This window comes from Falsibacillus albus (assembly GCF_003668575.1).
In the GTDB taxonomy this organism is placed as follows: Bacteria; Bacillota; Bacilli; order Bacillales; family DSM-25281; genus Falsibacillus; species Falsibacillus albus.
On the sequence record NZ_RCVZ01000004.1, the window covers coordinates 230687 to 288357 of the forward strand.

The 57671-nt window shown below is 39.5% G+C and carries 63 protein-coding genes and 1 other RNA gene (2 of these 64 running past the window's edge); 14 read left to right on the forward strand and 50 right to left on the reverse strand.

Going from position 1 to position 57671, the window contains the following annotated elements:
• The 26 genes from D9X91_RS08280 to D9X91_RS08400 all read right to left on the reverse strand — a co-directional run.
• On the reverse strand, positions 1–758 hold the 5' portion of the coding sequence (locus D9X91_RS08280; protein ID WP_121680198.1) for a hypothetical protein. Its footprint begins 28 nt before the window's first position; the window shows 758 of its 786 coding nt (coding positions 1–758); it begins with the start codon at positions 756–758; the stop codon falls past the left edge of the window.
• Positions 759–837: 79 nt separating this feature from the next.
• Positions 838–1044: a hypothetical protein gene (locus D9X91_RS22330; RefSeq protein WP_148709055.1), complete on the reverse strand. Its 207-nt coding sequence runs from the start codon at positions 1042–1044 to the stop codon at positions 838–840.
• A 385-nt stretch (positions 1045–1429) separates the two neighbouring features.
• Positions 1430–1627: a hypothetical protein gene (locus tag D9X91_RS22335; RefSeq protein ID WP_148709056.1), complete on the reverse strand. Its 198-nt coding sequence runs from the start codon at positions 1625–1627 to the stop codon at positions 1430–1432.
• Positions 1628–1718: 91 nt separating this feature from the next.
• Positions 1719–3260: a lipopolysaccharide biosynthesis protein gene (locus D9X91_RS08290; protein WP_121680127.1), complete on the reverse strand. Its 1542-nt coding sequence runs from the start codon at positions 3258–3260 to the stop codon at positions 1719–1721.
• Between the two features lie 198 nt (positions 3261–3458).
• On the reverse strand, positions 3459–4637 hold the full coding sequence (locus D9X91_RS08295) for a glycosyltransferase (protein ID WP_121680128.1): 1179 nt from the start codon (positions 4635–4637) through the stop codon (positions 3459–3461).
• A 12-nt stretch (positions 4638–4649) separates the two neighbouring features.
• Positions 4650–5363 (reverse strand): glycosyltransferase family 32 protein, encoded by a 714-nt coding sequence (locus D9X91_RS08300; RefSeq protein ID WP_233569753.1) that lies wholly within the window; start codon positions 5361–5363, stop codon positions 4650–4652.
• 46 nt (positions 5364–5409) lie between these two features.
• Positions 5410–5751: an XRE family transcriptional regulator gene (locus D9X91_RS08305; protein ID WP_121680130.1), complete on the reverse strand. Its 342-nt coding sequence runs from the start codon at positions 5749–5751 to the stop codon at positions 5410–5412.
• Between the two features lie 32 nt (positions 5752–5783).
• Positions 5784–6956 (reverse strand): aminotransferase class I/II-fold pyridoxal phosphate-dependent enzyme, encoded by a 1173-nt coding sequence (locus D9X91_RS08310; protein ID WP_121680131.1) that lies wholly within the window; start codon positions 6954–6956, stop codon positions 5784–5786.
• Complete coding sequence (locus D9X91_RS08315; protein ID WP_121680199.1) at positions 6950–7594, reverse strand: acetyltransferase; 645 nt, start codon at positions 7592–7594, stop codon at positions 6950–6952. Before D9X91_RS08315 ends, D9X91_RS08310 begins: the two co-directional genes overlap by 7 nt.
• Positions 7594–8208: a sugar transferase gene (locus D9X91_RS08320; RefSeq protein ID WP_325050509.1), complete on the reverse strand. Its 615-nt coding sequence runs from the start codon at positions 8206–8208 to the stop codon at positions 7594–7596. The genes D9X91_RS08315 and D9X91_RS08320 overlap by 1 nt, the downstream gene beginning before the upstream one ends.
• 44 nt (positions 8209–8252) lie before the next feature.
• Complete coding sequence (galE, locus tag D9X91_RS08325) at positions 8253–9326, reverse strand: UDP-glucose 4-epimerase GalE (protein ID WP_121680132.1); 1074 nt, start codon at positions 9324–9326, stop codon at positions 8253–8255.
• A gap of 17 nt (positions 9327–9343) precedes the next feature.
• Positions 9344–10405, reverse strand: coding sequence for an EpsG family protein (locus D9X91_RS08330; protein WP_121680133.1), 1062 nt, complete (start codon positions 10403–10405; stop codon positions 9344–9346).
• Positions 10406–10429: 24 nt separating this feature from the next.
• Positions 10430–11332: a glycosyltransferase family 2 protein gene (locus D9X91_RS08335; RefSeq protein WP_121680134.1), complete on the reverse strand. Its 903-nt coding sequence runs from the start codon at positions 11330–11332 to the stop codon at positions 10430–10432.
• Between the two features lie 2 nt (positions 11333–11334).
• Positions 11335–12444, reverse strand: a complete 1110-nt coding sequence (locus tag D9X91_RS08340) for a glycosyltransferase family 1 protein (RefSeq protein ID WP_121680135.1) — start codon at positions 12442–12444, stop codon at positions 11335–11337.
• Positions 12429–13577 (reverse strand): glycosyltransferase family 4 protein, encoded by a 1149-nt coding sequence (locus D9X91_RS08345; RefSeq protein ID WP_121680136.1) that lies wholly within the window; start codon positions 13575–13577, stop codon positions 12429–12431. Before D9X91_RS08345 ends, D9X91_RS08340 begins: the two co-directional genes overlap by 16 nt.
• 164 nt (positions 13578–13741) lie before the next feature.
• Positions 13742–15571 carry a polysaccharide biosynthesis protein gene (locus D9X91_RS08350; RefSeq protein WP_121680137.1) on the reverse strand — a complete coding sequence of 610 codons (1830 nt, stop codon included), beginning with the start codon at positions 15569–15571 and terminating at the stop codon, positions 13742–13744.
• A gap of 252 nt (positions 15572–15823) precedes the next feature.
• Entirely contained in the window at positions 15824–16480 is a 657-nt protein-coding gene (locus tag D9X91_RS08355; protein WP_121680138.1) for a CpsD/CapB family tyrosine-protein kinase, read from the reverse strand.
• Positions 16473–17162 carry a YveK family protein gene (locus D9X91_RS08360; protein WP_121680139.1) on the reverse strand — a complete coding sequence of 230 codons (690 nt, stop codon included), beginning with the start codon at positions 17160–17162 and terminating at the stop codon, positions 16473–16475. Before D9X91_RS08360 ends, D9X91_RS08355 begins: the two co-directional genes overlap by 8 nt.
• Positions 17163–17301: 139 nt before the next feature.
• Positions 17302–19122, reverse strand: coding sequence for an ABC transporter ATP-binding protein (locus D9X91_RS08365; RefSeq protein WP_121680140.1), 1821 nt, complete (start codon positions 19120–19122; stop codon positions 17302–17304).
• Between the two features lie 10 nt (positions 19123–19132).
• The gene (locus D9X91_RS08370; protein WP_233569745.1) at positions 19133–20305 is read right to left on the reverse strand and encodes a nucleotidyltransferase domain-containing protein; all 1173 of its coding nucleotides are present in this window, start codon (positions 20303–20305) and stop codon (positions 19133–19135) included.
• Positions 20268–20780: a lasso peptide biosynthesis B2 protein gene (locus tag D9X91_RS08375; protein WP_407644182.1), complete on the reverse strand. Its 513-nt coding sequence runs from the start codon at positions 20778–20780 to the stop codon at positions 20268–20270. The genes D9X91_RS08370 and D9X91_RS08375 overlap by 38 nt, the downstream gene beginning before the upstream one ends.
• Positions 20758–21069 (reverse strand): lasso peptide biosynthesis PqqD family chaperone, encoded by a 312-nt coding sequence (locus D9X91_RS08380; RefSeq protein ID WP_121680143.1) that lies wholly within the window; start codon positions 21067–21069, stop codon positions 20758–20760. Before D9X91_RS08380 ends, D9X91_RS08375 begins: the two co-directional genes overlap by 23 nt.
• Positions 21041–21994 carry a phosphoenolpyruvate carboxykinase (ATP) gene (locus D9X91_RS08385; protein ID WP_121680144.1) on the reverse strand — a complete coding sequence of 318 codons (954 nt, stop codon included), beginning with the start codon at positions 21992–21994 and terminating at the stop codon, positions 21041–21043. The genes D9X91_RS08380 and D9X91_RS08385 overlap by 29 nt, the downstream gene beginning before the upstream one ends.
• A gap of 91 nt (positions 21995–22085) precedes the next feature.
• Positions 22086–22217: a paeninodin family lasso peptide gene (locus D9X91_RS08390; protein ID WP_121680145.1), complete on the reverse strand. Its 132-nt coding sequence runs from the start codon at positions 22215–22217 to the stop codon at positions 22086–22088.
• 14 nt (positions 22218–22231) lie between these two features.
• A complete protein-coding gene (locus tag D9X91_RS08395; protein WP_121680146.1) occupies positions 22232–24145 on the reverse strand; it encodes an asparagine synthase-related protein in 1914 nt (637 codons plus the stop codon).
• A 367-nt stretch (positions 24146–24512) separates the two neighbouring features.
• Entirely contained in the window at positions 24513–25394 is an 882-nt protein-coding gene (locus D9X91_RS08400; protein ID WP_121680147.1) for a GNAT family N-acetyltransferase, read from the reverse strand.
• 146 nt (positions 25395–25540) lie between these two features.
• Between D9X91_RS08400 and D9X91_RS08405 the strand changes: the two genes are divergently transcribed.
• From D9X91_RS08405 to D9X91_RS08415, 4 genes are all read left to right on the forward strand, one after another.
• Positions 25541–26311, forward strand: coding sequence for an SDR family NAD(P)-dependent oxidoreductase (locus D9X91_RS08405; protein WP_121680148.1), 771 nt, complete (start codon positions 25541–25543; stop codon positions 26309–26311).
• 75 nt (positions 26312–26386) lie between these two features.
• On the forward strand, positions 26387–26947 hold the full coding sequence (locus tag D9X91_RS08410) for a GNAT family N-acetyltransferase (protein WP_233569746.1): 561 nt from the start codon (positions 26387–26389) through the stop codon (positions 26945–26947).
• A gap of 191 nt (positions 26948–27138) precedes the next feature.
• A complete protein-coding gene (locus D9X91_RS23130; RefSeq protein WP_407644179.1) occupies positions 27139–27228 on the forward strand; it encodes a putative holin-like toxin in 90 nt (29 codons plus the stop codon).
• Between the two features lie 899 nt (positions 27229–28127).
• Positions 28128–28358: a hypothetical protein gene (locus D9X91_RS08415; RefSeq protein ID WP_121680150.1), complete on the forward strand. Its 231-nt coding sequence runs from the start codon at positions 28128–28130 to the stop codon at positions 28356–28358.
• 57 nt (positions 28359–28415) lie between these two features.
• On the opposite strand, the gene D9X91_RS08420 is transcribed toward D9X91_RS08415, so the two are convergent.
• From D9X91_RS08420 to D9X91_RS08450, 7 genes are all read right to left on the reverse strand, one after another.
• Complete coding sequence (locus D9X91_RS08420) at positions 28416–28892, reverse strand: DinB family protein (RefSeq protein ID WP_121680151.1); 477 nt, start codon at positions 28890–28892, stop codon at positions 28416–28418.
• A gap of 105 nt (positions 28893–28997) precedes the next feature.
• Complete coding sequence (gene tsaA, locus D9X91_RS08425) at positions 28998–29456, reverse strand: tRNA (N6-threonylcarbamoyladenosine(37)-N6)-methyltransferase TrmO (protein ID WP_121680152.1); 459 nt, start codon at positions 29454–29456, stop codon at positions 28998–29000.
• A 282-nt stretch (positions 29457–29738) separates the two neighbouring features.
• On the reverse strand, positions 29739–29861 hold the full coding sequence (locus D9X91_RS23020) for a hypothetical protein (RefSeq protein ID WP_267900806.1): 123 nt from the start codon (positions 29859–29861) through the stop codon (positions 29739–29741).
• 13 nt (positions 29862–29874) lie between these two features.
• Positions 29875–30888, reverse strand: coding sequence for an alpha/beta fold hydrolase (locus D9X91_RS08430; RefSeq protein ID WP_148709057.1), 1014 nt, complete (start codon positions 30886–30888; stop codon positions 29875–29877).
• A 322-nt stretch (positions 30889–31210) separates the two neighbouring features.
• Positions 31211–31999: an SDR family oxidoreductase gene (locus D9X91_RS08440; protein ID WP_121680155.1), complete on the reverse strand. Its 789-nt coding sequence runs from the start codon at positions 31997–31999 to the stop codon at positions 31211–31213.
• 187 nt (positions 32000–32186) lie between these two features.
• Positions 32187–32468 (reverse strand): hypothetical protein, encoded by a 282-nt coding sequence (locus D9X91_RS08445; RefSeq protein ID WP_121680156.1) that lies wholly within the window; start codon positions 32466–32468, stop codon positions 32187–32189.
• A gap of 15 nt (positions 32469–32483) precedes the next feature.
• Complete coding sequence (locus D9X91_RS08450; RefSeq protein WP_121680157.1) at positions 32484–32780, reverse strand: hypothetical protein; 297 nt, start codon at positions 32778–32780, stop codon at positions 32484–32486.
• A 235-nt stretch (positions 32781–33015) separates the two neighbouring features.
• Between D9X91_RS08450 and D9X91_RS08455 the strand changes: the two genes are divergently transcribed.
• Positions 33016–33516, forward strand: coding sequence for a lactoylglutathione lyase family protein (locus tag D9X91_RS08455; RefSeq protein ID WP_121680158.1), 501 nt, complete (start codon positions 33016–33018; stop codon positions 33514–33516).
• 109 nt (positions 33517–33625) lie between these two features.
• Here the strand turns inward: D9X91_RS08455 and D9X91_RS08460 are convergent, their stop codons facing one another.
• The gene (locus D9X91_RS08460) at positions 33626–34615 is read right to left on the reverse strand and encodes a phosphotransferase (RefSeq protein ID WP_121680159.1); all 990 of its coding nucleotides are present in this window, start codon (positions 34613–34615) and stop codon (positions 33626–33628) included.
• 153 nt (positions 34616–34768) lie between these two features.
• Here D9X91_RS08460 and D9X91_RS08465 point away from each other — a divergent pair, with 153 nt between their 5' ends.
• Positions 34769–35470 (forward strand): AlkZ-related protein, encoded by a 702-nt coding sequence (locus D9X91_RS08465; RefSeq protein WP_121680160.1) that lies wholly within the window; start codon positions 34769–34771, stop codon positions 35468–35470.
• Positions 35471–35532: 62 nt separating this feature from the next.
• Here D9X91_RS08465 and D9X91_RS08470 read toward each other — a convergent pair whose 3' ends face one another.
• From D9X91_RS08470 to selD, 5 genes are all read right to left on the reverse strand, one after another.
• Positions 35533–36924, reverse strand: coding sequence for a protoporphyrinogen oxidase (locus tag D9X91_RS08470; RefSeq protein WP_121680161.1), 1392 nt, complete (start codon positions 36922–36924; stop codon positions 35533–35535).
• Between the two features lie 180 nt (positions 36925–37104).
• The gene (gene cdaS, locus D9X91_RS08475; protein WP_121680162.1) at positions 37105–37719 is read right to left on the reverse strand and encodes a sporulation-specific diadenylate cyclase CdaS; all 615 of its coding nucleotides are present in this window, start codon (positions 37717–37719) and stop codon (positions 37105–37107) included.
• Between the two features lie 75 nt (positions 37720–37794).
• Positions 37795–38424 (reverse strand): SGNH/GDSL hydrolase family protein, encoded by a 630-nt coding sequence (locus D9X91_RS08480; RefSeq protein WP_121680163.1) that lies wholly within the window; start codon positions 38422–38424, stop codon positions 37795–37797.
• On the reverse strand, positions 38421–39527 hold the full coding sequence (gene mnmH, locus D9X91_RS08485) for a tRNA 2-selenouridine(34) synthase MnmH (protein WP_121680164.1): 1107 nt from the start codon (positions 39525–39527) through the stop codon (positions 38421–38423). Before mnmH ends, D9X91_RS08480 begins: the two co-directional genes overlap by 4 nt.
• 18 nt (positions 39528–39545) lie before the next feature.
• Positions 39546–40598 (reverse strand): selenide, water dikinase SelD, encoded by a 1053-nt coding sequence (gene selD, locus D9X91_RS08490; RefSeq protein WP_121680165.1) that lies wholly within the window; start codon positions 40596–40598, stop codon positions 39546–39548.
• Between the two features lie 208 nt (positions 40599–40806).
• On the opposite strand from selD, the gene D9X91_RS08495 reads away from it, so the two are divergent.
• The 3 genes from D9X91_RS08495 to D9X91_RS08510 all read left to right on the forward strand — a co-directional run bounded on the left by D9X91_RS08495 (position 40807) and on the right by D9X91_RS08510 (position 43738).
• Positions 40807–41349, forward strand: a complete 543-nt coding sequence (locus tag D9X91_RS08495; protein WP_121680166.1) for a DUF1572 family protein — start codon at positions 40807–40809, stop codon at positions 41347–41349.
• A gap of 618 nt (positions 41350–41967) precedes the next feature.
• Positions 41968–42348: a hypothetical protein gene (locus D9X91_RS22850; protein ID WP_233569747.1), complete on the forward strand. Its 381-nt coding sequence runs from the start codon at positions 41968–41970 to the stop codon at positions 42346–42348.
• 472 nt (positions 42349–42820) lie between these two features.
• On the forward strand, positions 42821–43738 hold the full coding sequence (locus tag D9X91_RS08510; RefSeq protein ID WP_121680168.1) for a MerR family transcriptional regulator: 918 nt from the start codon (positions 42821–42823) through the stop codon (positions 43736–43738).
• 366 nt (positions 43739–44104) lie between these two features.
• Here D9X91_RS08510 and D9X91_RS08515 read toward each other — a convergent pair whose 3' ends face one another.
• The 4 genes from D9X91_RS08515 to D9X91_RS08530 all read right to left on the reverse strand — a co-directional run bounded on the left by D9X91_RS08515 (position 44105) and on the right by D9X91_RS08530 (position 47404).
• The gene (locus D9X91_RS08515) at positions 44105–44869 is read right to left on the reverse strand and encodes an enoyl-CoA hydratase-related protein (RefSeq protein WP_121680169.1); all 765 of its coding nucleotides are present in this window, start codon (positions 44867–44869) and stop codon (positions 44105–44107) included.
• A 508-nt stretch (positions 44870–45377) separates the two neighbouring features.
• Positions 45378–45578 (reverse strand): cold-shock protein, encoded by a 201-nt coding sequence (locus D9X91_RS08520; protein WP_121680170.1) that lies wholly within the window; start codon positions 45576–45578, stop codon positions 45378–45380.
• Between the two features lie 295 nt (positions 45579–45873).
• Positions 45874–46203: a GRAM domain-containing protein gene (locus tag D9X91_RS08525; protein WP_158598271.1), complete on the reverse strand. Its 330-nt coding sequence runs from the start codon at positions 46201–46203 to the stop codon at positions 45874–45876.
• Between the two features lie 418 nt (positions 46204–46621).
• The gene (locus D9X91_RS08530) at positions 46622–47404 is read right to left on the reverse strand and encodes a sulfite exporter TauE/SafE family protein (RefSeq protein WP_121680172.1); all 783 of its coding nucleotides are present in this window, start codon (positions 47402–47404) and stop codon (positions 46622–46624) included.
• A 465-nt stretch (positions 47405–47869) separates the two neighbouring features.
• On the opposite strand from D9X91_RS08530, the gene D9X91_RS08535 reads away from it, so the two are divergent.
• The 3 genes from D9X91_RS08535 to D9X91_RS08545 all read left to right on the forward strand — a co-directional run bounded on the left by D9X91_RS08535 (position 47870) and on the right by D9X91_RS08545 (position 50211).
• Complete coding sequence (locus tag D9X91_RS08535) at positions 47870–48835, forward strand: S8 family peptidase (RefSeq protein ID WP_121680173.1); 966 nt, start codon at positions 47870–47872, stop codon at positions 48833–48835.
• 226 nt (positions 48836–49061) lie between these two features.
• On the forward strand, positions 49062–49385 hold the full coding sequence (locus tag D9X91_RS08540) for a hypothetical protein (protein WP_121680202.1): 324 nt from the start codon (positions 49062–49064) through the stop codon (positions 49383–49385).
• A 58-nt stretch (positions 49386–49443) separates the two neighbouring features.
• Positions 49444–50211, forward strand: a complete 768-nt coding sequence (locus tag D9X91_RS08545; RefSeq protein ID WP_121680174.1) for a hypothetical protein — start codon at positions 49444–49446, stop codon at positions 50209–50211.
• Between the two features lie 49 nt (positions 50212–50260).
• Here D9X91_RS08545 and D9X91_RS08550 read toward each other — a convergent pair whose 3' ends face one another.
• The 4 genes from D9X91_RS08550 to D9X91_RS08565 form a co-directional block, all read right to left on the reverse strand.
• Positions 50261–50707, reverse strand: coding sequence for a hypothetical protein (locus tag D9X91_RS08550; protein WP_121680175.1), 447 nt, complete (start codon positions 50705–50707; stop codon positions 50261–50263).
• Positions 50708–50870: 163 nt separating this feature from the next.
• On the reverse strand, positions 50871–51617 hold the full coding sequence (locus D9X91_RS08555; protein WP_121680176.1) for a VOC family protein: 747 nt from the start codon (positions 51615–51617) through the stop codon (positions 50871–50873).
• A gap of 73 nt (positions 51618–51690) precedes the next feature.
• Positions 51691–52719 carry an alpha/beta hydrolase gene (locus D9X91_RS08560; protein ID WP_148709058.1) on the reverse strand — a complete coding sequence of 343 codons (1029 nt, stop codon included), beginning with the start codon at positions 52717–52719 and terminating at the stop codon, positions 51691–51693.
• A 94-nt stretch (positions 52720–52813) separates the two neighbouring features.
• Positions 52814–53713 carry an EamA family transporter gene (locus D9X91_RS08565; protein WP_121680178.1) on the reverse strand — a complete coding sequence of 300 codons (900 nt, stop codon included), beginning with the start codon at positions 53711–53713 and terminating at the stop codon, positions 52814–52816.
• 157 nt (positions 53714–53870) lie between these two features.
• On the opposite strand from D9X91_RS08565, the gene D9X91_RS08570 reads away from it, so the two are divergent.
• Entirely contained in the window at positions 53871–54323 is a 453-nt protein-coding gene (locus D9X91_RS08570; RefSeq protein ID WP_121680179.1) for an HIT family protein, read from the forward strand.
• A complete protein-coding gene (locus D9X91_RS08575) occupies positions 54316–55128 on the forward strand; it encodes a protein phosphatase 2C domain-containing protein (RefSeq protein WP_121680180.1) in 813 nt (270 codons plus the stop codon). The genes D9X91_RS08570 and D9X91_RS08575 overlap by 8 nt, the downstream gene beginning before the upstream one ends.
• Before the next feature lie 48 nt (positions 55129–55176).
• Here D9X91_RS08575 and D9X91_RS08580 read toward each other — a convergent pair whose 3' ends face one another.
• The 3 genes from D9X91_RS08580 to D9X91_RS08590 form a co-directional block, all read right to left on the reverse strand.
• A complete protein-coding gene (locus tag D9X91_RS08580) occupies positions 55177–56307 on the reverse strand; it encodes an NADH-dependent flavin oxidoreductase (protein WP_121680181.1) in 1131 nt (376 codons plus the stop codon).
• Positions 56308–56718: 411 nt separating this feature from the next.
• Positions 56719–56913, reverse strand: a non-coding RNA gene (ssrS, locus tag D9X91_RS08585) — 6S RNA.
• Between the two features lie 53 nt (positions 56914–56966).
• Positions 56967–57671, reverse strand: partial view of an ATP-binding protein gene (locus D9X91_RS08590; RefSeq protein WP_121680182.1) — the 3' portion only. 555 nt of this gene lie beyond the right edge of the window; 705 of the gene's 1260 nt are visible here — the last part of the coding sequence; the start codon falls outside the window, past its right edge — the gene reads right to left on this strand; it ends in the stop codon at positions 56967–56969.

Here is a 57671-nt window from a genome sequence, read left to right on the forward strand (position 1 = left end):
TTTTTCTGAAAATACAATTCATTCACTTGTACATTCCTCACGAGCATTATTAATAGATTCATAATCATTTTTGTTTCAACAGGACTATAAGGCCAATAAAATATTTTATCCATAAGTTTTATGACAGCATCTGCCTTAGCTACTGGCAATTTCTCATTTTTAACAGCTTGATGAAGAATCTGGATGCTGTATAACCGGAAAATCCCTTCTTTTTGCTCTGCAGCTATGTCGCTTCGAAATGGTGAGTTATAAATCATTGCCCCGTTGGAGCTTATCTTAACAATCGTTGCTTCATCGGATAGAAGCATTCGTGGTGTTGAAAGCATTGCTGCAGTGGATTTTCCTGATCCGGAATGGCCAGCAAAGATGTGGCCCTTCTCATTTTCTAAGACACAAGAAGAATGAATTAATAAGCCCCATTGATGATGAACCAGAAATGAACTATAAAGATTCATTAATGCATGCTTTAACGCAAGCCAATCATGGACGTGAATGACTGCCTGCTGGAATCCCGAATCAACCTCGATAAGGTAGTCTGCTCTTTTATAGTTGATTTTTCCATCTTTATGATCAATCTCAACTTCATAGTCGATAAATGCATGCCCATATCCATCCTTGATTTGAATATACATATCACAGCATTCGTCCGTCCGCTCGTCAATGACATTGAAATCCTGATCAAACCAATCAGATAGTAGATTAGAATGGAGGGTAATATCGAAAATGTGTTCACCGATTTTCACTTGAAATGCCTTCATTCTTAAACCCCCTTTTACACTTGATATTATGTACCTGGACCAAAGGGCAGGATTTCCCACACCCTTTGATCCAATGACATTATGGTCTTCCTTTTCCTCCCCCATTTCCGTTGTGCGGGCCAGTATAAGGATCATTTGGGTAATTGGTTCCACCATTGCCATTCCCGTGATGATTCTGATTCCCATGTCCCTTATTCCAGCTTTGTGCTGTTTCAAACCGAATGTTCTGATGATCACATATTTGAGGAGGTTCATATGAGTTTCTAAGGATTCGTACATTTTCCATTTTTCATTACCACCTTTTTTCTTTATAAAGAACGATGTTTACATGCAATTCCCCTGAAAATCTTTGATCAGGATTAAATTGTAATTGAATTAAATGGATTACAAAGTGATTTTTAATTATTATAATTTATTTTTTGTTCTTTTTAAAGAACAAAATTCATGGTGAACCCCAAACTCTATAGAACATACTCCTGTTCTAATGGGCCAACAATCTCAACGAAATTCTCTTCAGCCTCATACAGTCTCCCTTTTTTAATCAGATTAACACAAGGTGAAACCCGTTCTTGGAATAACCATTGATAGACCCCTTCAGCATCTTTTTCTCCTTAAAACTTTGCAACAATACTTCGTCTCGGAATTTCCTGAATGTTTTAAGTTCGAAGCAATCATCCGGAAGCCCTCTGGCGTCGACACAGGAATCTGTTATAAAACAGCTTTCCTCCGCCTTTTTCTCGTCCATATCCACTGCCATGGTCTTTTCCATCATCACAATCGCCAGTTCCCCTTTGGCCGCTTACAGTGGTTTCAAACATGATTACTTGGTGATGCAGCACTTTCGGAAATTCATCAATATTCTTATTCATCCGTGGTCTGTCTTTCCCATAAAAATATCTGTCAATACCCTGTCATAATTACTTCCTTCATACATCACCACCTTTCGATGATTTTAAGATTTCACCCCGGAAATGTGGATTTCAAATTTCTGGATACGATCATTGTGCTTATAGTTTGTTTTACATACTGAAATTCAGCGGTTGGATAAAAGATTATGACATATAGAACATTGGGTACCAGCAATGAAACCATCCCTTTCAAAAGGATTGCAGAAAACCCATGGCCGTTAACCATAAACTGATTCATGTAATATGTTATCCAGCAGGCCCCGGAGGTCAGGACAAGGTAAAATATATATTGCTTGAAATACATCCAAACGGATTTTTCAAAATAATACTTATATACGAGCCTCGGAATATTCCAAAATGCTGTACAAAGCGTACTAATGGCCGTACCAAGCAAAATCCCGGCAACACCGAAATACCTTCCCAAAAGGACGGAAGCGATTAAATTCACAAGCGCTTCAAGCAATGGCACATACTTATCTTGAGTAAAGATTCCAGCTTTTGTTTTGAAAATCGTTGCGGCTCCCCTCATCCCCGTGATATAAAAATTCGATAGTAGGACTATAAGAGCGAATGAATTGAGTAAGTATTCCTCTCCCAGCCACCAGGAAATAAAATTTTGCAAAACATTATATAAAAAAATAAAAGAGACCGAATATATCCAGAAATTGAGTAAGTAGATGACTTTGAATAGAGAATGACTCTTTTCCTTACTTTCCAAGGCGATCATATTTCCTACACTCTCACTGACCCCATTCATAAATGGGGCCAATAATATATTCAGTTGTGCAATAATCATCGTATAGTTTGAAAAAACGCCAACTGCAACCAATCCTATTAACGAACCGATCAGAATATTATCTGTACCAAACACAAAATATGTCCCTAGATTTTGCAGAAAAAGGGCTTTGATGTTTCTAATTAATCCAGGTTTTTCATCTTCCCCTAATCTGTATCTCGATTTTGTACGAACGAATGGATATCTGTGTTCAATTATTTTTCCATAATAAATGTTTTGGACGACGAAGATGATTAACTCTAGCAATAGATAGAGTGCATAATTTTTTGTGTAAAGTATTAGAAAGATTTTTAACATTAAGCTCATTATTTGAAAAAAGAGGTTGATCCTCACTAGGACATACCCTTTTTGATCTGCCGTAATCAATGAAACTTTATGTGCGTTCAGATAGAGCACTATATTTTTTGCAACAAACAAAAAATAGACGATCCTTACATAGGAAACCGGATCGCTCTTCTGTATCAATAATCCGAGAAAGGGATATAAAAGAATGCTTAGTGCAATAACAATCAATGCAATAGCTTGGTAGGCCTTTTTATAAACTTGTACGAGGGCAATGATCTTTGGTCTATTGTTTTCTGCTAGCGGTTGGTAGAGGCTGTAGACAATACTTGCCCCGACCCCTCCTTCTACAAGAGCCAAAAAGGATAATACATTTGTAAGCAATCCATTCAATCCCAAATAATTAGCTCCCAGACTGTCCAGAAAGACTTTTCTGGACACGAAGCCCAACAAAGTGATAATGATTTGTGCAGCGATCCCTATTAATATATTTTTCATCGAATTTCTAGTTCTCATTTTGACCTACCGCTTGGATCATTTTCTCGAATCTCATGTATATTTTGTTCTTTTTAAGGATTTTTCCATGAGCCAAAAGCAAATGCTCCACATGGTAATGATCGAGACTATTTTCAGCACCGGCAAAATTAAGGGAATCTATCACAAAAAGCAGTCTATTCTTCATAAAACAACATCACTCACTTTTATTAAACTTCATTACTGAATCAATTGATAAAATTTTTGCATTTCCTCATTATTTAGATAATTAATTTTCTTACAACCAAGAACCAATTTTGCTCGGAGATCCTCACTTTCATATAGGTACTCGATACCATTCGCGATCCCTTCAGCTCCTAGGGGACAAATATACCCATCCACTCGATTTTTCACCTGGCTTCCTGCAGTAGGATAATTCGTGATTAATACCGGTTTTGATAAAATTTGTGCTTCGCTGACCGTTAAGGCTTTCCCCTCGTATCTGGAAGGTTGGACGTATAAATCGGCATGTTTTATATAAGGATAGGGGTTAATTTTCTTACCGAGCAAGATGAACTCTTTTTCTAAGTTGTTCTGCTTGATCAAACATTTGATCTCCTCTTCATCCCCTCCATAGCCAACAACATACCACACGATTGGATATCCTTTTTCTTTCAATATTTTCATTGCCAATACAGCTTGGTCAATACCTTTCGCATAAGAGAGTCTCGCGACAGTTACTAGCTTGAACCGGTTATCCTCAACAAACGAGGACTCGGTTTTTTCATCAGCCAGGGATATTACCAATTCAGGTGTGGCTATGTTCTCCATAACGGAAACTTTATTCTTAAGCAATGGATATTTAGAAAGAAAGGCATCTTTGCAATGTTCCGAGACAGCTATGATGTGATCAAATTTACTCCAAAGGGCATAATCCAAGTTTTCATCTGTCTGTACGACTGAATAATCTGTATGAATCCATGCGATTTTCGTTTTTGCAAAAACCTTTTCCGCCACAAAATAATGTGGCCATAGATAACTCACTGCGACATCATAGTGCTGATTCAATTTTGGGAGGAATGGCAGGGAAGCGTTCCACATATATTGCATCTGCCTATAGCCTGCTTCTTCATTTTTGAACCTGCTTGCTAAAATTTTTGCCCACACCCTCGAAATGCCGATTCTCAGCATACCTGATTGAAAGATTTGTTTAATCGACATACGAAAGGTTTTATATTCCCTCTGCTCGACAAGTAAATTGGGTTCTGCAGGAATCAGCTCCATGAACTCCCCGCTATGGCTGAAAAGCTTTAGGTCCACTATATATTTCTCATAGTCGAAGTTTGCCAGCAGGCTGATCAAGCTTCTTTCGACTCCACCCACTTCCAAATCGAAGGATGAGATCAAAATTTTCTTCATTTTTGTATTCTCCTAATGTTTTTGCAAAAGTTTTCTGATCTTGGCAATATTGTCTCCACCCACCATTTTTGAGAGTGAATACTTGAGGCTTCCTTTGACGTGTTCCTTTTTGGAGAGCCAGCTTTTATGAAAATGATGCATAGCGTAAGTTTCTGATGTCATGAAATTCCTGCAATTGATGTAATCATATGGTGAAAAATATGTTTGTGGATAAAATACTCCGATATCTTCCAGTTCCTGATATTCGCCATTTTTAATCAATCCTAAATTCACAAGGATTTGCGTGATAAGTGCGACATTCGTCAAACTATCTAAACTCCCATCTTCTCTTCGAAAACGTTTATGTTTATAAGAATCCAAGAGCATTTTGATCAATGCATTCTTTGGAGATGCACCGATTGTACTGGTTGCAATAAAGTTTTCTTGCTCAAATCCCCAAAAAGATTGATGATGCAGCAAATCATTGAATGATTTGAATACCTCAACATCTGTATCCAAATAAATACCGCCTTGATGGTATAATGCATGGACCCTTACATAGTCACTGACAAATGCATATTTTTTTGATTCATAGGCTTCTTTTACATATGCATTTTGATTGATATTGATGGATGTTTCATTCCATTCAATTAATTGGTAATCCTGCAAATGATACTTCCAGCTATTAAGGCATTTTTCTACAAGCGGAGGTTTATTTTTATGACCGAACCAGCAATAGTGAATCATTTTGGGTATGTTTGATTGATAATGATTCAATGTACGAACCTCCCTATCATTTTTTTTGATTTTGCCATTTGATAAATTCCAGCAGCGTTTTATATTCTTTTATCTCTCCTTTTTCTATGCCAGATTCTTTCAATTCATTAGCTAATTCAATCCATTCCTTTTCAAGCTCATCTTGTCCATTCCTTTCATTTGAGTCCATATAAATCAATTCACTCAAATCGACATTCAAAACCTTGGCTAACTTTTTGATGACGGTGATTGAAGGATTCTGATTAAGGTTTCGTTCAATATTGCTCAAATAGGATTTGGATATGTGGGCCCTATCTGCTACTTCAGATAATGTGTAGCCTCGGCGTTTTCGAATTTCATATAATTTTTTTCCCAGCATATTGTTTACCTCTTCTTTGCACCGAATTTTTGTTATATCGTTGAAACCCTTACTTTAAAATGATTTTGCACACATTCAATGATTCTCACTTGCTCCTCATCGGTCATATTCGTTCCGGAAGGGAGACAGATTCCGTTTTTGAACAACCATTTCGAAACATCTACGCCTTCTTCATGCGGATAAAATTTCACACCATCAAATAACGGCTGCAGGTGTAGGGGCTTCCAAACCGGCCGGGCTTCGATATTTTCAGATGCGAGTGAATGCAAAATAGTTTGAGCGTTTATACCCGATTGTGTTTCATTCGTCGTAAAAGTGGTTAACCAGCGATTGGAAACAGAATTCTTTAATTCAGGCATAAATTTAATACCGGGTAAATAACCCAGTGTTTGATAATACTTACCAAAGATCCCCCTTCTAGCTGCCACCCTACTCTCTAATACTTGGAGCTGCGCTCTTCCGATTCCCGCAAGGATATTGCTCAATCGGTAATTGTATCCCAATTGGCTATGCTGATAATGAGGGGCGGGATCCTTTGCCTGGGATGCTAGAAAACGCGCCTTTTCAAGCAGCTTTTGGTCATCTGAAACGATCATCCCTCCTCCAGAAGTTGTGATGATTTTATTGCCATTAAAGGAATAAACCCCGAATTTTCCGAACGTCCCACTCGCTTTCCCCTTAAAAAATGATCCAAGTGATTCGGCTGAATCCTCGACGACAGGAATATCGTATTGTTCACATAAGGGAATCAGTTCATCCATCTTAGCGCTTTGTCCATAAAGATTGACAATCACTACCGCTTTCGGGAGCTTCCCTTTTATTGCTGCTTCTCTTAATGCTGCAGCCAATGCCAGTGGAGACATATTCCATGTATCAGGTTCAGAGTCAATGAACACTGGTTCAGCCCCTAGGTACACAACAGGATTTGCACTCGCTACAAAGGTCAGTGAGGAGCAAAAAACGTAATCGCCTTTTTGAACGCCTAATAATGAAAGGGCCAAATGAATCGCCGCTGTCCCGGAAGTAACGGCAACAGCATCTTTTACTCCGATATAGTCAGCAACTTCCCTTTCGAAGGATTCTACATTTGATCCAGATGGAGCGATCCAATTCGATTGAAAAGCATCTTGAATATATTTCATTTCATTTCCACTCATATGTGGAGGAGATAAATAAATGCGTTCATTTCTTGAAGCAATCAACATGGTATATTCCTCCCGATATTTTTGATGACTTTCGCTGGTATCCCGACAGCAGTATGATATGGCGGGATATCTTGGTTGACCACAGCTCCTGCGCCGATGGTGGACCACTCCCCTGCATTGGTGCATGGTATGAATGTAGCACTTGCCCCAACATGCGCCCCTTCCCTTACCTTCACCCCTCCAGTCAGCACAGCATTTGGAGAAATATGGACGAATGAATCCAGCATCGTATCATGCTCGATGATTGAGCTTGTATTGATGATGACATGTGCGCCAATCCTTGCTTCTGCATTTATTACCGACCTCGGCATAATGACTGTGCCATTCCCAATTTTTGCACTTCGGCTGACGATTGCTGAAGGATGGATGAGCGATATATAATCATCCTCATCCAATTGAAGTCGTTCAAAAATGAGCTTCCTGTTCCTGTTGTCCCCTATTGCAATAATGAACTTTACTTCACTGAACTTAACTTTTATCTTTTTTGTTGACGAAATGGGTCCTGTATAGAGGTTTTGAAAATAGTGATCATCTTCAAACTTGTCATCGAACAGACCAATCAATTGAAATCCATTTATTCCGATCAGCTCTTGTATGACACGGCTATGTCCCCCTGCTCCTATCACAGCGATATTCATCATCCGTGTTCCTCGTGAATGAATGCGCCAGATCCTTGGAACTTCGCCATAGTTACTGAATCTGCTTGATTGATTCCTTTTGATTGAATGACCTTAACGATGGTGATCAATATGATCTTCAAATCCAACCTAAAGCTGCAATGTTGCACGTACCATACATCCAAGGAGAACCTCTCATCCCATGATATTGAGTTCCTTCCATTAATCTGTGCCCACCCTGTAATACCAGGTTTTACATCATGCCGCTTTATTTGTTCCAAATTATACAGGGGCAAATATTCCATTAATAATGGTCTTGGTCCAACAAGACTTAATTCCCCTTTTACAACATTGAATAATTGTGGGAGTTCATCAAGGCTATACTTCCGCAAAAAGCTTCCGATTCGAGTCATTCTCTGGAAGTCGGGGAGAAGTTCACCTTCTGGCCCCCTCCTATCCGTCATCGTCCGGAATTTATATAAAGAAAATGGACGATTATTTAAACCTGGACGCTGCTGCTTGAATATGATCGGGCCGCCGATCATCATCCATATAGAAATGGCAACAACTAAAAATAGTGGCAAGAAACAAATGATTAATACTAAGGACATGGTTAAATCGAACAGCCTTTTCACAATTACCATCCTTTGATTGTATAGAGTTAGTAACATTCAATGAATTATTTGACCTCTACTAATAAATCCTCGCTCTGTTGCAGTCGAGGATTTACCGATCTATTATCTTTTTTGCCCCTATGCGTCTGGCTGTGCTGCCAATTCCATGCATCCAGGCACATTTCTTCAAAACTCTTTACAGCTTTCCATTCTAATTCGATTTCTGCTTTCGAAGCGTCTGCAAAACAGCTTGCTATATCTCCTGTCCTCCTGCTCTCAAGCTGGTATGGAATTGGAATTCCTGTTGCATTCTCGAATGTTTGAATCACTTGTAGAACCGACTTTCCTATTCCTGTTCCTAAATTATAGGTTTTCAGTCCGAACGTCTGTAAATTTTTTTTCAAAGCTTTCACATGTCCTCTCGCCAAATCCATTACATGAATATAATCACGGATCCCTGTCCCATCCACCGTTTCATAATCGCAGCCAAATACTCGAACATGAGGAAGTAAACCTGCTGCTACCTTGGTTATATATGGCATCAGATTATTGGGAATCCCATTTGGATCCTCTCCGATCCTCCCGCTATCATGGCTGCCGATTGGATTGAAGTACCTTAGAATCGTTATGCTCCATGAAGGGTCAGAGTATAATAAATCGTTTAATATGATTTCATTGAAAAGCTTCGTCCTGCCATAAGTATTCGTTGGCTGCAGTGGAGCTTCTTCTGTCAATGGTAGATTTTCAGGAAATCCGTACACGGTTGCTGAAGAACTAAAGACGATATTTTTTACATTGAATTCAGCCATTGCCTGTAATAGAAGGATCGTCCCACTGATATTATTGTGATAATAGGCAAGTGGTTGTTTGACAGATTCCCCTACTGCTTTATATCCTGCCAAATGAATGACTGCCTCGATGGGATGATTTGAAAAAATAGCTTGCAGTGATTCCTTATCCAGCAAGCTTGCTTCATAACATGGAAACCTTCTTCCTGCGATTTGTGCTGCCCTTTCAAGTGCATCTGGCTTGCTATTGGAAAAGTCATCAACGACGACAACCTCAATTCCTTCGTTCAGCAATTCGACAACTGTATGGGTGCCGATATAGCCGGCTCCCCCGGTGACCAAGACTGCCATGAACATACCACCTATCCTTATAAATAGTTGCTTTTATACTCGATTCCGAGAGTAATGACTTGTTCAAAATAAAAAAATATGAAGTAGCACACGATTATGGAATAGTAAATAAATTTTTGATCGGGTTTTCTGAAAAGCTTGACAATCCAAGAGATGAGAATGATATGGTACAAACCGAAATAAATTTCAAATCTTGCAAAGATCCAATTTTGTGTGGAGATCATCATGAATATTAAACTGATTACGGACATATTCACCACACAGTCACTATCGGGGAAAATCATTTTGAGCTTTTCTCTGCCAAAATAGGCTATGAGGAGGGGGACAGCCGTTACCAACACTCTTAAGATGTTCGCTCCACCCTCATGGAAATCTGCATAACGCCCATACTGTGTATTTTCAATGGCAGAGAATAAGATGGATGAAAACTGATTGAATCCAATAACGATAATGACAGCACCGAAAATAAGGAGGATGGTGATTTTGGACCATGCCTTTGTCCGGACGATCCAGTAAATCGGTACAAGGATCAATGCACTTTTATGAAAGCTTGCTGCCAACAGGACAAACATCATGTATTTTTTCCAATTTCCGTTCATCAAATATTTTGTGGCTGTAAATATGATGGATGCAGCGATAAATTGACGAATCCCATTCATAGAGACAAGAAATGAACCGGCTGTGATATAAACATATAAACTTAGTTCGATCATACGGGAGTACTTAAATAGTACTCCGACGATGAAAATATTGGTGATCATGGCTGATACAAATATCAGTATCTGCGGATCGGATGTAATTTTTTGCAGCATCATTTGAAAAATATCAAAACCAAAATCACTGTTCAAACTTAAATCAGACCACTGATATTTTTTAATATCATAGTCATGCATATAGAAGAATGTATCCCCGATATTTTTCCTCAATCCAGAAACCACGACTAAGACCGTCATCACTAATATGATCCATAATTTGTTCGGGATCACATATGGTGCCCGTTTAATCTTGGATGTATGAAAGTACCTAGCGAAAACGGAAGAGACATAGACTGCAGCAAGATTGAACCATAAAATTTCCATGGAATGGATCCTTTCCAGGTATGATTAAGGTGTTTTCATTACTGTCGCCCTCTTTGTATATGAGATATAGAGATAAAGGGCGACTCCAAAAGGAATTGACACCAAAGTTGTAATCCTATTCGGGGAATCCTTGATGAAGCCTATATTTCTGATCATAAGATTACTGGATACATAGTGAATGCTTGCACGGAATCTTTCTTTGAAGGAACATGCGTATTTCATGGAGATTATTCGATAAAAAGAGAATCCTTTTGGGTTGTTTTTATATTGTTTAATCATGTTGAGGCTTGAGCCATCCTGCTGATATTCGACATGACATAACACTTCATTGAACACCAGCAATGGTTGAATTTGATCTATCAATATATATTTATAAGCCAGTGGACAATATTTTTCTCCGGCAAACATTGGGTATTCCGGAGTGTTCTTCGTCAAGGCGGAACGATATACCAATTTTTTGTCTCCAGACACCTTATGCTTCCTATATAAATCCAATAAGGTGGTGGTCTTTAATCCTTTAGGAATCCTTGTTCCAATGATGCCTCCTTGAAAATCCGCATCCAATCCGACGATACCGGCATAATTTTCATTTCCATTCTCCCTCCAAAATCGAATGATTTTATCAATGGCATCTTCGGCCACATAATCGTCAGAATCAATGCAAACATTCAATTCCGTTTCAATAAGTCTATAGGCGGTATTGTGCGCCCCGTGCATTCCTTGATTTTCTTGATAATGATAGGATATAGGAATTTTTCCTTCTTTCATCCATGCTTCTACCAGCATTTTGGTACCATCCGTCGAACCATCATCAATAATTAGCCAAATAAACTCTTTACAGCTTTGTTTCAATAAACTTTCATAGCATAAGTGCAGCGTATGCGCACGATCATATGTCGGTGTAAAAACCGTTAAAACTGGCGACATTTTCATTGCTCCTTCCATGGATGAATTTGTAAATAGAACGATTCCAGCCAGCCAGCTGATAAATTGATGTCATAACCTTTTAGTTTAATAAGGTCATTAATATCAGATAATCGTTTTTTCATAGCCAATGCATGGACAGCCCATTCTTTAGGGGGGGTAGTTAATCTTTCATATTGAATCAGACCTGCACCCAAATCCACTTCGTTAGAGATCACATCAGATATAAGGCATGGAAGCCCGGATGCCTGAGCCTCCACAAGTGCCAATGGAAGCCCTTCATGATGTGAGGGGAACAATAGTAAATCAAATGCATGAAGCAAATCATTGACATCGCCCCTAATCCCCAAGAATTTGACTTTCCCACCAAGATTCAACCGGTTTACCTTTTTTTCAATAGCATCCTGTAATGGACCGCCTCCTGCCAACAGAAGTATTGAATTTGCTTTCAACTTGACGATTTCACGAAAAATATTAATGATAAAGACATGATTTTTTTGATGGCAGAACCTTCCTACATGACCAACGACAAATGTATCTTCCCCGATATCAAGCTCTTTCCTGATTCTATTCCTGTTTTGATGGGAGAAACGGTATTTTTGACCATCGATTCCATTCTTCAAAATCATTGACTCAGTCTTTCCGAATAGCCATTTAGAAGCTTTTTCAGAACAAGCAAGCCGATGGGATGAATTATGATGCACATAGCACCCCATCAACCATTTATAACATTTGGTCAATGCCCCGCCTTCGCTCATCGTATTATGGCTATGGGCGATCCTGATCGGAATTTTCGCTTTTTCAGCAGCCCTGAGAACAAGTCCGCTCATCTTGTCCAAATGGGAATGGACAATCCAATACTCCTTGTTTTCTGCGAAAAACTCTCTTAATCGTTTAGAATATTTAAAATGGCCTATTTCCGATATATAGGGGATGCGATGGATTTTTCCTCCAAGTTGATTTATTTCTGAATCAAATACCCCGCTTTTGCAGGTAAGAAAATCGAATTGAATCTTTGATCGATCCATCTTTCGATATAAATTCATGATTAAATTTTCTGCACCGCCACGATTCATATTAACGACGATATGCAGTATTCTTATTGGCATGCCCATTCCCACTGCTCCTCTTCTTCCATCATTGTCAAATAGATTTGTTGCTGTTCATCCAGAACCCGTTCAACCGAGAAGCAACTTTTGATCAGTTGAACTCCCTCCATGCCTGCTTTTGTACGTAAATCTGGATTTGATTGAAGAAGGGGCAACAAGTCTTGCAGCATGTCAATGTCTTTGTCGATGATCCACCCATTTTTACCATGTGAAACCAAATCCCTATGACCTCGAATATCACTGACTATAACAGGTAGACCGCATGCCATTGCTTCCATAATGTTGACTGGGAGCCCTTCTCTTCTGCTTGAAGAGATGGCAAGGTCGCATATTGGGAGAATTTTCTCAATTCCCTTTTTAAATCCAAGAAAATCAACCATGTGGTCGACGCCTAACTTTTCTGCCAAAACCTTGCATTCTTTAAGGAGATGGCCTTCACCTGCTAATAATAACCTTGTATTCGGAAGACTTGGTTTAATGGATTTTAATAAGTAAATGAGCGATTGCTGGTTTTTATTATGGTTGAACTCAGCAGCGTAAAATAATAAAAAATCATCGGAAAGGTAACCCAATGACTTTCTTATCGATACTTTTTCATTTTCGCTGATTGGCTTGAATTTTGCCTGATCCACGCCGACTCCGTGGACATGCTTTATGGTCTGGGCATTTAACCGTTTTCTAGCAAAATCATAGTCCTCTTTATTGATTGTGACCAAGCAATCTGTATACCTAGATAGGTATTTTTCAATCGGATAATATATCAACCAATTTTTTTTGGGTGCGCCTTTACAAAAATGAAATCCATGAGCGGTATAAATGACTTTTGTTCCATTTGCCCTATGTTTACGGGCAGCAAGTCTTGCAAGTACTCCGCCCATCGGTGTGTGGCAGTGCACGATTTGATAATGGAACTTATTTATAAGCCTTTTTAATCCTTTGTAGGCACTTATATTCTTTCTATTAAAAGGTGAACGCTGTAAAGGAAGGTTGAATTTGTGATCCACATATGGGATTTCCAGTTCTCCGCAAGCAGCTAAATGGACCTCCCAGCCTTGTTCTTTAAACCATTTTAAGTACGGCAAATGGAACGCTTTAAAATGGTAATCCACAGTTGCGCAAAATAATACTCTTTTTACCATTGTCCATCTTCCATTCTACAATTATTTATAGTGTGTCCCCGGTTAAGCTGGTTAATTTCAAAATACGGTTAAAACACAATTTTTCAGAAGACAGTTTTTATTTTTTTGCCAAGAAAGGCAATCGGCTTCCTTAAACAATAAGCACTCACTAAAATAATGGTCTATTAATATAGGGAAGCTGCCACAGCAGGCTTTTCAGAAGGTCGATTATTAGCTAAATCAATTAGCCATTTTCTTAATTCATCCTTAGACTTCTCGTTGTATTTCGCAGTGATTTCATCTATTTCTTCAATGTATAAGTGAGTCGACTTTCCAATATAGATTTTTGGGTAAATTTGTTGATTGTCTTCCTCGCCTTCCTTCAACAATTCTTCAAATAGTTTTTCTCCCGGTCTCATTCCCGTAATTTTTATACCGATTTCTTCAACGGAATGGCCAGAAAGCTTGATCAGATTTTTCGCCAAGTCTATTATTTTCACAGGTTCGCCCATATCCAAGACAAACACCTCACCGCCATTCGCTAACACCCCTGCTTGTATGACCAGCTTGGATGCCTCGGGTATAGTCATGAAGTATCTCACCATATCTGGATGTGTCACCGTTAAAGGACCGCCTCTTTGTATCTGTTTTTTAAATAATGGTATGACGCTTCCCCTGCTTCCAAGTACATTCCCAAATCTGACCACGACGAATTTCGTATTGCTATCCTGATTCATATGCTGGATGATCATTTCTGATAACCGTTTTGTAGCACCCATCACGCTTGTCGGATTGACGGCTTTGTCACTTGAAATCATCACGAAGGTCTTGACGGAATGCCAGCTTGCTGCATTGGCGACATTCATCGTGCCGATCATATTATTCTTTACGGCCTCTTCGGGACTCCGCTCCATTAAAGGGACGTGCTTATGGGCTGCTGCATGATAAACAACGTCCGGCTGATATTGATCCATGACCTGCATCATCTTCTTGGCATCCTGTAAATCTGCAATTTCAGGGACAAATTGAATATTTGTTTCTCTATACTTTTCCCTTAATTCCATCTCAATCGAATAAATACTGTTTTCCCCATGACCGAGCAAAACCAGTTTTGCCGGGTGAAATTTTCCTATTTGCCGGCATATTTCAGACCCTATCGAACCTCCTGCACCAGTCACGAGCACAACCTTATCAGTAATCGACTCAGCGATGCTTGCCATATCCAAGTGAACTTGGGCGCGTCCCAATAAATCTTCGACTTGAACATCCCGAAATTGATTAACCGACACCCTGCCTGATACTATGTCTTCAAGCATAGGCAAGATTTGCGTTTTCGCCTTCGTTTTCATGCACTCCTGAAAAATATTATTCAGCTGCCTTTTACTCAAAGATGGAATTGCAATGACGATCAAGTCGATTCGATGACGGCTAACTGCGTCCTCAATTTTGGAAATACCTCCTATCACCGGTATTCCAAGATAATGCAAGTGCTGTTTTTTGACATTATCATCTATAAAACCGACCGGAAGTAAATCTGTTTCTTTGTTGAATAACAGCTGACGAACAACCATCATACCAGCTGAACCTGCCCCGATGATCAATGTCCTTTTTAGATTTTCTTTCTTTGTCGATTTTGAATCCCTGTGCATTCTGAACAAAAATCTCGAACCGCTAATCAATACAAATTGAAGGAGGGCGGTTATAATTATTTTTCTGATTGAACTGGTACTTGCTGTCAATATCAGAAAGACAGCCGATGTTGCGGTTGAATAAAATATGACTTTGCAAATGACAATCAGCTCACCTATACCTGCAAACTCCCAAGCTTTTTTGTATAAACTGAAGCAAAAGGAGTAGATTGAGTAGCAAAAAAGCATGACAATTAGTATGGTTGAAAAATCTTTGTTCCAATTTTGCGGTTCTCCTTGAATCAGTAAGCAGGCTGAAACCAAAGAGGATAATATAATGGCGGAATCCAGAAAGAGAAAAAAAGAAAGACGCTGCCGATATTTCATATGTGACCTCCTTTTCAATCTTAAATAGTAAAGTGCTTAATGATAGATTCATATGAGAATATATCATTAAAAACTTTAATAAAATCGGGGCATCCAACCCCCCCTCACACCACACTTTTGACGACTTGCGTCTAAGGTCCTGCAACCCACAGCGTGACCGAGTGCCTCCATTGATAACGGATAGGAAGGCATCACCGAACAATATGTTCTTTATCGTTCTTATTAACGAACGGTAGGTCTAAAAAAAGACAATCACTCATTAATTATTACACCTATATACCTTGCTTTGGCCAGGTCCAATTCTTTTTTCATTTCAATCGCTTTTTTTAATTTTGTCCTCCCCTTATTCACTACGATGACGACTCCATCACATTGATTGGAAAGCAGCTTTGTATCGGTTACCTCCAAAACAGATGGAGAATCAAGCAAAACAAAATCATATATTTCCAAAGCATTCGTCAATAAATTTTGAAAGATTTGAGATCCTAAAAGCGCAACTGGATTGTAAGGTATCGCTCCACTTATTAAAATATCGAGTTTCCCTACTTTTGTTCTGAGCCTTGCTTGTTCAAATGTGCATTCACCAGCTAAGATATCCGTTAATCCTTTTTTATTTGGAATCTTCAAGATTGAATGCAGACTGGGATTTCTTAAATTTGCATCGATTAAAAGCACTTTCTTCTTTTGCTGAGCCATAGATACTGCAAGATTTGCGGCACAGGTCGATTTTCCCTCCCCAAGTGATGTGGAAGTAATTACAATGGATCGGCTTTTTTCTTCAGGCATGGAGAACTTTATATTCGTTAAGATGGTTCGGTACTGTTCCGATATGATGGAATCTGGATGGGTATGGGCAATCAAATTTCTGCGGCTGTTTTTGCGAAAATTCATTCTCTTCATTCTAATCATAGCTTTCACCCTTTATGGCAATATTCAACCGCATACGATTTTTCTTCATGATATTCCTTCTGGTCATCCTCGAAACATTTCCCAATATAGGTATTCCTAGATATTCTTCGATTTCACTTTCTTTATTGATGGTCTCATCCAAAGAATCCATAAGAAACACAAGACCCAAACCGATAACGAACCCAATACCCATTGCCTCTATTAAAGATGAATTGCTGCTTTCATTGATTGGCCAGGGGTTTACATTTGCTTCTGATAGAATTCGTACATCTCGGAAATTAACAATATTCGGCACCTCATTCTTAAATACCGAAGCCGTTTTATTGGCAATCTGTGCAGCACGCTCAGGATTGGTATCGACTACACTTATCCGGACAACTTGAGAATCATCAATGTTGTCCACAATGATCTTCCCCGCAAGTGCATCTGCTGAAAATGGAAGTTTTAATTGATTTGCAACCTTTTGGAGCACGGTGGAGTCCTTGATAATGACCTGCAAAGTTTTCATGTATCCAGGATCGGCACCGATAATAATCTTCGTTGATGTTTGATAGAGTGGCGTGGTAAAGTATTTGCTATGTATCCATCCCGCTGCAATTGATAAAAATATCATTAAAATGATTATCCAGAAACGCTTTTCTATCACACGGAGAAGATCTTTAATATTGATTTCTTTCACCATACTATTCAGCCACCTATCGCAAAGAAATTGTATTTTGTTCTAAATAAAGAACGATTGATTTAAAAAAATTATTTAAGAAACTATTATATTACCATTTTAGTTCTTTATAAAGAACACGTCAAATTATTTATCGACTTCATTAATAAGTAGCCGCAGCTAATTTTCTTTCTGTTTGCCCAGGTTTGTTTAGAAGCTGATGAAAAAGTCCATTTGTTTTCCCGGCCAGCTCATGATACCGTCCCTTCTCAATGACTCTACCGTGTTCCATTACGATAATTTGATCTGCATTTTGAATCGTCGATAGCCGATGTGCAACTACAATTATGGTCATTTTGCCTTTCATTTGTTCCAATGCATACTGGATGGCAGCTTCATTAATTGTATCAAGCGCGCTTGTTGCCTCATCCAATATAAGGATACTCGGCTTTTTCAATAGTGCCCGTGCCATTACAATCCTTTGACGTTCTCCACCTGATAGCTTCACGCCCCTATCCCCAATCAACGTCTCCAGCCCCTTAGGCAGCTTTTGAATGAATGATTCAGCAGCAGCAAATTTTAATGCTTCCCAAATTTCCGCATCTGTTGCTTTTTGATTCGTAAGCAGAAGATTTTCTCTAATGCTTGCATTGAATAAGAACGCATCCTGTGGAACATAACTGATTGATTGCCTTAGAGATAACATCTTATCCGTTGTCATTTTATTTCCATCAATATATATATTTCCCTCAGTTGGTTGATAAAGCCCCATAATCAGATCTATTAATGTGCTTTTGCCGGCTCCTGAATGCCCTACTACAGCTGTCATCTGATTGGCTGGGATATTAATGGAAATGTTGACTAAAGCAGCCGTTTCATTTTGATTTTCATAGTGAAACGTTATATTGCTGCAAAGGATATTTTTTTGGATATTGATTGGCTGGATTGGTTGAGATCCATCACTAAATGAAAATTCCTTTGACTTATAGCATTCTTCTTGAAGGGTGTATATAGATTCAAATGCAGGAACGGATGATGCGATTTGTTCCAGACTTGACTGTATACCTGAAAATCGCGGCCAAAGCCTCGAAAAAATTAAGATGATCATTAGTAAAGTAGCAGGATTGCTCTTAAAGACAAGTACTGAAATAAGAATGAATATTGAGATAAATAATGCCGATGCTATTTTATATACTAATTGAGAATTTGTCCTGATCCCCATGATTACCCTTTGTTCCTTCGTTATAGTTTCACACCAATGTTCAAGCCAGGCCAGGCGCGGCCTTTCAAGGGAATTGCTTTTAATATCCTTGATGCCATTGAAGTGATCGGATATTCCGGACAAATACTTCCTTGAAAGATCAGTAGTTTGAAACCCCACTTTTTTCGATTGAGCAACGTATTTTTTTGACAGGTTAATGATAATCCCGCCTGCACAAATGACAAATAAAGTCAGTGACGGGGAAATCAAAGCTGCCAATCCAATTTGAATAATCGAAAACATGATGGAGGTCAGAAGCTGAAGAAACGTATTCGTCCCGGCGCTCACTCTACTTAATTCGCTTGTTAGTGCATTTATCAGATCGGATTTTCTTTTTTGGACAAAAAAGCTCCAGTTCGATTGAAGAATGCTTTGATAAGTATCCAAACGAAGTCGATTAATAAAGCCAACTTGTAGGGACATATTTTTCCTTACTATAGATCGCTGAAACAGTGCCTGCACGATGACGATCACCAAAAAAACGGTTAGGCTGATTGGCAATGCCCATGTTTTAGGGATTGAATTCAATATGTTCAATATACCCAAAAGGCGATTATTCGGAGAATCAAAAGAAATAAGTCCGCTTGCAGCCAGCATTGGTATAAGCATGATCATTCCTATGCCTTCTAGCAAACTTGCAACAATCATTCCAATCATATTTATGATTAGATTAAATCCTGTAAAAATGTACATTTGTTTAGAAAAATACCACAAATGCTTCATTGGAAGCCTCCTATGTTAGAGCTGATTTCTTTGTCTTCCTCCATAACCATATCATTGGCCTCAACGGAAAATATAACAAATGCAACACTTTGGGCAGGGGCATAGCCAATGCATCCTCAGGATATGGGTAGAAATAGCTGAAAAAAGACAGTCCTTTTTGAAAAAAAGATTTAAGAGAAAAAATATATTTTTTGTGATAGGTTGATATTTCTTCGCTCAATGGCAGGGAATGAAGATTGATCATCCTTTCCAAATAAAAAATCGTTCCTTCCGCTAATTGCATTGATTTATTATGACATAAGATTCGATCATACTCCCTTGGGATTTTACTGGATAGTAATTGAGATGATAGAATCATTGCCTGTCCCCCCAGCTGGGTTGAATGGAATTTACGGAGCAGACGAATCGTGAAATGATGGTCCATGGGAAGCTTAAGCATTTGATGGATATCCAATAGCCACCTGAGCCTTGACCAGCCATGTCTTGAGCCATGGGAAATCAGAAAGACAAATAAATCTTCCACCCCAAGAGTATGTACAGGAAGACCACCTATCACTTCAGTCTCTCTCCTTTCCCATAGCTCCTTGAACGCAGGCTCCAATCCAGGGCCTGGATTCAATCTCCAATGAATCTCTATTTTGACCTGTTTTTGCGGGTGAACGTACGTAAAATGATGATGCCTCCACTTCCAATCATTCAAAACAGTCATAATATATTCATCTTTACGATAGCCCTCTGCCACTAGTAATTTTTCAGCAATCCCTAAATCCTTGATAGGGATAAGGATATCCAAATCACCAGAGGTTCGAAGCGAAAGGTCGCCATATAACTTTTTTGCCAGCATCGGGCCCTTTAAATGAAGCATTGGAATATCATTTTCAGCAAAGATTTTACCTACCGCTTCCATTTCCTTGGTTAAATGGAGCATATGAAATATATTCGCCTCATATAGCTTTGTTATCCCTTCACTGACATATGTTGGAACAACTGTTTGTCCCTGTTTGACTTTGGGATACAGCTGTGGATATAATCGATGATGTTTAACTAAATCAATGAAGGCGCCCCAATCAAAGTCGTCATTTATAGGGATTGGATTTTGGCTAATAGATGATTCGTCCTCCAGCAATTTAAGCAAATAGTTCATTTCATTTGATAATCGGGAAACGTTTAGCTTTATTGGCACATTTTTCACCTTCATTTGATAGATTGGAGAGAAAACCAGCAAACATTCCTACCACAGTAAATTTTTCTTTGCCTTGCGACCCTGTAATAAAATATGGGCCACTTCTCAGCCAAGCATGGGCAGCGAGCTTTCCATTATCATCTTTGCCCATTCCTAAGTATAGTGTGCTTTCAATATTCCTTCTTTTTAGCATCTTCATCGCTGAAATTGCTTTAACAAGGCATTGACTTTCCCAAAAAGTATACTTGCTCATCATTTCTACTGCATTTGAAACTTTGCTTAAAATTTTTCGATCAGTGTCGTTTGGGGAGTGGCTTGTTTCTTCCATATAAGTACCGAGTGAAGGAGAGATCTTTGAAAAGGGAAGCAATTTCAATACCCGTGCAAAAGCTAAATAAAAGTACGCTTCTACCCACAACAGCTTGATGATGGATTCAGTATTCCAAAAGATTTTAAATTTCTTGGTCATTTTCAAACTTAACCTGGATAAGGCCTTCTTGTAATAACGATTCAAGAAATGAAATAACCTGATCTTCACATTGATCTCGATAAACCTCATAAATTTCAGTCAATGAAGAAACCATTTGACAAACTGTTAATGGCGATTCGAGCATATCCCAAATTTGTCCGCCCATCTCACCTAAATTATAATATTTTCCGTTGCCAATGCAGAGCATTACTTTCTCATCCCCCATGGCACTGACAATATTCCCTTCACATTGCACAAATGTTTGATCAAGTGTTACTAATGGCTTTGTAATCATTGAAATTCTCCTTTTCGATGGTCTTTAGGATGGTTAAAAATATGTCATTGGCTGTAAATATGTTTGAAGGTCTTTCGATTCTATATAATGGAACATGATAAGATAGGTTGGATGTCCCTTTAAAATGCCAGCTTCTTAAGCCTAAATGCTGTATTAGACTGTTGCGGTACGTATGGATAAATAACATATGCAGCCCTTCCAGTCCTTGAATCGATTGCAGAGTAAGGGCATTTGTATCTGTTTTCCTCAATTCAAAGATCCCTGCAAGTGGAATTGACTCTGAAGAAAATTGCCCTTTTACTGGCACTGCGAACTTTTTCTCCCTTTCAAATAGTGGGGAATAATGATTTTGATTCATTTCGAATGCTGCCAGGCTTGCATCCCATAGCTTTTGCTGAGGATATGCAGGGATGACATTTGGAGGACCTTCATCAGAAAGGGCGAGAGCAATAACGTCATCTGTTAAAAGCTTATATCCCTTCTGCAGGAAGGCTGTTGCCAATGTTGATTTTCCGGCACCTGGAATTCCAACAAATGCATATGCTTTCCCCTTTATATCTACGGCGCTGCCGTGGAGGGGCAATAATTTTCGCTGCATGAGAATGCTTCCCATACATGTTCCAAGCAAGTATAGCCGTATTTTATTAACATCGGCTCCCTCAAAAGGCAAAAACATAATATGGTTTCCATTTGTAATCCTGAAAACGGCCAATTCTGGTATGCGAAAGATTACATGATTTTCAGTTGCCATAATGCGATTCAAGGTATTCCAATCCTCTTGCCAATAATCCTTCAAGTTTCGTCTTTCAATTTTCACCTCAGTTATATCCTGGCCGGGCAGACTATTCAATTCAGGAAGTTTAATGTCGCTCATTATTTTAAGTCCAAACGCTTCATACGAGTATTTTTTTTCGCCACACTCCATGACTCACACTCCAGACAAACTTGAAATAATTAACAGCCCTCATACAACTGGACAAGTATAAGGGCAATGTCATTAACCTAAAATGAATGTATTAGCTATAATGAAGATTTCCTTTTTCATCACAGTCCTCATAAGTTGAATCTGCATATGCCTTACCAGGGCCAGCCATTGTCATGTTTACATCTAATACTTCCAAAACTGGTTCAGTCCAAATCTTTTTCATTTTCTCACCTCCTTTCAATGAAATTTGCTGATGAAACGATATACGATAAGCGTCCTCATAAGGACTCTTATCGATGAGTCAAAAGCTTTCTCCGGTCTTGGATGAAAGTTTTTCAATTCTGAACGGATGTAGTCCATATTAAAATATCTAATCATTTCCTTATTATTTGTCATTTCTTTAAGCTCGTCCTTGACTGCCTTCCACTCAGGAACGATCCGGTGAAGCCAATCTGCCCCTTGAATTCCCCTTGTCAACTGATTGAGTCTGACATTGTCAGGCAAATAATTTTCGGTTGCCCTTCTGATCAGTGCCCGGTCGACTCCATGTTGAACATATTGATTGACTGGGACAGATAAACAGTAATCTATGACTCTCCTATCATTTGTAGGATCACGGTTCCAGATGCCATAGCGAAGTGAGAGTTTCGTGTTAGAATTGCCAGTTGTATTCCACGTATATTGATTTTGAAAGTGATCCTGACGATTCTCGACGTAATTAAGTTTCTTCATTTCATTTTCAATATTGTGTACCTTAGTGAAAACTCCTGTCTTTTTGGCAAACTCACTGTTGATAATGGAAGGAAATTCATAGGAATCAGTTGAACCGAACTTAGGAAAGGCTTTTTGTGATACAACCTTCAATATTCGCTTTTTATTTGGAAACCCAATGTTCTTACTGTATAAATTGATTTCCTTATACAAACGCAGCCACTTGAATCCTTTTAGGAGTGTAGAATAATAATCAAGCGCAGGTCCCCAGGATATTGATAGATTCCCCCTTGCTCCATTCAAGAGGATACCAATCCCCTTTTGGCTGGCCTCTTCTTGAATACCTTTAACCCAGAAGGAGTTTTCGAAAAACTTGTATGGCATTTCCATAATATCCAGCCAATCGTCTATTTCGGTGTAGGAGCTTTTTCCTTTGAATTCTAATGCTGTGTTATTCATATTTTTGCTATGAAGGACTGTGGATTGAATATATGGACGTTCATTCGCGACTCTATAAGAAGGAGTCCAATCAGAAAAATCCTGTCCTGGAATGTAACTGAAAGTAAGTAGCCTTTTATCAGCTTGCTTTAATGATTTTGCAGCAAAGCTTGCAACGGAACCTGAATCCAATCCACCGCTTAATTGCGCCCCTACATGATGAAAGGTCCTTAACCGGCTGTTCACTGCTTTTGAAAATATTTCTTGAAAGGCTTCTACATAATCCTCATTTTTTTTAAATCGAGTTTCTTGGATAGCTGAAGCTGAATAAGGAATCAGCTTCATTTTCCCTTCTTTGATTAAAAAAGAATGTGAAGGCGGGACCTGCATAATTTTTCCAAAAACAGTTGAGTGGCAATCATAAGTATCAAACATATGAGTCACGGCAATGAACTCCGCAAGCCACTCTTCATTCAAACGCTTTTCCACATACGACAGCTCCAGCAGCGGTTTGATGGTCGTACAAAAGGCGAATCGCTGGTGGTCCTTGTAATAGTACAGTGTCCTGCTTCCCGAAAAGTCCCTCGCCCCAAAGAGCTTTTGTTCTTTTTCATCCCAGATCATGAAGGCAAAATCGCCGATGAGATGTTTTGGCGTTTCCTCCCCCCATTTACGATAAGCAAGAAGGAGCAGTTCACTATCCGGCATCGATTTTTGCTCATCTCTAGGAATCTGAAGCATTTGGAACAGCTCTTCCCTGTTGTCGATGATGGCGTCTGCCGTTATGGCAAGGCGTCTCTCATAGTCGTAGTATGGGACGACCTCCCCTATGGATTCGGGTGTGATCCATTGGGCATGGCAGCCAAGGAACATATTTGGCTGATGGTTCCACACCCGAATGTCATTTGCCGGAAAGTGCTTAAGGGCACCCATCATTGCATTGATATCTTCAACAGAAACCGATTGATTATTAAATTGATAGATTCCAGCGATTGCACTCATGAGTGGCCCCCAATGTCTTATATAGTCACATTCTGTAATCTGTACAAATACGTTCTTATTATAGAACATAAAGATTAAAAAAATATGTATTTAAAAATATAACTCTAGAAAAAAGTTGGTTATATAAGGATTTACTTGATTAAATCTATACTGTTCTTTATAAAGAACATTTCTTATCTCCTAAATTATCATGTCCTTTATCCTATGTCAATCAATTTCATTTAAAATTTTTTGAATATTATTTCATCATTAATTGACAAACTGAAACAAAAAGGGAATGACTAATTTTGGGTGAATTTGTCATTCCTTTTGCTTTTTCATTTGGACCTTTAATTCATATGTTTGATGAGTTTATTACATTCCAATTTTAAGCTTGGGAAGTCAAAGGATGTTTGAAAATTGCTGGGAAGGAAATTTTATTTTTATGTTTAACAAATAGCACTTCACTTCCAACGAATGGTTTGTTTTGATAATGAATGTCCGCAGACTTCATCGGTGTGAAGTGCAACACGATTTTTTTTATTTCGCTCGTTGTTAATTTTTGAAGTGTATTATGAAGATGTTTTTCCTGTTTCAAAACGAGATCAAAGATATGTAGTTCTTCCTCTTCTTGTTTGGCGATAGCAAGAACCTCATCTTCTTCATGATAATAGATATTATCTGAAAATACGTATATACAATAAAACATGAATAGTTCTGTGGTCCGTGCTGCAGTGAATGTTTTGGAATTTGTTACACGCTTGGAAACAAAATCATAGATAAAGGTTAAATCGTTTTTGTTTTCTGGATCTAGTTTTCTTAATGGAAGCTGACATCCCGTTTCGCCTGAACAAGGTATGAAGAATTGTGTTTCCTGAATTGGTTCGAATCCAAATTTAGGATAAAAATCAAGTACGGAGCTGTTGGCAAATAGATATATGATATCAACTTCATGTTCATAATCTTCCATGACTTTGTTCATCAACCACTTCGACAATCCTTTATTTCGATGCTCGTGCGCTGTCATGACGGTGCCGATCTGGATTGCCGGAATTTCCTTTCCATCGATGATTAATGTAAGCAGGTTTGCAGAAACATTGGCGACAATCTCTCCATCCTTTTCCAACGAATATGGGATGTATTTTTCCGTCCAAAAACCGTTTTTATGCCAGTTTTCAAAATTGATGCCAAATGTACGCTGAGCAAGATGATTAAAGCTTGTCCTCAATTCTTCATTTTCTTGGTACCCTTTTACAAAAATGTAGTCCATTGAAATATCCCCTCTCTATTCATTAATGATTAGATAAGAAAATGTTGTTGTCAATCCATTTAATTGACAGAATGGAATTTTAGTATTATCATACGTTCAAACTCTTAAACATATAAACTTTGATAAAATGCAAGGAGGAAATTTTCATGGGAAAGACAGCTTTAATTACAGGTGCATCATCTGGAATTGGCGAGGAGTTTGCCTATCGATTGGCTCAGCAAAATGTAAATTTGGTTTTGGTTGCAAGGTCTGAAGAAAAGCTTAATCTTCTTGCAGACCAAGTAAAACAATATGGAATTGAGGCAACTGTTCTTCCCTATGACTTGAGCATAGAATATGCAGGAACAAAGGTTTTCGAAATGACAGAAGCGCTTGGAATCCAAGTGGATATGTTGATCAATAATGCTGGATTCGCCCTCAGTGGAATATTGACGGATATCGATCCGGAACAAGACCACCGGCAGGTAATGCTGAACGTCAATGCAGTCGTCGATCTTACACACGCCTATTTGCCTGGCATGATAGAAAGAGGAACAGGAGCAATCATCAATCTGGCTTCGACCGTTTCATTCCAGCCGGTCCCCCATATGGCTGTCTACGGTGCAACCAAAGCATTTGTTCTTTCATTTTCTGAAGCGATTTGGCAAGAATATCACGATAAAGGCATCGATGTGCTGGCACTTTGTCCAGGTGCTACAGATACGAACTTTTTTGAAACAGCGGGTGATGTTGCCTTTGGGAAGATTCGGACTCCCCATCAGGTTGTCGATACGGCATTAAAGGCGTTGAAAGGAAGAAAGAGCTTTGTTGTAGACGGAAAACGAAATTATTTGACCGCCCAGCTATCAAGAATCCTGCCGCGAAAAACCGTCGTCTCCATTGCTGGGAAATTGGCAAAGCCCGGCAGGAAAATGTGAAATCTTTGATAATGTATTTTTGCAATATGAGCCTGTGGTCCGATTGAAATGTATTAGGATTTGGGGGGAATGACATTGAAAGGGACAATACGAAATTGCTGCAAAACCAAAGAGGGTAAGCCTTTTAACGTAAGAACAGCATTGCCTTCTGACGCAGAGATGATTTTAGAATTCAACAGGGATATTTTTAAGGAAGCTCCATTTTTGCTGACGACGTCAACAGAATTTAAAACCACACAAAGTCAACAAGAGAAGTGGCTGCAGGATATTCTCTCTTCGGAAGCAAGTATGGCGATACTCGCAGAGAATAAGGATGGCATGATCGGATTTTTAGACTTTCAAAATGGTAAGAAACAAAGGAACAAACATGTTGGATCATTCGGTATGAGTGTGAAAAAGGAATTTCGGAACCATGGGATCGGCACTGCTTTATTAAATACCCTGTTTCAATGGGCAGAGCAGAACCCAATCATTGAGAAAATAAATCTTGAAGTCTTTTCTGATAACACTAGTGCAATTCAATTATATAAACGATTGGGCTTTGAGGAAGAAGGACTAAAACGAAAAGCAATCAAAATATCAGATAGCCACTATTCCGATTTGATCGTAATGGCAACATTCTGTTCTAAAGGGTAAGGTGGCATGAAAATATTTGTTGACTATTCCCTTTACCTTCCAATATGAGTCTTTATTCCTCATTTAGCATAAAAAGAACATATGTTCCAATTTATGGTGATTATGCTTGAATTTTGATGTATAATTGAAACATACAGCATGGACAGGGCATAAGGCGGCTCAACTCCCTTTAGAAAGGGGGTGGTCGCTTAATGATTTCGGCTTCAGACACACTTCAAATTATGATACTTTTCGCATCATTGGTCGTATCAATCATTGCGGTTGCGCAAAAAAAGAAGTAACCGTCACCCTGTAAGCTCTCCGACAAGCGTGGGGGATGGTTACTTCCTTTTCGTTTTGACTCTGATGAGCCGCTGCACTTCTTGCAGTTCTATGCTGTTGAGGGATCCCGAAGGCAATCGGGATTCCTTTTTATTATCATAAGTTATTTATATTATATACCTTGTGTCCCATTTTCGTAAAGGAAAGCAAAAGGGATGGATATCAAAATCGATTAAATTCGCTGTATAAAAGTATTATAAATTGAAAAAATAATCATGAATCTATAAAAAGGAGCTGTGAAAAAGTGACGAACAAAAACGACAATCGTGAAAGACAAAACAAATATCCGAACAATAAAAAGCAGGATACTGAGTTCTCAAAAGAAACAAATATCCGGAGTGAGATCACTCAACAAGACTTAAAGAAAAACAAATAATTATTTAATGCCCTTTTCTCAAACTTTGTTGCTTTAGTTATTAAAATAGGGATGTATATGCAATTTTTCACCTATAAAATAGCGCAATCAGCGAGAAAAGAGCCTGGAACCTATGTTTAACGCGCTAATCATCTATTTTCGTGTTAAAATCGGCATTAAGATTTTAACAACAATCCTTATGAAAACAGCCTTACTTAAAGACTGTAGACAAAATATTGTTTACAGTTTTTTTCTTTTAGCGCTGTAAAATAAAACTCAACTATGATTCCCGCCATTTCGTGGAATTGTTGCAAGCCCCCCTGCATTCGCCGTCAGTAGGGTCTTGCTGGTTCCATTTCTTCCCTGCAATCTCTTTCAATAACATAGCTTTTCCCTCGTATATCGTCATTTTTCGATTTTTAAAATTATTTTTTACAAAAAAAGGAGAAATTAGTGAGAATATTGAAATAATATGTGGAGGCTATTTTTGAAAGGATGGAGATTATGGATCGAGTCAGTTGCATTGCTTATCTACTTTTCCAGTCTGAACAAACGCGAATCAGAAAATTAGCCATTAATCTTGTCACGGGAGAAATTTCTTTAAATGCAGCAAAAAAGATAGCGGATTTTTATCCCCATATCGTTTCCGCAGAAAAGCAGCTCAAAAGGACGTACGTCAGTCAAGAAGAAGTTTGTGAGTTTGTAGAAACATACTTATTCACAGCTCAGGCATAAATGGAAAAGCAGTGGAAGTTTTCTTCCACTGCTTTTTTGATGAAGTCATCTCTTTATTCATAGGTAGTAAACATAGTTAATCGATTCATCTATTTCCTGCTTATGCTTTTCATCATGCTCTATTAACCCTTCAAAATAATTGCTTAATGTCATCTCCCTCTTGCCAATCCATACAACTTTATTGAATTTCTCTTCTGGAATGCTTTCGATTAAGGCTACAAGCTCTTTTCTAACCTTTACAAACTCATCAATAAGATCATCTTTATCGATTCCAGATCTCGCAAAGTGCATGGCCTCTTTATTCATAGCTTGAACGTCAACATGGAAGATCGGCAGCGGTTTATCCTTTATCAAGTAATCCAAACGATGTTTCATAATGAATTCATCCCATGTGATGAAGTGGGAAATGACATCTGCTATTCCCCATGATCCCTCTCTAAAAGACTGATACCAATTCTCTTCTGATATTGTTTTTAAACTACTACTCCATTGTGCAATAGCTGATTTCTTTTCAATTATTTGCTTCTTGTTCATGAGAAACCATCCTTTTCAGTAGAGGTTTAGCCCAAAACACCATATTGAGAAGCTTACTACTTTTATTTCACAAATAGAGATCAATAAACAATAATAGTAAAACTTCTACCAATATTTTTTCATGATGTCATGGGTCCAATCCGGTTGATGGATGTCTCCTTTAGGAAGGAATTCTTTCATTACTGGTTTAATATCGATGATCGGAGTGCCATCAATGGCATCGAGTCCTTTCACCTTCAAAGTTCTTTCTCTGTGTTCCAATAGTTGAACCGTTGTCAGCCCGAGTTTGTTCGGCCGATTCTTCCCCCTTTGAGCAAAGATGCCTACCTGAGGAAAATCTGCATTGTTTCGAGGATGCCTCGCTTTTGTTTCTATTTTATTGTCGGGAACTTGATTAAAATAAAAAATAATTTCCAGATGCGAAAAGTCTTCAATATTCCTTAATGAAGATTCATCATACTCCGGTGACAATTCAATTATGGACTCCACAGAGCCCCAGTCATCATCCTCTACTGCTCTCCGATCATTTTGCACATATGCGATTGGCTTAATGGTAATATCCATGAATCCTCCCAGAATTGAAAATTTTGAATTTTGACCTTCCAACTCAATGGTACTATATTCCATTTATTCGGGCAATGGATTTGCTATTTCTGCGGCTTGTGCTATTATTTTTTAGCTTACGGGCATCTGATTCTAATTTTGATTCCCTTCAACTCGATTTATCACTGTGAGGGCATCTAATTCCCATTGTCCCTTCAATATTCCAGCTTCCCTTCAAAAAAACCACACACAAAAGGGGCTGCCCCCTGGTGCCTGGCACCAAAGGTACACCCCCTTCTAAGTTTAGTGTTGTTTGTTGGGAATTAGGTAGGTCATCAGCTGTTCTTTAAAAACGATAAACGCAAAACCGTGATACTCTAATGGAATGTCCTCTAGTAAACAATTTTCCAATGATAAATCAGCCATATTCTCTCCCCCTTTATAATGAGCGCTTTTCTAGCCAATCGATGAGTGAAGGAGGAATATTTTTTTTGATGATGCTCGCATGGCCCCCTTCAACTTCTATAAAGACTTTGTCTGGGCTTGATACAAGTTCGAGCAGAGGATAGCTTAATTGAGTGGGAACTAACTCATCGTATTTTGCATTCAACATATAGATATTCGAATGGATATTGGATAACTGTATCGGGAAAGTTCGAAGGACGAGGTTGCCATTGATCAATGAATTTTTTTTGATAAATACATTCAATATGTCAATCAGAAATGCGCCGGTCAGGGGGATATGATCATTTGTCCATTGATTGAAGCGATACCAAAATTCTCTGTATTCTGGATCATATGCTTTGTTCAACAGTGCTAGATAAGGAGAAAAATAGACTGGTGCTGTGTATAGTCGCATTCCTGCTTTTACGAAATTGGCAGGGATGATTCCGACCATGTTGATCAGTTCCTCAAAATTGATTTCATCATTTTTCAATGCTTTTTGCCATTGACTATAATTATCGATTGCATCGAAATTGATCGGGGTCACCATCAAGATCAAGTTTTTAACGCGGTATGGCTTGAAGGCAGCGTAGATTGCAGCCAGCGTTCCTCCTAAACAAAATCCCATGAGTGAAAGTGTTCGGCTCTGGCTATGCTGAAGTACTTTATCAATAGCAGGGTCGATATAATCGAAAATATAGTCCTCCAGCCCCAAATCCTTGTCTTCTCCATCGGGCTCACCGAAATCGAGAAGATACACGTCATAGCCCTCTTCAACCAAGCCGATGACCATACTATATTCACGTGCAAGATCCAAAATCGATGGTTTGTTTATATGAGAATACAACAAAAAAATTGGTGTATGTTTGGATTTATCAAACGACCAGTAATGCCAAAGTATGCTTTTTCCTTTTCGCCAAATGGATTCCCTCGGGTGATTGGGATGCCATTCTTTTGTTTCAGCCAGTGTCTGTAGAAAGCCTTCCCATCGGTCTAATTCTGTCCACAATGGTCATCATGACCTTTCAAATCTTCCAACAGTTCTTTAAGCCTTTTCAAAAAGTGCCTGAAACAAATCCAAATAATCAATTTCAACCATTTCTTACAACAGCATTTCATATGGCGAATGATGATGTGTATCAAACAAATGACGTGATGAATAAAGCATTTGATCAACTTCAATATTTTACTTGAGATACAAACGTGTTTAGGGTGATTCAACTTACATTTAATCCATTTGTTGCATTTATGTTCCATCATGTATCCCAAATCTCTTAGCTTTTCATAAAAATCTGCACTTACCATGTGCCTTTCTCTCCTTTTCTTTAAATTTATACCAGCGCCCTGATTCCGCCATCAATGACAAGAACGTGTCCATTGATATAGTTGGATGCATTGGATGCAAGGAAAATAGCAGCACCCTTCAAGTCTTCTGCTTGCCCAAAGCGTTCTGATGGAATCATGTACTTCAATTGGTCGCCCTGTTCTTTGAACAATTCCTGCGTGATCTTGGTAGGGAAAAAACCAGGGGCTATTGCATTCACTTGAATATTATGCCTGGCCAATTTCACGGCTAAATCTTTGGTGAAGGTGATGACCGCTCCTTTGCTCGTGTTGTAAGGAACCGTATTCATTACAACAGTCGGAGTTCCTCCAAAACCTGAAACGGACGCAATATTGATAATCTTTCCGGATTTTTGCTTCATCATAATTTTTGCTGCTTCCTGGGAAAATAAAAACGTTCCCTTTACATTTACATCCATGACCTTGTCCCATTTTTCCTCGGGAATTTCCGTAAAAGGTCCTGTCCAGGATGTCCCGCTATTATTGATTAAGATATCGATACGATTAAATTTTTCTAAAGTTAGATCGATGACCTTTTGAATGTCTTCCTTTAATTGGATGTCACATGATACGGCAAGAGCTTCCGTACCACTGTTTTCGAGTAATGTTTTCACTTCTTCGCAAGCAGGCAAGTTTCTGGAACAAACCACCACTTTTGCACCCGCTTCTGCCAAGGCAATCGCCATTTCTTTCCCTAAACCTCTCCCACCGCCGGTAACGATGGCAACTTTATCTTTTAAATTGAATAATTCTTCTAAAATTTCTTTTCCCTCCATTCTTTGCTGCATACTATATAATAGACGTTTTAGTAGAATAAGTGCTGATGATGGTGTCCATTTTAGGAAAAATAATGAATGTGCTGAACGATAAAGCTATTTTATCGAGCAGTATCACTTAGCGATTAGTCTGTTTCTTCCCTTTGCAGCTACCTATTTTCCTCGGGAAAGGAGGATTCATTGATTATTAATTGTTCATTTGCTGTGAAGTAATATGAATGATCCTTATCCCATTTTCATTGTAAATTTCAAGGTCGAAGATTGATGCTTTCGTTTTAGTGCTTGAAGAATCAGCAAATATTTTGATCAAATACTCCATTGAATCGGTTTCTTCAATAATAACCTTGTTGGGATCAAGGATACCAATCTCGTATAGAGGGATGGTTACCTTGGCAAAAAATGTACCATCCAGCTTGATTTTTATGCCATTTAAGCTGATATTTTCAATAAATATACTTCCGTTTTTCATATCTTCCTTTCACCTTTATCCTATTGTCCTGATTAATAATACTCTTCTCAAAACAACATCAGCTGCATTTTCCACACCATCAGCAATCATCCATTCAATTTCTGCATTTGCTGCTGCAGTTTCGAGTGCTGCTTCATCCAAAACTGTCCGCAAATTATATTGTCCGATTACTGCTGAGTCCGCTTGCTCCAGAACTTGTCCACTTAATATGGTTTCAATCGGCGCAGCAGTTTCCATTGCATATGCCGGCAACAGCATGGTTTGCAGCACTTGATTTGAAATCCTGCTCACTCTCAATTCATTTAATTTCATTTTTTTACATCCTTTTCTTTTAATTTTGTACAATTCTATTAAAAAAGAGTTGCATACTATCATATGTTTATGATTTCAAATCTCTTGGATAAAAGAACTGGTTATATCGTGGATTTTTGAGAATTTATTATATGTTCTCAGGGAATCTAACAATATGGTTACTTTAAAGTGCCTGCTTCACATAGTTAGATGTAAAAGATATACTCAGGTGGTAATTTAACAGGAGGTTTTAAATATGAAAAACAAAGTTTATCCAAGGTCATTTTCACATGTAGGAATTTCTGTACCAGATATAGAAAAAGCAGTGAAATTTTATACGGAGGTATTGGGCTGGTACGTAATCATGGAGCCCTCAGAAGTTCAAGAAGACGACAGTGCCATTGGAATAATGTGCACGGATGTATTCGGCCCGGGCTGGGGGAGTTTTAAAATCGCACATTTATCGACCGTCGATAAAATCGGAATTGAAATATTTGAGTTCCCAAATAATGAAAAGCCGGAGAACAACTTTGAATTCTGGAAGACCGGTGTATTTCATATCGCTGTCCAAGATCCTGATATTGAAGGATTGGCAAAAAAAATCGTTGAATACGGCGGGAAGCAGCGAATGCCAATAAGAGAATATTATCCAGGAGAAAAGCCATTCAAGATGGTTTACTGCGAAGATCCGTTCGGTGTGTTGATCGAGATATACACACATAGCTATGAAATGACTTATTCGCAAGGGTCTTATTAATGAATATGCAGGTCAAACAGAAAACCACTGAGGTCCGGATATTTCCAGTCTCAGTGGTCATTTTCATCATTGAAAAGACAGCCACATCATTTTCTGTTGAATATTGGAATCAAATGCCTTCAAGCATCTCATCGAGTCGAGCGAGATTTTCACCCAGCCAGATCATTTCATGAGCGAACCGTGCTGGCGGCACTGTGTGCTTATCCATATCAGACGTAATCCACCAAATGCTCTCCATGTACCATAGCAGTTTCAAAGCACTGGTTAAGTATCCTTCCCCTACGATTCGTTCTTCCCGATATCCCTTCATAAAAGCATTTGCACAAGAAATGTTCAGCCCATCATCGGTCATTGCGCCTGAAATGACAGCCCTCCCGACATCCAATGGAAGATGGTCAAATTTCAAACGGTCAAAATCTAAAACAGCGGATACCTGATTATGTGAGAATAATAGGTTATCTACCCATAGATCACGATGAGCCCAGCCAGTATCCCCTATATTAAGCAAATCGAGATCGAGCTGTCCGGTTTGGATGATTTGCTGTTCTATGTAAGGTGTAAGCTCCGGCTTGCACTTTTGGATCACCTGCTTCCTCACATTTTCCCAATGGGCGATTCTTTCCTCCCTTGTTGGAGGAATGAATGCAGGCTGGATTTTTTGTATGGGAAAATGTTCATTTAGCAGCCTGTGCATTCGGCCCGTCGTTTTACCCAAATCAAACATCTCATGTTCGTTTAATGAACCCGGAACCCGTAAACTGCCATTACAAAATTCCATTGCCACGAATCGTTCCCCTTGTTGTGACTCCTGAAATATTCTTCCATTCATTGATTTAAATCGTGGGCATGTAAATCCTGCGTCCCGCAGCCGCATTTGTTGACTAAATGAAAATGACAGTTCTTTAAGATTGTATTTTAATAATCGGTTTTTGTTGTATTGCTTTAATAAAACTGTTTCATTATCTGTTTTTATCTTCCATTTTAGATTCAACCAGCCTCGATTTATTGGGGTGGCTTCTACTACATTCCATCCCCAGTTCACTTTGCAGGTTTTCAACAGGTCTGCCAGTATCATCTCATTGGATAATAATTGATTCATTAAGCCCACCTCCTATTGATGACTACTTTCATTATAATAATCAAAAGGAAAATATGTACAGGAATCGTGAATGAAAAAAGGGATATCAAAAGATCTTGAAGAAATAATTAGAGATACGCATATAGAATTGATTTATTTTTAGGAGGAATATAATTGAACCAGTATCACGTCAATACATTCAAGGAAGCTTATGGATTGATAAAAGAGCTTGGCATCCTACCACTGGCTAATTTGATACCTGACTATCCCTCGATGGAAAGCATTACTGATAAGTCTAGCTGGCATACGGGTTCGGAAGCAGATCCGTGGCTTTGGCGGGCAAGATTTCCTTCTGAAGGACTTGCAGCTTATGGGAAATTTATTAAAAAGAAAAACGTGCTGATTTCCAAAGAATTTCTCCCCTATGTCCATGCTGTTTTGGGAAGCAATCGTTCAATCAAGGCACGCTATGAAGCAGGGCTTCTTTCACGTGAAGCATCATTACTTTTTAATACAATTCGTGAAAATGAAGGAATTGATACACGTTTATTAAGGAAAACTGCAGGTATGTCCGATAAAGAGGATAAAAAGAAATTCGATCGAGGTTTAGTTGAATTGCAAAGTTCCTTGGATATCGTCATTTCTGGAACTAAAATGAAAATGAATGAAGAAGGAGAAAAGAATGGATGGAGCAGTACATCCTTTGAATCGATGTCTCATTGGGCACAAAATCAAGATATCCCATTGAAGAAAGTGGATAAAGAAAAAGCAAAAAAATTTTTGCTTAACCATTTTGAAGCACATTCTACGGAAAATGGAATGAAATTTTTAGATAAGATATTCGGTCTTTCGAAAATTGAAAGCAATAGCCTTTGAACGAAAAAGGAAATCACCCAATTTTATAGTGATTTCCTTTTTAAGTATCCATCTTCTCTATCTTATATCAATTGATTCACAATTTTATCCGCAGTATCAATACCGTTTTGGATACATGCTCCAATGCCCACTCCGTAATAGGATGCCCCAGCCAAATATAGATTTGGATACTTTGCTGTAAGCTGGTCTTCCAGCGTTTTTACAGCATGATTGTGTTGTAGGTGATAATTTGGCATGAGCTCTTTCCAGTTCGTGACCTCTACGACAGTCGGTTTTCCCGTGATTCCCAGACTTTTCTCTATATCCTTTAGTGCAACCTGCTCCAATGCATCTTTTGATAAGCTTTTAAGCTGTTCGAATGCTGGATTGGAACTTTTATAAAAAAGTCTAAAAAGCAATTGATGTTTTTTTGAAGTATGTGTCCACTTACGGCTCGTCCAGGTACATGCATCACACATTACGCTTTCATGACCATCCACAATGAACCCCGTTCCATCTGCTGGGAGCTTTTCATCAGGAATTTCAAAGCCAGCGTAAATACTGATCAAGGAGGAATTCTTAAACTGGTTGAACTCTCCTTCCAATTTATAATCGTTCAAAAGTGTGTTCGCTGCGTCATGTGGAGCAGCCAAAATGATATAATCCGCTTCAATGGCACGGTGGTTCGCAAAAGTCAGTTCATATTTTTCAGCTTTTTTAAGAATCTTGGTGGCAACTGCTCCTTTGAGGATTTCTACATCTTCCACCAGCACTTCTTCTAGTCGATCGATGAGGGTGGCCATCCCTCCTTCAAAAGAGATGAATTTTTTATTTCCGCCGCTTTGGAACTTGGCGCGATTTTTCGCAAGTCCTTTGATGATGCTTCCATATTCATTTTTATAATCAAGAAGGTAGGGCAAGGTGGATGCAAGGGTCAGTTTGTCCAAATCTCCCGAATAAACACCTGATAAAACTGGGGCAATTTGATTTTCCACGATTTCTTTCCCAAGAAACCTTCTTAAAAAAGAGCCGACAGAACTATTTTTATCGTAGTGCTCGTTCGTCGTGACAAAATCTCGGAGCGCCTGCATTTTACCTTTTCTAGATACAAGTGTAGAACTGAACAATGCTCTAGTACTCATCGGGATGCCGAATAATGAATCTTGTGGTATGGGATGCAATTCATTTTTCGTATATATGTAAGATATTCCGGTAGCGTTGTATACCATCTTGTTTTCCAAATCGAGATCTTTTATAAGCGGCATGACGCTTTCATGGCGTGCCACAATGGAGTCTGCCCCGGTCTCCATGATAAAATCGTCCTTTTTGACTGTTTGGATTTTCCCTCCCAATTTGTCATCTCTTTCGACTAATAAAAGGTTCAAATCCAATTCATATTTTCTTTTATACTTTTGCAAGGTGCGCATCGCAGTCAAACCAGTGATTCCCCCGCCAATAACAACAGCCGTTTTCATGGCCATTCACTCCCAACTTCATTTCCATGCATTTCTATTTTAGCAAATTCCAGATCAAATATGAGTGACTGGGTTATTTGTTCATAAAAGTGTCGATAGTATCAAATGAAAAGTGAGTACTTCTGAACGGCAAGCGCTATTGAAAAAGCCTTGGTTGTTGAAAAAGCTTTTCTTAATGAATTAAATTCCTGTGGCAATGGGAAACAGCTTTCCATCCAATGCAAATGAAACTTTTCCTGTTTCTTCAGATACGACCATGACGAGCGCATCGGTTATTTCACTGAGCCCCATGGCAGCCCTATGCCGAGTGCCTAGCTTTTCATTTTCGATTATTTTGTGGGAAAGCGGAAGTACGTTGGAAGCAGAGATGATATGGTCGCTTCTAATGAGAACAGCTCCATCATGAAGGGGGTTTCCGGGATAAAATATAGCTTCCAATAGAGGGGGTGTACATTGCGCATCAATTTGAGTCCCTTTTTGAATGAATGGGACTACATTCGTTTCTCGTTCAATTACAATCAATGCTCCGTGTCTTCGTTCAGATAAATGCTGAACACATACAGAAAGCTCGCTATAAATATTACTATAAGAAGATAGATAGCAATTCAAATAAAAGGAGGCTGCCATAGACTCCACCTCCATGAATTTTTCACGAATCGATTCCAATTTCCCCAGTAAGCAATAATTTTCATCTTCGAGCACTGCTTCGCTTAACTGAAGTTCCTGTTTAATTTCGACTAAAGATTCGCTAATTTTCTTCTTCATCGGTGAAAAATCGCAATTGGATTCTTGCATGGCATTGCCCACCTTCCAAAAATCAATTCCAGTATGTATTTAGTATGAATCATTGAGATTGTTTTTACTAAGATATTATGAAAAAGCCAAAACCGTGTCCAGCCACGTTTCCGCCATCAATCGATTCCCATCTTTCGTCATATGCACACCATCCGTTGTTAATTGGAGTTCTTCATTTTTTGAAATCCGCTTCAAAAACTTTTGATGGGTTGGAATGAGGATGGCATTGTACTCATTTGCAAGTTTATGGATCGATGAAGTATATCCCTTTAACATTTTATTGCCAGGAGAATGGATATTCTCCATGATCACGGTTGGTTCCATCAAAATCAATCCGGCACACGTTTTCTCTTGGGTCTCTCTTAATAACCCGCGATAGATGGCCTCAAATTTCTCCACACTAACCTGATCGATGTACGGGCTGTCCAATTGGCGCCACACATCGTTGATGCCAATGGATATGGAAACCCAGTCCGGCTTCATCGCAATTACGTCTTCCTTCCATCGTTCAGCCAAATCAGTCACGCGGTTTGCACTGACCCCTTTATTTAGCACTTCCAGCTCAAGAACTCCATATTCAGCGATCAAATAATTGCGGATCATCCTGACATAACCATTACCTATTCCATCACCATCTTGAAATCGGCCACTCTCTGTAATGCTGTCACCGATAAAAAGAAGTCGGTCATTTGGTTTGAAAATCATAACTCGTTTCCTCCAACAATTCTTTGTTTTTCAACAATGGTCGATTCATTGCCACCATTCTTAATAGTCCTTTTTCTATTTTGAAGCATAGAACGGATCTCGTCCAAGGCTGCTTCTGAATTCTCTACATGCAAAGTGATCCTTCTATTCTGCGGAAAATGCTTTTCCTTATGCCGATAGCGCGGATCATAATAGTATTGGAGCAATAGGGTGACTGCAGATTCAAATCGACCGAATTTGAGATCGTTCTCTATTTGGGTTGCTGCAGGTGTATGAATTCGTCGTTTAATTCGCTGGAATGCCTCGATAAATTTCTGTTGATGTTCCCAAGGCCTGTATTCGTCCAATATGTTTTGAACACGTGCTTCAATGGGGATATCAATAAATAACTGAATGCCTTCCTCCTTCTTTCTTATGATACTTTCGGGCAGCATCACCTTCCCGATCCTCTTGCTTTCAGCTTCCATGAGAAAGTATCGCGACGAGAGCTGTAACGCCTCCTGCAGAAACTGGGAATCAAAGAATTTTTGATTATTCGGTTCAAGCCCGATCTGCCCAAAAATGGATCCGCGGTGATTGGCCATTTTCTCTAAATCGATGACCGGGATTCCTTCAGCTTTTAACTCCCTAAGAATAGATGTTTTGCCGCTGCCTGTACTGCCATTCAAGACAATGGCTTCTGCCTTTAATTCCAGTCTTTCCAGTGATTTTACCACCCATTGGCGATAGGCACGGACACCCCCTTGCAGCCTGTAGACAGGTAAACCCATCAAATCCAGTACGGTTGCAGATGTTTTGCTCCTCATCCCGCCTCGCCAGCAAAAAACAACAAATCCCTTTTCCTCCCCACTTCCGAACGTATTAATGAAGGAAGGGAGTTTAGCTGAAACGACCTCCAATCCTTTTTTCTTGGCTGCATCTACACCAACTTTCTTATATAGTGTGCCTATTTCTGCCCTTTCTTCATCATTAAAAAGGGGGATATTCAAACTTCCTGGAATGGTATCGCGTTTGAATTCCGATGGGGAACGAACATCAACCGTGATTACTTTCCCCTTTTCTTGGAGTGCTAAAAGTTCTGGAACGGATACGTCCTTAAACAATGAAAAATTCCCCTTTCCTTATAAAACTGTTATCTGTCCAGGATGTTCTTCAGTAACCTCTCCGATCATTGAAGCATCCTCTATTCCTGCTGTCTTTATTTCTGCCAGCAATGCTTCTGCTTTCGACTCGTTTATCGAAATCAAAAGACCTCCAGAAGTGACGGCATCACATAATATCCATTGATCGATTTGGTCCATATTTTGTGGATATTTAACCCTATCAGATAAATATTTGAAGTTATTCTTGGTTCCCCCCGGTATGATCCCTTTTTCTGCAAGTTCCCTCACGCGCGGCAATATAGGCACTTTCTCCTTATAAATTTTGATTCCCGCCTTGCTTCCTTTCGCCATTTCAGAAGCATGCCCCAGAAGACCAAATCCAGTGACATCTGTACAGGCATGGACATCATATGACTCCATCGTCTCTGCCGTTTTTTTGTTTAGCGTTGCCATGACATTTGTCAATTGCTTGATTTCTTCATCAGATAGCAAGTCCTGTTTTAAAGAGCTTGTCAAAATACCTACGCCGATCGGTTTTGTAAGGATGAGCTTATCACCCGGTCTTGCACCTGCATTCGAGCGGACACGGTCTGGATGGACAGTTCCCGTAACAGCCAATCCAAATTTAGGTTCTTGGTCATCAATGGAATGTCCGCCGACAAGAGTAGCTCCCGCTTCCAGTAGTTTGTCGCCTGCACCGCGAAGAATTTCCGCCAAAATCGATTTATCCAGCTTGGCAATCGGGAATGCCACAATATTAAGGGCTGTCAAAGGTTTCCCGCCCATTGCATAGATATCGCTTAATGCATTTGCGGCAGCGACTTGACCAAATGAATAAGGATCATTAACAATCGGCGTGAAAAAATCCAATGTTTGTACGATTGCCAAATCCTCAGTCAATTTATAAACACCCGCATCATCACTTGTATCCAAACCCACCAAGAGATTCGGGTTAGGAGCAGCAGGAGGCAATGTTTGAATAACTTCAGCAAGGTCGGCCGGTCCGATTTTGCAGCCGCATCCCCCTTTTGTAGAAAGAGAAGTTAACTTCACGGAATTGGATTGAATCATTTGCTACCAACCTTTCTGAAAAAAATAGAATGATAGCTTCATTATAAAGTAGAAATGTATTTTTTCATAATTTTCCTTCAATTATTTTTAATAAAAAAGAAAGGACCACGTAATGACATCTTTACTTTAGTTTTACCCTCATGTGAAGGTATTATATCCGTTGCGACGAATAAAGATAATAAACATAATAGGAAGGGAGTGTGGATGTTTGAACACTGCAGACGTGTATTTGAAGAATGTTGAGCAAACATTTATGAGTATGAAAAAACAAGCCGAAAATACTTTTAGTCAATTATCTTTAGAAGAATTGCATTATACTCCCAATGATTCGTGTAATTCTATTGCCGTTTTGATTAAACATATCAGTGGAAATTTAGTGTCTCGGTTTACTGAGTTTTTAACCTCGGATGGTGAGAAAGATTTTCGTGATCGTGATGGAGAATTTGAGGGTGTATACTCCTCCATGGATGATTTTTATGCAAACTGGAATAAAGGCTGGCCAATATTGTTTGATGTGATATCGAAGTTAAACGACGCAGATTTACTGAAAACCATATACATTAGGTCCGAGCCTCATCTGGTGCTTGAAGCCCTTCAGCGCCAGGTGTCCCATTACGCTGGACACATTGGGCAAATTGTCTATATCGGCAAGTTGGTTAAAGGGAAACAATGGAAAACATTAAGTATTCCTAAAGGGAAATCAAAAGAATACAATAATGAAATGATTTCAAGGCAGCAGTCGAATTCATAGATTGAAATTTAGAAACACGATTATAGAAAAAAAGGCATTGAGTGTTTTAGAATGCCTTTTTGTAAATCCCATTATAGTGAAACAAAGTAATCAGCACTTTCCGCTGGCTCTCAATCGCTGAACCGTTTCAACGATCTTTTCAGGTTCATCCATATCCTTTTCAAACAATTTCAGTAGTCGGTCATTAATCTGAACTGGACCTAATGAACATTTAATTTAAGATTAATGCAGTTTGTAGTAGCCATTTGACACCGCTATGTTTATTTGAAATGCTTCTTTATTTTTGGCTCTTTTCGTAAAATTTGTTGCATTTCATCAAAGGTTTCGTAGGGTTGATTTCCGCTGCAGGATGCTCGATTTGGCACATGACAATGATCACTTTGGCAGCGACACATCTGACTTCTCTCTTCTCGCTACGCTGCGGGGTCCACCTAGCCCTCTGATCTCTCCGGAGCCTCGCACCTTCCCCGAGAAAGCAACTTTAATTTCCGAAAAGTTCATTCCCCTCTCAGTCAATAAGAATTTCCTTTCCAATAAATTTTGAAATATTCCATATTCATGTAACTAATGAACGTATTCAATCGTCATACAAAAAAATAGCGGGAGGAGTCTTCACTTTTGACAAAAAAATTACTTTCATGCATTTCATTTGTTCTATTGATGCAGCTTGCCGGCTGTGGAACAGGAATGGATGATATTAAAAATTCCAGTATAAATGTAGGAAATCCACCTTTAACACACAAAAACACCCCTGAAATTGTATGGAAACAATTATCCCCTAATGAAAAAAATAGAATCGTCGGGAAATGGACAAAAGCAAGGATCACTAAAATCACCCTTCAGATTAATATGATCACTTCGGGTTCTGATAAATCATATATCGGAAAAGAAGTTTACATGATCGACTTTCCTACATCCAATCAATCCAAGCCATCAAATATCATTGTATTTGCGGATATTGATACTCTTGAAATTATCGGGAATGGGTTGGTGGATTGAAAAAACGAACGGATCCCAATGGCGTTCGTACGTTCTCATATTTTTACTTCTAAGTTCATATAAGAAAAAATATTAAAAGATAACCTTGACTCTTTACTCAATTGATATAAATATCATGGTATGTTGATTTCCCCAGCAGGATGCTCGCTTTCCAGCGGCCTTTGAGCCTCCTCACTTCGCTGCTGGGACTCACATGTCCCGCTTAATCCCCTAGGAGTCTCGCACCTTCCGCTACAGTCAACACGTTGAGTAATGAAGTTAAAATCGAAACCCACAAGGTATAAAAAAACAATTTTCATGATTAACCGAATGTGCAAACTGTTAAACTCCTTGTATCAATTTGACGAACTTCCACTTCTTTTGATAGCTTTTGTCAGTTGGCAGGAAAATGGGATTGTCCCTATTGAATATATTCATATCTCGAACTTCTTTTCATTTTAGACACTAAAACATATAGGAAAGGAATTTGAACATGAATAAAAATCAGATGGTTAGAGCGTATTCAATCAAAGAAGTATCCAAAAAATTGAATATCCCGACGGGGACGATCAGGCAATGGGAAAAGGATTTGAGCGGGCTGCTGATGATTCCACGTACGAAGCAGGGAGCAAGATTTTATACAGAAAAGGAAATCATGGTCCTCGGGAAAATCAAGGAAATGCGTGAACAAAATATAAGTAAGGATATGATACGTTCGCTATTGTTAAAACATTTCCAGCATCGCTCGGAACACCCTTCCGAATCGCTCGAAACCTTGCCGGCCGAAAGAGAACAGCAGCCTATGGAGTCCCCTGAGCCCAAACCTAATAATATTAAAGAATTCTATAATGCAATGGACCAATATAAGCAAGACTTGATAAAAGAATTCAAACGCGAGATGATAGAGAATCGGAAAGTGCTTGTGGATGAAATCAAGAATGAGCTTTCATCAACCTCTTTGGAAACAGTGAAGAGCATTTCGAAATCTGTACACCGCTCTAATGATAAGCGGAAAGCCGATTTACAGCAGATCAACGATACAATTTCTCATATTTCGGAACATACTTCCGAAACGTTCGCAGCCCTATCGGATGTGGTGGCAAACAGTTCAAAATCAACTTACGAAAAGTTGTCAAAGAGAATGACGGAATTTACAAAAGGTTCAGCAAAGGACAACCAAACTACGATCAGCAAAGTGTCCAAGTCTTTGAAAGAGACAAAAAATGATATTAAAAAAGTTTCACAGGCATTCGATGCTCATCAAGTTCACCTTTTAGGTTCGATGAATGAGCTGAAGCAATCGATTTCAGAAATTCAAAAAAGAGAAGATGCATTCCAGGATATGCTTGTCAGCTACCGGCAAGCTGCTGCAGCAAAAAGCAAGAAGAGATGGTGGAAAGTATTTTCATAATTTTGTTGAATGAGCCCTCTCCTTTATGAAAGGGCTCTGAATGTAGGGGCCAATTGGATGATGTTCGAATTGGCCCCCTACAGTTTGTCCATAAAATTCTAGGCAATTGCAGGCAGACCCCTTCCCTATCTATCGTTCGCAACATCCAGACATATTTGAGCCAAAATAATTTAATCTTCTATGTGTTGATATCCCTGATCAGTTATCGATTACGAATTACCCTTCGAACTATTCGGAACACATTTTTTAGAGTTCCGAACAGTTCGGAATGGGGGTTCGAATGAGATGAAAAGGAGGGCTTCTGTCGAAGTACGTCTATTTCCTAAGGAAGAATGTCCGGCTAAGTATTACTCCTATCATGTACATTTATTTTCTTTTATTGAATTTCATCAATCCTTCCTCTGTCTCAAAGCTTTTCGTATGCGGCATTCCCAACTGACATTCGATTCGAAGTGCTTCTTCCAAAGACAGGCCCCATCCCCTAAGGGCTGATTGTTTGTCCGATCTCAGCGATCCTTGTGGATAGGAAGCGATTTGTTGCGCCAATTCAATGGCACGTCCAAGTAAATTGTCCGATTCAACGACCTCTGTCACCAACCCCCAATCAAGTGCGGTAGCAGCATCTATTTTTCTTCCAGTCAAAATTAAATCCATTCCTCTCCCCCAACCTACTATTCGTGGAATTCTTTGTGTTCCACCGTCTACAAGAGGAACATTCCATCTTCTTTCCAAGCATCCAAATTCCGCTTCTTTGGAGGCAATCCGAATATCACACCATGCCGCCATTTCGAGTCCCCCGGCAAAACAATATCCATCTATCGCTGCAATGGTCGGCTTGAATATATCTGTCATTCTCGTAAAACCTAAATAGCCTTTTCCATTATAGGCAAAATCGGCATCATACTGTTCCCGAGGCCTAAGTGATTCTATCGCCTTCAAGTCTGCTCCTGAACTGAACGATGATCCTTCCCCGGTTAAGATCGCTACATTCGATTCAGGGTCGTCCCGAAATCCAACCCATGCCTGCTGTAAGAGCAAGGCCGTCTCCCCATCAATACAATTGTGCTTTTGTGGACGATTGATCCTTATTATGGTGATTCCATCTTGCTTTTCAACAATAACCTTTTCCATGCACATTTCTCCTCTTTAAACATTTTTTTGCGCGCTTTGCTGTTCAAATAGCTTGGACCATTGCATTTACAAGTTGCCGAAGCTCAATCAGATTCGTCCTTAATCTGACGAGTTGCTATAGACAAAATATTACTTTCGCACTTTTTTTACATACAATTATAAATTCAGTATTTTCAGACTTTTTACAAAGAATTATTACCTACGCCTGATTTTAGGCTAATTTATATGTAATACTAACGTCAACAAGTGTACATAAAAAATATTTTTTTTATAAAATTAGCAATTCGTAAAAACTATGTGCTATACTTAGTTAAACCTTTAAAGCTTTATACCATTCTTTACTGTAACGTGAACGACATTCCCCGCTCTAATATGGAGCGGGGTTTTTTATGATCTTGGTCATGCTAAACAACAGTATGCTAGATTTTTCTTCCCACCAACTCCACCAGAGTTTAAATAAAAAAACAGATCCTGCATATGCAGAATCTGTTTTCAAAAAAGCTTACAATTATGCTTTTTGAACGTTAGCAGCTTGAGGTCCGCGTTGGCCTTGCTCTACGTCGAAAGTTACAGATTGACCTTCGTCAAGAGATTTGAAGCCTTCGCTTTGAATTGCTGAGAAATGAACGAATACGTCGTCTCCGTTTTCGCGTTCGATGAATCCGAAACCTTTTTCTGCATTAAACCATTTTACTTTACCTTGTTCCATTGTTGTTGCCTCCTCGTGTGAAATCACACATTAAGTTACTACCTTTGCTCATAGTATTCATCGAGACGAAAAGCGAAAACTTTTGAATCCATTCGTACCGAACAAAAATAATTCTTACTAACCATAACATGTAATGAGAAGAATAGCAATGCAAGAAAAAATAAAGTAAAATCATTTTGATTTATTTAAAATTTCCGTTCACCATCTCTTTTGATTTCTGAGCTACACATAAAATTGCTAAAAATCAATCATAAGCATAAAAGCAGCATAAAAAAGAGGCCATCCTGACAATTGATTAAGAAATGTTTGTACAATTATTCTTAATTAAATTTGTTATTTTATCGATCCATTTGTCTCGATTATTAACAACAAATCGAAAGGATTCCCCTTCTTTTGTGAAGACTTCAAGTCCATTCTTGGCGAATGGCACCCCAAAAACTTTGTTTGTATATTTATCAAGACGATCAATCTCATTAACACTTATAGCTACTTCTTCCCGTTGAAAATTGACGGCATGGGGTTTATGTATAAGTTCATTTTTTGTTAAGTAAAGCTTGCCGCCTACACTCTCTTTTCCCTTCCAAACATTAGCCACCCCATCATATACAATATCACTTTTGTTCATCCTGTTTCCCCCTTCATGTTTAGTCCACATTCATATTCCCAAAAGCTTTGACCTTTACACCCTTTTTAAAAGGGTGTTGCTATTCATCTGTATGGTTGATTTCTGAATGCAGGAGATGCTCGCTTTTCGAGTGGCCTTACACGAAGTGAGATCGTTCGATGTTGGCACAGGACAAGGAAAGTATTGGAGCGACACATAACACGAAGAAAAGTGACTAGCAATTTTGAGGACGTGCCGAACTTAATCGAACATTCCCCCGAAATCTCCTCGCCCCCCTGCCCACCTACTACCTCCGGAGTGTCGTACCCACTGTTCAAATCAACCCTTTGGTGAATTTTTATCAAAAAATTATTTTAAAAACAATCTTCGAGAAAACAGCCAATTTTTTATATAAAAATTGGCAAACTCCGAATAGAGCCTAAATAAAAAACTTTATCATATTATAGAGATTCGTCAGGATGATCCCTAATAACGTAATTGTGAAGATCTTTTGTATGTGAGTATGTCTCAATTTATGTGCCAATGAACTTCCGATGAAGCCTCCCAGGATGCCTCCTAATATCATGAATTTCAGCATAGACAAGTCATAACGTCCGAAACCGGTCGTCAATTCAATCGTCAGAAGTGTTGACAACTGGGAAAAGAATATAATGAAGATGGAATTTATGGAAGCTTCCTTCATCTCCAATGAAAAAAGCCATGTCAATATCGCTACATTTAATGGACCCCCGCCAATGCCCAAAAATGAGGCAAGCATCCCCAAGATGAGGCCGACAAGAAAAATCGCAGAATGATTTTTTATTTCATACGTTTTAAACTTATGTTTATATTGAACAAAAATGTAAATGACAAGCATTAATACAGCTAAAATGCCAGCCTGGATGACAGTGATGAGATTGTCGTCTTCGGCGATAACTTCAATATGATTGAATAGAAACTTCCCGATGACCCCACCGATCACCGATCCGATTGAGATGATTAGACTTAGTTTCCCTTTAACCTTGACACCGGATGATTGCGCTTTCAATAATGAAACTACCGACATCGTAAAAACGGTCGCCGCTGATAGTACGGTAATCGTCGACACATGGTACTGGCCCAGTGCATCGAGCACCGGCTTGATGATCACTCCCCCACCCAAACCGGCTAAAGCGCCGACGATGGAAGCCCCTAATCCGACGATGAAATAAATGATATACATAGTTCCTCCTGATGACTGCTCATAATAAAAACGTTAACAAACACTTTTATCCTATTTCATTTTTCTGGCTGAGGCAAGCGTTCCTGCACAAGTTAACGAAAAATTAATCTTTTTCTCAAGGATTATTGTTATTCACATTTTTTCTTAAAAAATATCATCCTATGATGTTGATTGAGGTGGAAGGTGCGAGACTTCGGAGGACACAGCGGGCCAGTTGGAAAAGCTGCAGGGCTTTGCCTATAGGCGACAAGCATGAAAACAATAGAATGTCGCTGTTCAAACTTTTAACCTGCTTTAACTTAGATTTGCGTTATATAAAGTCGAATAATTTGGAATATTGATACTTTTATCCTAGGATTATTTTCAAAAACATGTCATACGAACCTATGTTTGTTTTCCAATAAGTGCTATGATATGAATAGACACCAAAGAGCCGGCTTCATGACAAAAAAAGGAGGGAGTTACATGACGGAGTATGTAAAGCTTGTTCCTAACCAATTGATTGAGCAGCTGGATGAGGTGAAAGAGATTCCCAAAGGTGTGGAATTGATTCAAGCACCAAAAGTATGGGATCGAACAAAAGGAGAAGGTGTCCGTGTAGCCGTACTTGATACTGGCTGTGATACGAGTCATCCTGATCTCAAGGATCGCATCATTGGAGGCAAGAACTTTACCAAAGACGACAATGGAGATCCAAATAGTTTCCTTGATTATAATGGGCATGGCACGCATGTTTGTGGAACAATTGCCGCGAGCATGAATAATCTCGGGGTTGTGGGTGTAGCTCCTGAAGCGGACATATTGATGCTCAAAGTACTTGGCAAGGATGGTTCCGGTCAATATGATTGGATCATCAGTGCGATTGAATATGCAATCGAACAAAAGGTCGATTTGATTTCAATGTCGTTAGGTGGACCAAGTGATGTGAAGGAACTGCACGACGTCATCAAAAAAGCAGTCGTGGAAAACGGCATCCCAGTGGTTTGTGCGGCGGGCAATGATGGAGACGGGCGCGATGACACCGATGAATTTGATTATCCTGGCTCCTATAATGAAGTCATCAGTGTTGGTGCGGTTGACTTGGAACGGAATTCTTCCCGTTTTTCCAATTCCAATAATGAAGTCGACCTTGTTGCACCAGGTGAAAAAATCACCTCCACATTCCCGGGTGGGAAGTATGCAACATTCAGCGGCACATCAATGGCAACCCCTCACGTGGCAGGCGCACTTGCACTTATCAGAAACTTGAGCAAGGCGGAATTTGAACGTGATTTAACCGAAACCGAACTATATGCACAGCTGATCAAACGAACCGTCCCACTAGGCAATTCCCCTAAGGAAGAAGGAAACGGCCTCGTATATTTGACAGTGGCGGATGAATTGAAAAAATTATTTGATGCACAAAAACTGGAACATATTTTCCAAGTTTAATAGAAAAAAACAGATTTTTTCCTCAATCTTGATTAGTAAGAGCTCGGGCCAAGGCTGCCCAAGCTCTTTTTTATATTCCGCGAATGACGATTTTGTCGAAAATAAGTAAAACAACCAGTCCGACTGGATACCCCTAAGAATAGTATTTAGTACAAGTTATGAAAGGAGTTTTTTAATAATGGAAGAAGAAAAAAATATTTCTCAAGAACAAGACTGCGGCTGCGGAGTGGGTGACCAAGCAGGTGTAGCTCAAGAACAAGGGTGCACAAACATCGTCAGCCAACAAGTTTGCGTAGAGGCAGTTGTTACGATAACACCGAATGTCACTCCAGGTGACCCGATGGTTGCGTGTGTAGGGTTACCAACTGTAGGGACTACTTGTGCCGACCTTGGATTCACACCAAGTACAACGATTCCTGGTTCTTGTACAACCACTTTCGCCCAAGTTCTTTGCGTGAATATGCCGCTTACCTTTAATGCTGATGTACAAGCTACTCCAGGTCAGGTTGGCTGTGGTCCGGCTTTCAATACACCGAACTGTCCAGTCTAATTAAAATCGATATTTCAACCTTAACCTAATGTATTTCTTTAAGAAAGGAGTTGATTACATGGCCCCTAGTGAAAATGACACTGCCTTGCAGCAGGACCAAGGATGTACAAATACAGTCAGCCAACAGGTGTGTGTGGAAGCAGTGGTCACCATCACTCCTTCAGTGACACCTGGACTCCCAACTGTCAGCTGTGTCGGTCTTCCAATCGTTGGATCATCTTGCGCGGATCAAGGTTTTACACCTAGCACCACCATACCACCTTCATGTACGACGACATTCGCGCAAGTGCTTTGTGTGAATGTACCACTTACCTTCAATGCGGATGTACAAGCAACTGCTGGCCAGGTCGGCTGCGGTCCGGCATTCAATGCGCCGAATTGTCCATCTGCCTGCACGCACACAATCGGGTTTTATCAAACCCATCCAGAGGTTGTAAATGCACTGATAACTGCTGCAGGCGGCTCGATTATCCTCGGCATTGACAGTATGGGATTAAGCTTGACTGCTACCACTCTCAATGCAGAAGCCATTTTGTCGGTCATGGCCCCTATACCGCCTACACCTGCAAATCCACCGTTCAGAGGACAATATCGTGCCTTATATGCACAACTGCTGGCAGCAAACCTGAATATTTTAAGAGGAGCGACATGTTCATTTGCCACTGAGACCATTTCGGAAGCAAATACCTTTCTGGCGAACTCACCACCAGCAGGCATGGCGGGAGCACCAGATCTTACAGTGGCACTCACGGCATTCAATGAAGGGTCAGCTGCGGGATGTCCGGCCCAATGCCTTTCTCAGGAACCTGGCTGTAATTGCAATTAATAACCTCAAAAAAACAGACAGCACTACTGCCGTCTGTTTTTCCACTCGACTAATGGCCGCAACCACAGTCATGATCATCCGGGTGCCTCGGGCAAGGTCCGGTATCTCCATCCTTGCAAGCCACTTTTTTTGGTTTGACAATGGCTTCGGCAGCGAATTCCAATGGGATCTCGATGCACAGCTTTTGACTGACCATGAAACTGCATGACTCATCATCATGGTGGTGCTTCGGGAAACAATCTGGCTGAATTTTAACCTTTTTCCGATACATTGGATCGTAACGTCCATCCGGGTGATCGAGTCCTTTATGAGGACACACTTCCGTCTTTCCACAAATGACCTTTGGTTCGTCCCCGAGTCTTACATGAGGCTTGATCGTTACTATTGCTTCCACACAAACATTTTGATGGACTACAGAGAAACATTTCGTTGTTTTTCTGCTATCCTCATCGACAAGTTCCATACCCATTGATTCTTTTTCTATTTCATCCGGCATAACCAGAACAGTCCTTTCTAATACTTAAAATGATGATCCTTACTTATAATTATTAAATGTATTCAATTAGGACAATGAGTTAGGCAGGAATGGAAATTTCAAAAAATGGGTGAAAAACAATGGCAAGACCCCTTCCAAAAAGGGTCTTGCCATTGTTTTTTCGTTATCCATTTTTCAGGACGATATTTTCAATCATCATTTGCTTCCCTTCAAAGTCAGCATTTTCACAATCCAAAATCACTTCAACTGTAAATGCCTCTGCGTCGATGAAATGAATGGCCTGATGATCAAGCCAAATCGAAAACATCTTCTCTTTATCCTGGTATGTATCAAAAAGAATTTTTAACATTTCTTTATCATTTGACGTCAATTTCCCATAAATCTTGATTTCTTTAACTCCTTGAATCTGGTTGTCACGACTGTTGGGATACATAAATTCCTGTATGTCCTGTTTACTTTGTTCATCATCTAACTGCTGCAGGAAAAATTGAAATGGCATACCCTCGAGTTTTTGGAGATAAGCATTTTTCCATGGCATCCTCTTGGTTAACTGCTTGAAGAACCATTTATATTCCAGCGTTTCAGGCTTCGTTATGAGAAGCCCCTCGTTTTTCAAGCGCTCATAGGTCTCTTCGATATCATCAACTTCAAGGGCAAATCCGATCAGACCACGATGCCCGTTATTATATTGTTCAGTCCAATCATCTATCCATCCTCCGCCGTCCTTCGTTTTCAATCTGACAAGCTCCAAATATTCATTTCCCACCCAAATATTCGATACCTTAAACCCTTTTGTCCCTTTCCCCCACTTCGGGACATATGGGAGTCCGAGAGAATGAATCTTTTTGATGAATCCTTCATCTTCTTGGATTGGTTTGTCCACATTCACGACTAAATGATCAATTTTCAAACTCCCCCACACCTCATCCTCAATCTCTTCTTCCTAAAAAGATTAGACATAAAGTTTCATTTTCCTGCAAAACCTACATAATTTGCGTATCAAAAGTATTTTGGTCCCTTGAGGCCCGACGGACTTTCTCCAACCAAGCAAAAGTATCATCATTATATTCATCCTCCCCGACAACTTCATGCAAAGCAACGTGCTCCCCTTTTTCGACAGTCCGGAGCTTTGTGAATGGATGTCTTTGCTTGGCATGGATTTGAGAAATGAGTTGATAAGAAGCATCTGCATCCTCTGTGCCATGCCAGAATAGGATGGGTGTCTCACATGATTTAGTAAAGACAGTTTCCATTGGATGCTCTTGCCAAGATATGCTTAAGTGTCGTTTCCACATAACAGGCAGGAGGACTCTGGAAAGGATACGTGGATACCCCATCCAATGATGGAATTTGTCAATAAAGACATTCATTACGGGTATAAAGGAAGAATCAAGGACAAGGGCGTCGATTTCTTGGTGTTCAGCATCGACACATGTAAATAATGCCGTACCACCCCCATAGGAATAGCCCATGACACTGATGAATTGATGATCCTTTTCACGTGCAAAGCGGACAACAGATGTTAAATCATCCCGCTCCATGATCCCGCACGATGCGATATGTGAACGGTCCCGACTGCCAAGGGGATATTCAAAGGTCAAGATTGAGTACCCTTTTTGGAGGAAATATCCGAATTGTTTATAGCTTGGAGCACCCAACTGCTCCTTCGACAAAGAAAAACCATGGGAATAGATGATGATCGGATTTCCTTCCACCGAAACATCTGACTGAAGATACCATCCAGAAATAGGACTTCCATTTGAACTTTTAATGATAATATTTTCATAGTCCAATCCCGCTTCAGTCAATGGATCACTCTCTGCAGAGGCCATTTCCGAATTAATCACGCCTTGCATTGTATAATCATATAACCATAAGATTCCGATTCCATATAAAATAAGAAAGGCAATGCTTGCAATCGCATACCACCCCCACCATCCACCAAATAAAAGGCAGCCTGTCCAACCTAACGCTGGCACAATCCAGATAGACCTGAAAATCCATTTCATCATGAAAACCTCTATTCTATTATGGGATTTAATAATAGACTACCATAATAGAAAAACATTATTAACATATTTTTAATAAATTGGATATTCATGGTTTTTATTTTAGATTTTTTACCTTTAATGTTTCTAATTTCAGATAGGGAGAAGCAATGGAAAATAGTATGATGAAAACGCCTATCCATTGAAAAAAAGAAACCTTTTCATGGAGGACTACCATAGAAAGCAAGACTGCTACAGGCAATTCTGCTGCGCCTAATATACTGCCTAGGACTGAACCAATCCTGGGCATTCCATATGCAAATAAAACCGGTGGTATAACGACACCGAAGATCCCCAGTAGAACCCCTTTTGTTCCAAGGTTGATAAATTGTGCAGTATTAGGATGCATAAGACTTGGGCTGAAAATGATGATGACAATCAGGAAACTACCCGTTACCATATGGTAACTTCTCTGAATTGATGGCAAATATGAAAAGATGTGCGCATTTGTATGTATAAATAGGGTAAACGAAATCGCAGCAGCCAAACCAAGCATCAGTCCTGCACCATCAATGATTCCACCTTCAAGACTATTGCCAGTTGTGCCACTGGCAAGAAAGGTGCCTATCAATAACATTGCAAGAGTAAAAATGGTCTTCAAATTTGGCAGCCTCTTTTGTAAAAGACTATTTAACAATATTCCCATCCATGTAAACTGGAAAAGCAAAATTATTCCTAGTGAGGCACTCACCGTTTGCAGTGAAAGGTAATAAAAAATACCAACCAATCCTGTTGGAACACCTGCAAGCATTAATTGCAGCCTTTCTTTCCATTTTAATTTTTCTAAATCTCTATTCATAATCATTAAAAATTGAAGTATTAGCCATCCTGAAAAAAATTGGCCAATCGTTACAATTTCAGGAGGTATTCCTTCTTTATAAGATATTTTTACAATGGTGGACAATATCCCGTATGAACATGAACCAACCAAAACTGCTATTCCAAACTTGATTTTCAATGTCTTCTTCTCCTTTTACCCATTTGATTGCCTAATCGTTAATTTTATCAGGATGTACTTGGTTGATTCAAAATATATTTCAACATTAGAATATTCTTCCAATCCCCCTCATTTTATAGGATAATCAGAACAATAGCATCTTAAGGGGGAATGACATTTGGTAAATTGTTTTATTTGTGATAAGCACGGCGGGAAAATTGAAACTTCAGGCGTCAAGATTTATGAAGATGAGTATGTATATGTAGGACACATCGATCGCAGCGGCAAACCGAACTACCAGGGACATATCATGATCGATCTGAAGAGGCATGTCCCCACGTTGGGGGATATGAATGTAGAAGAAGCCAAAGCATTTGGTGTAATGATGTCGCGAGTGAGTAAAGCCTTGATGGAATCCGAAAAGGCAGAGCATATATATTCACTCGTATCAGGCAATTCTGTTCCTCACTTGCACATGCACATCGTCGCAAGGTACCCTGGAACACCTGAAAAGTACTGGGGGCCAATGGACGTTTACGAATGGGAGGGTGCACCCATGGTAGACAACCTTGAAATCACAGCGTTATGTAATCGGATTAAATCGTATTTAAATGAAGATGGCCATGAATAGAATCCATAAAGAGCTGGATTGGGTGGGAAGCCGGGAACCCTTTGTTGATCAACCGGATATACAAGTCCTTGATCAAATTGCGGTGGGGCGTTATGGAGGAAACTCTTCCTCAGGACAATATAAAAATGAGGACGGCTGCCTCGTATGGCAGGATGGCAACCATGACTGGGAGCTCGCTGTCATTCTTGATGCACATATGACAGCAGAAAGCGCTGAAATTGTGATTGAGCAAATTAAAAAGTGGGAGCCGAAATTTCAGCACATCCTGACTTCTTCTCCTTCCCATACCTTATTCAAATACTTGGAAGTAAGCGTGCTGAATATGTTTCAAGATCAAGAATTCCTTTCAAAATGCAGATCTGTCCAAGGGGAAACGGCATGTTTAATTGTTGTGAGAAAAGATAAATATTTATGGTGGTTCTCTATTGGAGACTGTGTTCTCTATATGCATCATCCCGATCTGACTGTACTTGGGCAGTATCAGGTGAACCAGCGCCAGTTCTTTGAATGGGTTGGACAGGTCAATACGTTTGAACTGGATGTACCATGCTACAGCTGCGGTACAAAAGAATTGCGAAAGGGCAGCAATCATATTTTTATGACGACGGATGGATTGATCGAATGTCCCCGTGATCCATATTCCCATCCTTCCCTCATCTTCAGAGAATTTAATGGGGAATCCATCGAAAAGGCATTATCATCTATTTTTTCGAACCTTCAAGATATGGGTGTGCGGGACAGTACGACCATTGTTACTTGGAAGGTTGAAATTGAAAAAGAAGCCAGTATCCCAAGTGATGTATAATCGCCAAATCAAAAAGCTGCCGGGACGAACCGGCAGCTTTTGAATGTTTTATTCCACCCCTGGAAACCAGCCAGGAGTGTTGATAATTGCCTTCCAAAGAGGATCGGGAACGACCAAACGTTCTTGAGCGTTCAGGTCAAGCTTTGTTTCAATTTCATCTTCACGGCCCTGTTCCACTTTTTCTACCCAATCGGGATCGATGATCAATTCACGGCCAAGCGCAATTAAAGGAACGCCGCTTTCAATTGCCGTCATCGCATCGTTTGCAGAATAAATCGAGCCGACACCAATGACAGGAACATTTGCCCCCACGCGTTCCTGAATCAATTCAACCCTAGCTTTGTCCCCATTCGCCCCTCTTCTGGCTTTGGACCAGAAATTCATGACAGAGACATGAAGATAATCTAAATTTTTCTTTGCCAGTTCATCAATGAGAGCAAATGTTTCTGTCATCGTGATGCCGGATGTCTCGGGTTCTTCCGGCGAAAAGCGATATCCGACCAAAAATGATCCTTTCGCATGATCGACGACTGTTTTTTTAATCGCGTCGACGATCGCTAATGGAAATGCCATTCTTTTTTGAAGGCTTCCTCCCCATTTATCATCACGTTGGTTCGTATTCGGCGAGTAGAACTGCTGAATGAGGTAGCCGTTGGCACCGTGGATTTCCACTCCGTCAAAGCCAGCTTCGATGGCTCTTCTTGTCGCTTCCGCAAAATCATGAACGATTTTTTCTGTCTCTTCCGTCGTCAATGCCCTAGGTTCTTTGCGACTGCCATTCTGAGTGGATTTTATAGTCCCGGCGCTGACAACATCCCCATCCGGCACTAAGTCTGGTGGGCATTCACGGCCCCCATGGAAGATTTGCAAGACTGCTTTTGCACCTTTCCCTTTTATTGTTTCAGCAAGCCGCTTTAAACTTGGAACCATTTCATCACTGTCCGCACCGAATTCGCCGGGAAATCCTTTTCCACTCCGGCTTACATAGGCACATGCAGTAATAACCATACCTGGGCCGTTTGATCTGCGTGCATAGTACCTTAATTCAGCATCAGATACTGTCCCATCAGAATTGGATAAAAAGTTTGTCATCGGCGCCATGACAATGCGATTCTTTTGATTTATACCGGATGGCTGAAATTGAAAGTCTTCAAATAATGGCTTGTAAATTGAATTCATTTCTTACTCCCTTCTAAGCGAATCATCGCTTTTTAAATTGGCTCTATCCGGAAAGTTTGTTTTTACTTATCAATAGTTGTGCAAGGTTGATATCCTCGAATAGGATGCCCGCGTTCCAAGTGTCGTGCGGTCAGCCCTGCGGAGGCTCGCGCAACTCCAGAATTCATTCTTTTCTTTCGAAAAATAATAAAAAGAATAAACCTTTAGAAAAACACCTTAAATTAAACATTTATTATTATTTCAACTTACTATTTATTCATTCTAATACGTTTCGTAAGTAAATTACTAAAAATATGCTCAAACTAGATATGACCCAAATCACATCCAGCCCTGCACTTTAGTGACAGGCACCATTAATTTAAACAACTAAAAAACCAGCTCCGCATGGAACTGGTTTTCAGCAAATAATTTAAGGTAGCCGCTTTTGCCGTAATTAATATAAGAAAGTTTTAAACCACCACTCCTCAAAGTGGGTGTTCGCAGAAGCTCTCCTGCATGTCCTCCTTGTCGTATAGACAGAGGCTTGTCATTCCTGCTTCAATTAAAACTCCCTATTACAGCTTAAAGGTTAAAACTTTATTATCGTTACGAACAACGCAGCTAGTAATAAGTATAATACTCCACATTCCGATAAATATCAAATAAATTTTTTTTGCATTTTATGACAAATCCTCAATAAATATTTGTGGAAAACTAATGGTCACTTTTGTCCCCTTGTTGACCTCACTGCTGATCGCAACCTTGCCTTTCATCGCATGGATAAGCTGAAAGGAGATGGTCATCCCGACGCCAGTGCCCTTCTCCTTCGTCGTATAAAAAGGGCGCCCAATATTCTTTAATTGTGCTTTTGACATCCCTTTTCCTGTATCAGTTATTTCGATATAGATCCGGAAATCATGCGCGAACGTTTTCACGGTAAGAATCCCATATGACTCCATTGCTTCGATTCCATTTTTAATAATATTGACCAGCACTTGTTTAATTTCATCTTTATTCCCTTTTATGTATAGTTCCTCTTGAATATCTGATTTAATGATGATGTTTTGAATATTTGAATAGGAGGTCATCAATTCGATCGTTTTATTGACCTCTTTTGAAATATTGACGTCCGTCAACTCTTCGGTATGCGGTTTGGCCAATGCCAAATAGTCGTTGATGATGGATTGGGCGTGAGAAAGCTCATTCAAGGCGATATTGATATAGTTTTTCTGAGAGTTCAGAAGGTTATGATCATCTCTCATTAATTGTAAAAAACCATTCACGGATGTCATCGGATTCCTCACCTCATGCGCGACGGATGCTGCCAATTGGCTGATGACATTCAGCTTTTCTGCACGCTGAAGCTCTTCTCTGATCGATATTTG

Excerpts from the sequence above, each read along its gene's own strand:
- D9X91_RS08550 (WP_121680175.1), bottom strand. The coding sequence starts at position 50,707 with ATGCCGGATGAAATAGAAAAAGAATCAATGGGTATGGAACTTGTCGAT.
- D9X91_RS08460 (WP_121680159.1), bottom strand. The coding sequence starts at position 34,615 with ATGAATCAATTATTATCCAATGAGATGATACTGGCAGACCTGTTGAAA.
- D9X91_RS08510 (WP_121680168.1), top strand. The coding sequence starts at position 42,821 with ATGAATAAAAATCAGATGGTTAGAGCGTATTCAATCAAAGAAGTATCC.
- D9X91_RS08310 (WP_121680131.1), bottom strand. The coding sequence starts at position 6,956 with ATGTTGATTGCTTCAAGAAATGAACGCATTTATTTATCTCCTCCACAT.
- D9X91_RS08470 (WP_121680161.1), bottom strand. The coding sequence starts at position 36,924 with ATGAAAACGGCTGTTGTTATTGGCGGGGGAATCACTGGTTTGACTGCG.
- D9X91_RS08520 (WP_121680170.1), bottom strand. The coding sequence starts at position 45,578 with ATGGAACAAGGTAAAGTAAAATGGTTTAATGCAGAAAAAGGTTTCGGA.
- D9X91_RS08420 (WP_121680151.1), bottom strand. The coding sequence starts at position 28,892 with ATGAACAAGAAGCAAATAATTGAAAAGAAATCAGCTATTGCACAATGG.
- D9X91_RS08530 (WP_121680172.1), bottom strand. The coding sequence starts at position 47,404 with ATGTATATCATTTATTTCATCGTCGGATTAGGGGCTTCCATCGTCGGC.
- tsaA (WP_121680152.1), bottom strand. The coding sequence starts at position 29,456 with ATGGATATTACCATTAAGCCAATCGCATATGTGCAAAATGATCGGAGA.
- D9X91_RS08355 (WP_121680138.1), bottom strand. The coding sequence starts at position 16,480 with ATGATTAGAATGAAGAGAATGAATTTTCGCAAAAACAGCCGCAGAAAT.
- D9X91_RS08400 (WP_121680147.1), bottom strand. The coding sequence starts at position 25,394 with ATGGACTACATTTTTGTAAAAGGGTACCAAGAAAATGAAGAATTGAGG.
- cdaS (WP_121680162.1), bottom strand. The coding sequence starts at position 37,719 with ATGCAAGAATCCAATTGCGATTTTTCACCGATGAAGAAGAAAATTAGC.
- D9X91_RS08340 (WP_121680135.1), bottom strand. The coding sequence starts at position 12,444 with ATGGGCATGCCAATAAGAATACTGCATATCGTCGTTAATATGAATCGT.
- D9X91_RS08335 (WP_121680134.1), bottom strand. The coding sequence starts at position 11,332 with ATGTCGCCAGTTTTAACGGTTTTTACACCGACATATGATCGTGCGCAT.
- D9X91_RS08440 (WP_121680155.1), bottom strand. The coding sequence starts at position 31,999 with ATGGAGGGAAAAGAAATTTTAGAAGAATTATTCAATTTAAAAGATAAA.
- D9X91_RS08575 (WP_121680180.1), top strand. The coding sequence starts at position 54,316 with ATGAATAGAATCCATAAAGAGCTGGATTGGGTGGGAAGCCGGGAACCC.
- D9X91_RS08415 (WP_121680150.1), top strand. The coding sequence starts at position 28,128 with ATGGATCGAGTCAGTTGCATTGCTTATCTACTTTTCCAGTCTGAACAA.
- D9X91_RS08305 (WP_121680130.1), bottom strand. The coding sequence starts at position 5,751 with ATGCTGGGAAAAAAATTATATGAAATTCGAAAACGCCGAGGCTACACA.
- D9X91_RS08455 (WP_121680158.1), top strand. The coding sequence starts at position 33,016 with ATGAAAAACAAAGTTTATCCAAGGTCATTTTCACATGTAGGAATTTCT.
- D9X91_RS08295 (WP_121680128.1), bottom strand. The coding sequence starts at position 4,637 with ATGAAGAAAATTTTGATCTCATCCTTCGATTTGGAAGTGGGTGGAGTC.
- D9X91_RS08290 (WP_121680127.1), bottom strand. The coding sequence starts at position 3,260 with ATGAGAACTAGAAATTCGATGAAAAATATATTAATAGGGATCGCTGCA.
- D9X91_RS08315 (WP_121680199.1), bottom strand. The coding sequence starts at position 7,594 with ATGAATATCGCTGTGATAGGAGCAGGGGGACATAGCCGTGTCATACAA.
- selD (WP_121680165.1), bottom strand. The coding sequence starts at position 40,598 with ATGATTCAATCCAATTCCGTGAAGTTAACTTCTCTTTCTACAAAAGGG.
- D9X91_RS08350 (WP_121680137.1), bottom strand. The coding sequence starts at position 15,571 with ATGAAATATCGGCAGCGTCTTTCTTTTTTTCTCTTTCTGGATTCCGCC.
- D9X91_RS22335 (WP_148709056.1), bottom strand. The coding sequence starts at position 1,627 with ATGAATAAGAATATTGATGAATTTCCGAAAGTGCTGCATCACCAAGTA.
- galE (WP_121680132.1), bottom strand. The coding sequence starts at position 9,326 with ATGGCAGTCTTGGTCACCGGGGGAGCCGGCTATATCGGCACCCATACA.
- D9X91_RS08405 (WP_121680148.1), top strand. The coding sequence starts at position 25,541 with ATGGGAAAGACAGCTTTAATTACAGGTGCATCATCTGGAATTGGCGAG.
- D9X91_RS08515 (WP_121680169.1), bottom strand. The coding sequence starts at position 44,869 with ATGGAAAAGGTTATTGTTGAAAAGCAAGATGGAATCACCATAATAAGG.
- D9X91_RS08580 (WP_121680181.1), bottom strand. The coding sequence starts at position 56,307 with ATGAATTCAATTTACAAGCCATTATTTGAAGACTTTCAATTTCAGCCA.
- D9X91_RS08560 (WP_148709058.1), bottom strand. The coding sequence starts at position 52,719 with ATGATGAAATGGATTTTCAGGTCTATCTGGATTGTGCCAGCGTTAGGT.
- D9X91_RS08385 (WP_121680144.1), bottom strand. The coding sequence starts at position 21,994 with ATGGAGTGTGGCGAAAAAAAATACTCGTATGAAGCGTTTGGACTTAAA.
- D9X91_RS08545 (WP_121680174.1), top strand. The coding sequence starts at position 49,444 with ATGGCCCCTAGTGAAAATGACACTGCCTTGCAGCAGGACCAAGGATGT.
- D9X91_RS08300 (WP_233569753.1), bottom strand. The coding sequence starts at position 5,363 with ATGATTCACTATTGCTGGTTCGGTCATAAAAATAAACCTCCGCTTGTA.
- D9X91_RS08445 (WP_121680156.1), bottom strand. The coding sequence starts at position 32,468 with ATGAAAAACGGAAGTATATTTATTGAAAATATCAGCTTAAATGGCATA.
- D9X91_RS23020 (WP_267900806.1), bottom strand. The coding sequence starts at position 29,861 with ATGGCTGATTTATCATTGGAAAATTGTTTACTAGAGGACATTCCATTA.
- D9X91_RS08345 (WP_121680136.1), bottom strand. The coding sequence starts at position 13,577 with ATGGTAAAAAGAGTATTATTTTGCGCAACTGTGGATTACCATTTTAAA.
- D9X91_RS08535 (WP_121680173.1), top strand. The coding sequence starts at position 47,870 with ATGACGGAGTATGTAAAGCTTGTTCCTAACCAATTGATTGAGCAGCTG.
- D9X91_RS08330 (WP_121680133.1), bottom strand. The coding sequence starts at position 10,405 with ATGGAAATTTTATGGTTCAATCTTGCTGCAGTCTATGTCTCTTCCGTT.
- D9X91_RS08390 (WP_121680145.1), bottom strand. The coding sequence starts at position 22,217 with ATGAAAAAGATTTGGACTGAACCAGTTTTGGAAGTATTAGATGTAAAC.
- D9X91_RS08450 (WP_121680157.1), bottom strand. The coding sequence starts at position 32,780 with ATGAAATTAAATGAATTGAGAGTGAGCAGGATTTCAAATCAAGTGCTG.
- D9X91_RS08480 (WP_121680163.1), bottom strand. The coding sequence starts at position 38,424 with ATGATTTTCAAACCAAATGACCGACTTCTTTTTATCGGTGACAGCATT.
- D9X91_RS08360 (WP_121680139.1), bottom strand. The coding sequence starts at position 17,162 with ATGGTGAAAGAAATCAATATTAAAGATCTTCTCCGTGTGATAGAAAAG.
- D9X91_RS08525 (WP_158598271.1), bottom strand. The coding sequence starts at position 46,203 with ATGAACAAAAGTGATATTGTATATGATGGGGTGGCTAATGTTTGGAAG.
- D9X91_RS08365 (WP_121680140.1), bottom strand. The coding sequence starts at position 19,122 with ATGAAGCATTTGTGGTATTTTTCTAAACAAATGTACATTTTTACAGGA.
- D9X91_RS22330 (WP_148709055.1), bottom strand. The coding sequence starts at position 1,044 with ATGGAAAATGTACGAATCCTTAGAAACTCATATGAACCTCCTCAAATA.
- D9X91_RS23130 (WP_407644179.1), top strand. The coding sequence starts at position 27,139 with ATGATTTCGGCTTCAGACACACTTCAAATTATGATACTTTTCGCATCA.
- D9X91_RS08395 (WP_121680146.1), bottom strand. The coding sequence starts at position 24,145 with ATGAGTGCAATCGCTGGAATCTATCAATTTAATAATCAATCGGTTTCT.
- D9X91_RS08380 (WP_121680143.1), bottom strand. The coding sequence starts at position 21,069 with ATGATTACAAAGCCATTAGTAACACTTGATCAAACATTTGTGCAATGT.